Raw genomic sequence first — 56,891 nt, forward strand, 5'->3', positions numbered from 1 at the left:
TGAAAGAGCCTGCCGCATTTACGCGGCAGGTTTTTTTGTGTTTATCGTTTTCTAACATTGCCCTGTCTCCTCCCACTGTGCCATAATGTGAATGTTTACAGGCCAATTTGAGAGGAGTCTGGTTATGACCAAGGAAACACGATTGCTTACGATGGATCAATTCGACGATATGATTGAGTTAAGTCAGTTTGCATTTCAATATGAAATTCCAGCTGTTAAGCTGGCAGAATCACGGGAGCGTTTTGAACGGGAGGAAACGGATCGCTGGGGGATCTACATAGATGGCAAGCTTGCAGCTCAACTGGCTATCCTTGATTTATTTACCTATATTGGCGATAAGCGATTTGCCATGGGCGGTATTGCAGGCGTATCGACTTGGCCTGAGTTTAGACGTCAGGGATTGGTTGCCGAATTGCTTCATCACTCTCTTGAGAAGATGAAAGAGAAGGGGCAAACTTTATCTTTTCTACATCCGTTCTCGATTGGCTTTTACCGCAAATTCGGCTGGGAGGTCTATACGGATCTTAAAACTTACCGGATCGATGTAAGCCAGCTGCCCGCAAGAGCGCCATACAACGGAACGATCAAACGGGTGGAGCAGAGCTACGAGCTGTTGAATCCGATCTATAACACCTATGCCAAGCAAGTGAATGGCGCGTTGGACCGTTCGGTAGCCTGGTGGAATTACAGGATTGCCTCACGCAAGAAGGGACAGACCTGCGTCTTTTTTGACAGTGCCGGAGAAGCGCAAGGTTATGTCATCTACGAGGTGAAGAACAGAGAGCTGTTCGTTCATGAGTTGATTGATTTGACGGAAGAGGCTCGCCGTGCTCTATGGTCGTTCCTTGGTCAGCATGACTCTATGATTGACCGGCTGGAAATTAAAGTAGCGACAGACGACGGTCTTGCTTATCTGCTTAATAATCCGCGGATCAAGCAGGAGATTGAACCGTATTTTATGGCCCGGATTGTGGATGCGGAAGCATTCCTTAACGAATATCCGTTTGAGGCCGGCAAAGAAGAGACCCTCCTTCTTGACATTCAGGATGAGCATGCGGCTTGGAACAATGGACGGTTTGCGGTTCGTATTGCCGCTGATGGCACTGCGAATGCAGAACGCATATCGGGAGAAACTAACAAGGAGTCCATTCGGACGGGAATCGGATCCTTGGCAGCTGTTCTGACCGGCTATAAACGTCCGACCGAGCTGCTTCGTTACGGTCTCATTCAAGGCGACAGCCGGCAGGTGGAGCAGCTGGAGAGAAGAATTCCGGTACGCACAACGTTCCTGCCCGACTTTTTCTAAAGCGCTATCAACGAGATTGCCTATTACTGGGTGTAAAAAGGCTTACTTTCCTGCATAAGGGAACCGTTCCACTCATAAACCTAACATCCTTGACAGCCCCTACCCCCTCTGATAATATTGCAATAATATGCGTGAGAGGTATCTAAATTAAGGGAGGAACTTACTCGTGTGGGAAACGAAATTCGCCAAAGAAGGCCTGACATTCGATGATGTACTGCTCGTACCGCGGAAATCTGTTGTGTTGCCTCGTGAATCGGACGTATCTACAAAACTTAGCGAAGGCATCAAGCTGAACATTCCGTTGATCAGCGCAGGGATGGACACTGTTACGGAGTCGGCTTTGGCGATTGCTATAGCTCGTGAGGGCGGAGTCGGCATTATTCATAAAAATATGTCGGTTGCTCAGCAGGCAGAAGAAGTTGATCGAGTTAAACGTTCGGAGAGCGGCGTTATTACGAATCCATTCTCGTTGACACCGGATCATCACGTTTACGACGCTGAAGAACTGATGGGCAAATACCGTATTTCCGGTGTTCCGATCGTAGACAACGAACAGAAGCTGGTTGGTATTTTGACAAACCGCGACTTGCGTTTTGTTCATGATTATTCGATTAAAATCAATGAAGTGATGACTCGTACGGATCTTGTAACGGCACCTGTCGGAACGACTTTGCAAGAGGCGGAAGGCCTTCTTCAAAAGCATAAGATCGAGAAGCTTCCTCTCGTTGATGAGAACAATATCCTTAAAGGGCTCATTACCATTAAAGATATTGAAAAAGCCATTCAATTCCCTAATGCGGCGAAAGACAAGCATGGTCGTCTGCTCTGCGGCGCTGCGGTTGGTATCGGCAAAGACACGGCTGACCGCGCGGATGCGCTCGTACAAGCAGGTATCGACGTATTGGTCGTTGACTCGGCGCATGGTCATCATATTAATATTATCGAAGCGGTTCGCAAACTGCGTGCTAAGTATCCGGATCTTACGATCATCGCGGGTAACGTAGCAACGGGTGAAGCCACACGCGACCTGATTGAAGCAGGCGCATCGGTCGTTAAAGTCGGTATCGGTCCTGGTTCGATCTGTACGACGCGCGTTATCGCGGGTATCGGCGTACCTCAAATTACCGCTATCTACGATTGCGCAACCGTAGCTCGCGAATACAATGTCCCAGTCATTGCAGACGGCGGCATCAAGTATTCCGGCGATATTACAAAAGCAATCGCCGCAGGCGCAAGCGCGATTATGATCGGCAGCTTGTTCGCGGGTACGGCTGAAAGCCCTGGCGAAACGGAAATTTTCCAAGGCCGCAGCTTTAAAGTATACCGCGGCATGGGCTCGCTTGGCGCTATGAAGGAAGGCAGTAAAGACCGTTACTTCCAAGAGAACGAGAGCAAGCTTGTTCCGGAAGGTATTGAAGGACGCGTTCCATTCAAAGGTCCTCTTGCCGATACCGTTCATCAGCTGCTTGGCGGACTTCGTTCCGGTATGGGCTATTGCGGTACTAAAAACCTTGATGAACTGCGCAACGATACGCAATTCATCCGGATTACAGGCTCGGGTCTTCGCGAGAGCCATCCGCATGACGTTCAAATTACAAAAGAAGCTCCAAACTACTCGCTGTAATAACCCGACCACGGGAAAAAGCAGACAAGGACTTAGCGACTATTCGTCTAGGTCTCTTGTCTGCTTTTTTGATATGGCGCGTAAGCTTAATAGATAAGATTTTTTTAATCTGCCTCCTGAAAAATACATAACTGCCATTCGGAAATGCGTTCCCACCGCTAGCAGACTGAGAAAACCGCTCTATTTATGCCAGAAAGTAGAATCGCCCCACATTGGTTTAACTCTACCTATCCCATGTGTTACAATGAAATTCAAACGACTTAGGGATGAAAAGGGGAGAAAACGTTGAAAGTATTGCCGGTAAGATTACGGTCACTAGTAGTAGCATTCGTTGCAGGTTTAGTAGCATTATCATTAGGGACGTCCTCCGTTAATGCGGCAGGTACGGCGGGCGGCGAATGGGTGGAAAACTCCCTTGGCCTTGAGTTAAGTTCAGCCATCTTGATCGACGCCGACACGGGCCAGGTTGTATATGAAGTAAATGCGGACGAGCCCCGTCCTCCTGCAAGCATGACCAAGATGATGACCGAATACATCGTTCTTGAGCAAATCAAGAGCAAAGCGCTTAATTGGGATGAGATGATCACGGTTAGCGAAGAAGCAGCAAACACGCCGAAAGACGGCTCACAGGTTTATCTGGCTCAAGGCGAGCAATATAAAGTGAAAGATCTTTATATGGCCATGGCCGTAGGCTCCGCGAATGACGCGACAATCGCTTTGGCTTCCGCGATCGGCGGCAGCGAGCAAGGTTTTGTGGAAAAAATGAATGAAACGGCTCAAAAACTCGGACTTTCTTCCGCTCATTATACAAGCGCAACCGGTTTGGCTGATACGACAGTGATTTCGGCAAGAGACCAGGCAAAACTGGCTCAAATCATTATTAAGAATGATCCGGATTTCCTGGAGTACGCGTCGACGACCGAATACAAATTCCGTCCTCGCGATGACAAACCAATCGTGAATATTAACTGGATGCTTGCTTCCAATAAGAGCAACACTTATCTAAAGGCTTTTGCTTATGACGGTGTGGACGGTATGAAAACAGGCTATATCTCCGCTGCGGGTTATACGTTTACGGGTACAGTAAAACGCGGCGACCAGCGTTATATCAGCGTTGTTATGAACACGAAGTCGAAGGAAGCTCGTTTCAACGAAACAGCGAAGCTGTACAACTACGCTTTTAACTCCCTCGAGAAGAAAACGGTTATTCCGGCAAAATCCGTGGTAGAAAAAGCAGAAACGGTTAAAATTAAAAAAGGTGTGAAAAAATCGGTTCCGATCATTACAGAATCCGATATTTCACTTATTGTGAAAAAGGGTACGGAGCCGAAGGTCGAGCTTACCGGCTATGAGCTTAAAAAACCGGAGGAGCTTGTTGCTCCGATTAAAGCCGGTCAAGTCGTAGGTACGGCAACGTACAAATATACCGATGAGCAAGGCAAAGCATTGGAGAAAACGGTCAACCTGATTGCCAGCAAAGATGTGAAAAAGGCAAGCTGGTTCGCCTTGATGTTCCGCGGAATCGGAGGCTTCTTCTCCGGTCTGTTTAACGGTATCGTCGATTTGTTCTAATCTAGCGCCGGACATGCTCTAAAGCATGACAGGTAAGGCAAATCAAGGGTTGTCGATTAATGGCCCATCCTGTAAAATAAATGGTTAGAGTAAGCGGCGAGCTTCAACCTAAATAAGCGATTAAGCGCTTAGCCCCCTTCGCGGGGGCTGCGCTCCATTTTAAGGAGGATTTCTAAGCATGGAAACAGGTACTTCGCGCGTAAAACGCGGTATGGCAGAAATGCAAAAAGGCGGCGTCATCATGGACGTTATGAACGCCGAGCAAGCTAAAATTGCGGAAGCAGCAGGCGCAACTGCCGTTATGGCATTGGAACGCGTACCTTCTGACATTCGTGCAGCAGGCGGCGTAGCCCGTATGGCTGACCCGACAATCGTAGAAGAAGTTATGAAAGTGGTATCGATTCCGGTTATGGCGAAAGCCCGTATCGGTCATATCGTAGAAGCACGCGTTCTCGAATCGATGGGCGTTGACTACATCGACGAATCCGAAGTACTGACTCCTGCGGACGAAGTATTCCATATCAGCAAGAACGAATTCACTGTACCTTTCGTATGCGGCGCTAAGGATCTGGGTGAGGCTCTTCGCCGTATCCAAGAAGGCGCAGCTATGCTTCGTACAAAAGGCGAGCCGGGAACAGGCAACATCGTTGAAGCTGTTCGTCACCTTCGCTTGATCAATGGTCAAATCCGCAAAGTACAAAACCTGTCCAAGGACGAGCTGTACAACGAAGCAAAAGTTCTGGGCGTTCCTTACGATCTGCTTCTGCAAGTTCATGAGAGCGGCAAACTGCCGGTTGTTAACTTTGCGGCAGGCGGCGTTGCAACTCCATCCGACGCAGCACTCATGATGGAACTGGGCGCTGACGGCGTATTCGTAGGCTCCGGTATTTTCAAATCGGACAGCCCGGAGAAATTCGCTCGTGCAATCGTTGAAGCTACAACGCATTACAAAGACTACAAATTGATCGCGGAAGTTTCCAAAAACCTGGGCACTCCGATGAAAGGCATTGAAATTTCGAAGCTGCAAGCAGCTGAGCGTATGCAAGACCGCGGTCTGTAAGTAGCGGAAGCGGTATCTATAGAAAGGCGTGTAGGCTTATGAAAATTGGTGTACTGGCGCTTCAAGGCGCGGTAGCAGAGCATATACGCAGTTTGGAGGCGGCGGGCGCGGAAGCGGTCGCCGTTAAACGAATTGAAGAGCTTGCTGAGCTCGACGGTATCGTTATTCCAGGCGGCGAAAGCACAACAATCGGCAAGCTGATCCGCAAGTACGACTTCCTCGAGGCGCTCAAGGAGTTCTCGAAGCAAGGCAAGCCGTTATTCGGAACCTGTGCCGGTCTTATTATTTTGGCAAGCGAAATCGAAGGTCAAAAGGATGCGCATCTGCAGCTGATGGATATGGTTGTGGCCCGTAACGCCTTTGGCCGCCAGCGTGAAAGCTTCGAGACGGATCTTCCGATCAAAGGAATCGATGAACCGATCCGTGCGGTGTTCATCCGTGCTCCTCTCATTAAAGAAGTTGGCAGCAGCGTTGAAGTATTGTCCGTATACAACGATGAGATTGTAGCCGCAAGACAAGGGCATCTGCTCGCTTGCTCCTTCCATCCGGAGCTCACGGACGATTACCGTCTGCATGCTTATTTTGTCGACATGGTGAAAGAAGCGGCTAAAACAACGACGAAGTAAAATACTTCGTATAGCACTAGAGAGGGGTCAACTGTCGTGTTGGACGTGAAATGGCTACGTAACGAATATGAGCAGGTGGAGAAGGCGCTGAAGAACCGTAGCGCTTCGCTCGACCTTATTTCCGGTTTTCCGGAGCTGGACGTTAAGCGCCGCGCTCTGCTCGTTGAAACAGATAATTTGAAGACTCGCCGCAATACGGTATCGCAGGAAGTGGCGAAGCTGAAGAAATCCGGCGGCGACGCTGAAGCGCTGATTATCGAAATGCGCGAAGTGGGTGACCGGATTAAAGAGCTGGACGAGGAGATTCGCACGGTTGAGGCCCAAGTGGAAGAGCTGATGCTGGCTATCCCGAACCTGCCTCATGAGAGTGTGCCGGTAGGTTCTTCGGAAGAAGACAATGTCGAGATTCGTCGTATCGGCGAGCAAACGACGTTTGACTTCGAACCGAAGGCTCACTGGGACCTTGCGCAGGATCTGGGTATCCTCGACTTCGAGCGCGCAGGCAAAGTAACAGGCTCGCGCTTTACCTTCTACCGCGGCCTTGGCGCTCGTCTGGAGCGTGCATTGATCAGCTTTATGATGGATCTGCACAGCGACCAGCACGGCTACGAAGAAGTGCTGCCGCCTTACCTTGTTAATCGCGACAGCTTGATCGGTACAGGCCAGCTGCCAAAGTTCGAAGAGGATCTGTTTAAGATCAGCGATTCGGACTATTTCCTTATTCCAACGGCTGAAGTTCCGGTAACGAACCTTCACCGGGAAGAAATTTTGTCGGTTGAAGAGCTGCCGAAGCATTTTGTCGCCTACAGTTCGTGTTTCCGTTCGGAGGCAGGTGCGGCCGGCCGCGATACGCGTGGTCTGATCCGTCAGCATCAGTTCAACAAAGTCGAGCTGATTAAGCTGGCGAAGCCGGAAGAGTCTTATGATGAGCTGGAGAAAATGACGGCGAATGCAGAGAAAGTGCTGCAGCTGCTTGGTCTGCCATACCGTGTTCTAACGCTTTGCACGGGCGATATGGGCTTTACGGCGGCTAAGACTTACGATCTTGAAGTGTGGCTGCCTAGCGCAGGCACTTACCGTGAGATTTCGTCCTGCTCCAATGTAGAGGACTTCCAGGCACGCCGCGCAGGCATTCGCTTCCGCCGCGATGCGAAGAGCAAGCCGGAGTTCGTGCATACGCTGAACGGTTCGGGTCTGGCGGTAGGCCGTACGTTTGCCGCTATTCTGGAGAATTACCAGCAAGCAGACGGAACGATTGTAGTACCGGAAGTACTACGCCCCTATATGGGTGGTCTGGAAAAAATCAGCCCGCGTGCTTAAATAATTTGCCATGGGCCAAAAATGCAGTTGATTCTGGTTTTTGGCCTGTGGTACAATAACTTTTGTCAGTTCTTTATATGGAGAGGTACCGAAGCGGTCATAACGGGGCGGTCTTGAAAACCGTTAGGGTGCAAGCCCACGTGGGTTCGAGTCCCACCCTCTCCGCCAGTTTTTATCTACAGTATACATAACACGTCCGAGACGATGGTCTCGGGCGTTTTTTTGTTGTTTTTGATTAAGTGAATTGGGGATAACCTGTTCTGCGCCAATGGCCTGCCTGTGAATAAACCCTTGCTGCACCTTATACACAGCGTTGTGAATAAAGGGGAGAATATGTGGATAAGTCTGTGGATAACGTGAATGGCCGCAGCCGAATAATTCGAATCGCATTGCCGCATCTTATAGGTTGTGGAGGTGCTTTTACAAATGGCTAATGATAAGCTTCAAATTGATCAGAATCAGCTTGTAGCCGCATGGCAGCGTACCTTGCCGGAATGGATCAAGGATGCGGATAATTGCGAGGTTTTCGCCGATGAGTCGGATCCTAACGCACTTCGCGTTACCATTCATACCGCAGGACACCAAGCTTACTCCTTTGACTTCAAGGTATGTTATGTGGATAGCCGTGAAGTGAAGGTCGAAGTGATTGATGTGGATAAAAATAAAGTCTCCATTGATGAACGTACCGATCCGATGCAGCAATTAATTCAGGATTACACCCGTCACCTGCATGAATGCGCGCAAGCCCTTCATCAGCTGACACACGCGTAGGAGGGACCGTCCATGACGAAGGCAAAAGGCTCGCTCGACAAAAACCTGTCGAACGTAATTGACGATCTGGCTCAAACGCCGGTGAACAGCCATCAGGCTCAGCAGCTCAATCAGGATGCGAATGACCGGCGCCAAGATGCGCTTAATCATGACCAGCCGACAGATTTGCATCATCAGCGCAGTTAACCTTCTATAGGAGGCGTTAAACCATGAGCAAACCCGATTCTTATCCCGTCCCTGAAGCACAAGAAAATGGCGGCAGACAGCGTCAAAGCCATGGCCGTCAGCAGGAGCCATTGTCCGGCTCCAAAAAGGTGAAGCAAAGAAACCATGTTCGGCATAATAACCCAGAGGGTTCATGAACTTTATAAATCCGATTAGACGAAATCCCGTTCCAGTCCGCTGGAACGGGATTTTGCTGCATTTATCTTCTAAATGTCCCGGTGTTGTTATAGAATGAAGGTATTGTTTAAAAAGGGGGACGAACGGAATTGAAAACGGTACAGCGGTTGGCTTATGTTGCACTTATTGCTGTTCTACTCGTAATAGCAGGCTGCAGCTCCGGCGATGCACCGCCTAAGCAGGCTCTTCAGGATGCCATGCAAAATATGGAAAAACTAGATAGCTACTCCGCTAAAATGTCTCTTGGCATAGATAATATCGAATTACCTGCAAGCGAGGCGCAAAACGGAATCGATATGACTTCCGTTATCACCGGTATGATGAAGGGCGCTAAGCTGGATATTAAGATGGTCTATGCGAAGGAACCGAAGCGTACGGATATGGAGCTTAATCTTCTGTTATCGGGAACAACGATTACCATTCCGATGATTATGACGGCTGACAAGCTGTATATGAAGCTGCCGGCTTTGCCGATGCTTCAGCTTCCGGAATCGGCTGCCGGTAAATTCGTTGAGCTGGATTTGAAGGCGCTGGCGGAGCAGCAAGGCGCGGCCGCAACAACGCTGGATGCCGCAGCCCAGCAGCAATTGGTGCAAGAGCTTGGCGCGGTCGTACTTAAGCATTTTGACGAGAAAACCTATTTCAAGAGCGTGAAGGCCAAGGATGCCGGCATACCGGGTGATGTAAAGGCTGATCAAGTGATCCAGTTCAAGATGGATGAGAGCAATTACAAGCAATCTGTCCAGACCATTGTCAATGAGATGGTTCCGGAGCTTCTGACGGTAATCGCTTCAAACGACTCTTATTTGCAGGCCATTCAGAAGTCCAAGGAAGATGTAGAGAAAATGAAAACGGACTGGGAAGCAGATAAGGCAGCCAAGATCGATTATCTGAACCAGAATGTGAAGGTCAATGAGCTGACTTTTACTGGAGCCATCAATAAGGATAAGATGCTGTCGTATCAGGCGGGGAAGGTTAACGTTGAACTGACGGATAAGGATACCGGCGGTACAACCAAGGTAAATGTCCATTACGACATGACATACGGCGACTTGAACGGAAGTCCGAAGTTTCTCTACGAGGTGCCGACGGACGCCGTGAAATTCGAGGATTTGATGAAGCAAATGCAGCTTCCGCTGGGACTGTAATTAAACAAAGGATGGTGTTCATTATGAAAATAGAAGTATGGTCCGATTTTGCTTGCCCGTTTTGTTATATCGGCAAACGCCGCTTGGAGCAGGCGCTTGGCGAATTCGAGCATGGTGATCAGGTTGAGGTGGAGTTCAGAAGCTTTGAGCTTGATCCAAACGCTCCTATCGAGATCGGTCATGATGTATACGATTATTTGTCGAACAAATACGGCATGTCCCGCCAGCAGGCGATTTCCAATAACGTTCAATTGACGCAGCAGGCAAAAGCGCTTGGCCTGGATTATCATTTCGATACGATGATTCTGACCAATACGTTCGACGCGCATCAGCTGACTCACTTTGCAGCCAAGTACGACAAGCGTGAGGAGATGGCTGAGCGTCTGTTCAAAGCTTATTTCACCGATTCCAAGCATCTGGGACGCAAAGAAATATTGGCTGATCTAGCCGCCGAAATCGGACTTGACCGCGAGGAAGCGCTGAAGGCTCTGGAAGATGGCACTTACAAGCAGGAGGTTCGCGCAAACGAGCAGGAAGCAGGACAGCTTGGCGTGCGCGGCGTACCATTCTTCGTCATTGACCGCAAATACGCGGTTTCCGGCGCTCAGCCAAGCGAGGTATTCCTGCAGGCGGTATCGAAGGCTTGGGAGGAAAACAAGCCGCTTACCGTTATTGGCGGAGACAGCGGGACAGACGGAGCAGATGATGCCTGCGTTGATGGGGTTTGTGCTCCTAAATCCGATAAGTAACGGAATCAGGCTTGTCTAATTGCAGCAGGAGGTCACTTCGCTTTGAAGAAACTACTCGCCATTTTATTTGTGGCTATTCTGATCTATGTCGTACCTCGTCTAGACGATTGGCAGGAACATCCAGGAACGGAGCCTGCTTCATCAAGCAGCTATACCTTGGAGTTCCCGGCTGACCGATATCCGGAGACGGCAAAGCATATCCGCGAAGCCATGGCTTCGGGAGAGTCCAAGATCTGTACGATTGACCGGGAGAATGCCGAGGAGAACCGCAAGGAATCGCTGAAGGATATTCCGACCAAAAAGGGCTATGACCGCGATGAATGGCCGATGGCCATGTGCAAGGAAGGCGGAGACGGAGCGGATATTGCTTATATCGCTCCCTCCGACAATCGCGGAGCGGGTGCTTGGGTAAGCAACCAGCTGGATACGTTCCCGGACGGGACCCGGGTGGAATTTATAGTGAAGTAAGCATAGGCCTTTGCAAGCGCGTCCGACCGCGTCTGCAAAGGCCTATTTCATCAGAATGATAATCAGGCTGTTGTCCGACGATAATGGGATAGGTGCGCATATAATAACGGTATCGGCGCAATACCGCGAACCTACTTCACTTAAAATTGAAAAGCTGTTAGAGATGGCACGACATGAGCCTGAATGCCATGTCATGACCATTTTCACAACATTAATATAGGAGGTTGCTAAAGCAATGAGCGCTGCAGACGCAAGAGGCGTCACGATCATTACATCTACCATGCGCCCCCAGCTTATCAATCAATTGTTCCAGAACTATGCCCGGCAGGATTGGGAGAACAAAGAGCTTATCATTATTGTCAATAAAGATAGGGCTGGGCTCCAGCAATATCAGAATAAGGCTAAATCTTTCCCGAATGTGCGGGTATACCGGATGCCGGAGAGCTCAAATCTTGGTGCATGTCTCAATTACGCGGCTTCGCTGGCGAAGTACGACTATATCGCCAAATTCGACGACGATGATTATTATGGACCCAATTATATCTCTGAGGCTATGGTGATGTTCCAGATAAGTAAAGCGGATATTGTCGGAAAGCTGGACATCTATTATTTTTTCCCGCATCGTTCAACCTTAATGCTGCGAAGAAGGGGGGCATCCTGGTACTCCCCGGTAAGCAAGGTTGCCGGGGCGACCATTATGTTCCATAAGGGGGTGCTTGAGAAGGTGTCCTTTAACACCAAAGTCCGCCAAGGCTCGGACGCGCGGTTTATTAAGGGAGCGTTGAACAGTAAGTTCCGTGTTTACACGACATCGCCTTATAACTTTGCGGCCTTGCGAAGAGCGGACCGCACCTCTCACACGTGGAGAATTACGGATAATAATTTGCTTGGTTCTAAGGGAGCGGTCATAATCAGAACCAACAGATACCGAAAGCGCGTAAACCGCAGCCTGCAGCAGCTGCATGAAATGGGGCTGCATAGGCCGAATTCCAACGCTCAATAAGGGCGATGGACAGCTAAGCTTCTCGGATGAGAGGCTTAGCTTGCCCTTGTCTATGGATGTTTGCTACCATAAGGGCAAGTTCACGAGATAAGTAGGAGAAACGATGATCACGTTTAAAGAAGTCAGCAAACGATACAAAGCCGGCAGGCAGTGGGTGGAAGCGGTCAAGCCTACCTCTTTACATATAGAAAAAGGGCAGATTCAAGGGATAATCGGTTTCAGCGGAGCGGGCAAATCGACCTTGCTTCGTATGGCCAATCTGCTCGAGACGCCAACTACCGGAGAGGTTTATATAGATGGACAAGAGCTTACGGGGCTGAGCGCAGGAGAATTGCGGGAAGCGAGACGATCGATCGGAATGATTTTTCAGCATTATAACTTGCTAAGCAACGAGACTTGCGCGGCCAATGTGGAATTCGTGCTGAGAGCGGCAGGACTGCCTTATAGAGAGCGGAAGAGAAGAGTGGAAGAGTGCCTTGAGATCGTTGGGCTGGCGGATAAAGCGAAGCAGTATCCGGCGCAGCTGAGCGGCGGACAGAAGCAGCGGGTGGCGATCGCCAGGGCTCTTGCGAACGATCCTAAGGTGCTGCTGTGCGATGAGCCGACTTCGGCGCTTGATCCGGTTACAACCCTGTCGATTCTGGAATTTCTGGAGAAAATCAACCGTGAGTTCCAGGTGACGATCATGCTGGTGACGCATGAGATTCAGGTGGCTAAGCGGTTATGCAATAACATTGCCGTTATGGAGAACGGGCAGATCACCGAGCAGCTCGATAGGAATCTTCCCGGTGTTAAGCCGGTAACGCCGCTAGGGCAGTTTTTGTTCGACACCGCCGATGGTTCTTCCTCTTCCGTGTGGTACAGAGGGGAGGATTACCGTGGATAGTGTTCTGGCATTAAAATCAGAGATGATAAAAGCGATCGAGCAGACTCTCACAATGGTCTCCATCTCGGTCTCGGCAGCAGTCATTATCGGCTTGCCAATCGGCATACTCCTGTTCCTCACGGCACCTGGCCATCTAAGGGCTAACCGCCCGTTATACGGCGTTGTTAGCTACGCGGTGAATCTGGTTCGTTCTTTTCCGTTCCTTATCCTGCTCGTAGCTTTAATTCCATTCTCCCGAATGATTGTAGGAACCGCGATTGGCCCCCTTGCAGCTTCCGTATCGTTGTCAGTGGCGGCTATTCCGTTCTATGCGCGGCTGGTGGAGCAAAGCCTGCGGGAAGTGCCTAATGGGGTTATAGAGGCTGCGGTAGCCTCGGGAGCGCCGATGAAGCATATCATATGGGGGGTACTGTTGTCCGAAGCCCGCCCGGGACTGGTATCCGGCCTTACGGTAACGATTATTAGCTTTATCTCGTATTCCGCGGCGGCAGGTACCGTCGGGGGCGGAGGGATCGGCGATTTAGCCATCCGTTACGGCTATCAGCGGTTTGATACCGAAGTAATGGCGGCGTGCATCGTGATTCTGGTTGTTCTCGTGCAGCTTGTCCAATGGACAGGCAGCTTCGCTGCCTCCCGGCTGGATAAACGTAAATAATTAACTGTTCAAGTAACGCTCTTGGATAATCGTGAGATGATTCCGTTCATGCCCGTAGATAATGCAAGCTAGCGCGCGGGCGCTAAGCGGTAACTGATTCGAAATGCCAAGCCGGGTGAATGCTTCTTTAGGCAACTGCTTCAGCAGAACGATCGTCGCTTGGCGAACGGCGTTATAGTTCTCGAGCAAGTCGGAAACAGAGAGACCTTCGAACGGATTGCCCTCCATATAAGCGTCCTGATCAAAGCCGGGAAGCGGGGTGGAGTCGCCTCTTGCGATGCGAAGCAGACGGTAGCTCATAATACGTTCGGTGTCCGTGACATGACCCAAAACCTCTTTCAGCGACCACTTTCCCTCCGCATAACGATACTCCGCTTTCTCGTTGGATAACCCGGAGTAAATACGGTTCGTTTCCGCTTGCTGCTCAGCTAATAATGCAATCAAATCTCCTTCCGGGACAAGGTTGATATATCCGGTTACAAATCCTTGATATTCGCCTTCTTGCGGACGTTCGAGCATGAATGGCACCTCCTTAGAATTAATTGGAGTATACCTCCTGCGGTGGTTGTTTTCAATAGAAAAGAGGAGCCCTTTTACAGGCCCCTCTTTCGACGGTGTGTTGTTTGAATGAGACTTTACATATCACACTTCACGTATTGATCACTCGGGCGCGTCTTACTCACGAACCGTTAGGGCGGAACGTGTTAAGCTCGCGGTTGGATGTACTCTGCGGCACAACCCCTCGCTTCCATCGTTATAAGTGGCTAGTTAAGATCCCTCAGCAGTTCTTGCACTATAAAGTCCAATGGAACCACACCTCACTTACACCGTCACAAGTATTATGGTCCGGCTTCACCTTTGTTATGCACGATTCGTAAAGAAATTGTAAATCGCTAATCCGAATCCCTTAATGCCAATCCGCAATTGGCGCATACCTTATCTGACTGATGGACGAGGTGTCCGCAGCCCGGGCAATTCTCGTGGTCTTCATCGTTTGCTGTTTGTGGAGGTTCGGGGCTTTTGCCGACCAGATGATCCCGGATTTCCTGAATGTTTCTTGCCATTGTTGAATTGTCGATGGCGCTTTGGATAACTTCATGCAGAATCCAGTAAGCTATAAGTCCGGCTAGAAAAACACCAAGAATGACGATTACAATCATGATGAACCTCCATGGCAGAATGAATTTGGATGAAATTTACAATCAGTATACCATGGAGAAGAGGAAGGGTTAATCCGGAACTTCGATATAATCCGATACCGTGCTTTTCAGCAGATCGATAAGCTCCTCGTCCATAAAGCCGTATTCATCGGGAATCCCGAGACAAATAACCTGCTTGCCGATTAATTCGGAGGAGAATCTGGCCTGCAGTCTTCTCAGATGCTTTCTCTCCATCACAAAAATAAGATCAGCCCAGCCGACATGCCTTGGCGGTTTTTACTGCGAAATCCAGCTTTGACAACGGAGAATGCGGACGATTTGACGCGCGGCTATGGAGAGATCTATACTCTACTCGTATGTTACAGGATCAATTGAAACGGAGGCAGCGCTATGCGGATTGCAGATGGTATTGAGATGTTGGAGCTTGAATTGGGGCCGATGACAATCTGTCCGACGGTCTTGTTCGACAAGGATGAATGGGTGCTGGTCGACACGGGCATGCCGGGTTCGGACTCAACAATTATAGAGCTTGCCAAGCAGGCGGGCATTGGTGAACGGAAATTGAATACGATTCTTCTGACTCATCAGGATCTCGATCACATAGGAGGGCTTCCGGGCTTCAAAGCGGACAATCCGGAGCTTGTTATCTACGCGCATGAGGGTGACCGTGCCGTTATCGATGGCAAGAAGCCAATGCTTAAGGCATCGCCCGAAAGAATAGCTACTTTGCTCGGGGCGCTGCCGGAGGCAGCCCGCAGCCAGTTCGAGGCGACTTTCATTCACCCTACAGGCGCAAACGTAAATCGGACATTGGCAGACGGAGAAAATCTGCCGTTCGGTGGCGGGATTACGGTTATTCATACGCCGGGCCATACGCCGGGCCATGTGAGTCTCTACCATCAGCCAAGCAAGACGTTAATTGCGGGCGATGCGATGGTAGTGGATAATGGAGAGCTTAAAGGCCCTAGGGAGGCTGTAACGCCCGACATGGCAACGGCGCTTCAGTCGCTGAAGAAGCTTAAGGATTTCGATATTGAAACCGTAATCTGTTATCATGGCGGAGTGATCAAAGGCGATGTGCAAAGCCGTATCGCTGCGATAACGGAAGGCATATAAAAGGTAGCTCAATGATAAACGCGCAAATTCCTTAGGGCAATTTGCGCGTTTATCTTATTTATGGCCGCTTAAAATAAAAAAAACCGCACAAGGTGCGGTTCGGAAATGTGATAAATATGGCGCGCCACGGCGGGATTCGAACCCGCGACGCACAGTTTAGGAAACTGTCGCTCTATCCTGCTGAGCTACGGGCGCGCAGTATGGTTTATTTTAGCACGGGTGGCTTGGAACTTGCAACGTCCCTGTTTTATCTCTAATATGTAACATTTCTTATCAACAAATATATGAACGAGTATGAAACATCTAGACGACTCCCACAAAAGATGGTAATTTAGTACTGTTGGTCCAATTCGTGTCGAATCGTGCCTGAAAATTGTGTTTTCTTGTCGACAGGTTTTTACAAACAGTAAAATGAAGAAAGCGTATAATAATTTTATACCTACATCAATGAATATAAGGAGCGTGCCCCAAAGCGATTATGGACAAAACAGATCTGCTTATACAATTGCAATCGCTGCGGCTGAAGCTTCATGAAGTAGCGGAGGCACGCGGTAGCCTGACCGACCCCGATGTCCTTGCGATCAGCGAAGAAGCTGATCAATTGATTGTTGCCCTGCAATATATCCAGCGTAACGAAGTGGCTTGTTCTTCCGCGCGCAGAAGCGAGTAGCGTTACTTCCGCTTGTTTCTCAGGTTTCTGAAGAAATTCGTCAACAGCTCGGCGCATTCTTGCTGAAGAATGCCGCTTGTTAATTCTGTTTCATGATTGAAACGGGGTTCCTGGAGCAAGTTCATTAACGTGCCCGCACAGCCTGCTTTAGGATCGCCCGTTCCGTATACAACCCGTTTCACCCTGGACTGGACTATGGCGCCTGCGCACATCGGACAAGGCTCAAGTGTGACGTACAGCGTACAGTCCAAGAGCCGCCAAGCACCAAGCCGCTCACAAGCTTCTCGAATAGCGACCATTTCGGCATGCGCAGTCGGATCATGGTTAGTCTCCCGCAAGTTATAACCCCTTCCGACAACTTCCCCATTTTTCACTAGGATGGCACCGATCGGTACTTCGCCTATTTGTTCGGCTTTTTTGGCTTCTTCTATGGCGAGCTGCATCCAGGCCTGATCTTCTTGTTCTCGAATCATATTACCCTCCAACGTACGATAAAATCGAACAAATTCGCATTTATTCATCGAACAGATATTCTGTTGTTAACATGTAGTGGATAAAATTGTGGATAACTATCATGGTGTCCACAAAACTACACACAAACTATTCTATGGGCATGTGGATTAGTTGTTGATAATGTCAATAACTTGTGGATAACTGATGCCCAATTTAAAGGATGTGCATAGCCAGTGTCTTTTAAAGCCAAGTTCTCCATCTACATATTTATGATTGTTCTGGCGATGTTTATCCTTATCGTTATTTTGGACCAATATGCCGCGCTTCGCAATATGAATCAGGATATGGAGGAAGTGATGGAGCAGGCTTCGGCCAAGCTCTCGGACTCATTTGACCAGCATCCGGGCTGGACCTCGGACGTAGCCGCTTTAAGAGACGATCCGGAGTTCGAACCCAATGAAATGCAGGACTTATTAAAAAAGCTTTACCCCGATCTGGAGGAAGTAACCGTGTTCCGTCCGGATTCTACCGGAATAATGTCCGAGGATAAGGTGTTGTTCGGCACTTACACCTTCAAGGACGAAGCCAAAGATATGGCTTACGCCGCGCAGGTTGCCGAGAAGGGCTTCCAGGTCCGCGAGGTGAATTGGAACGGCAAGGAGTATATCAAGAGCTATTACAGCGATGCGAGCCTTGCGCCTTACGTGATTGGCATGGTGTACGACTGCGAGGAATATAACCAGATTATGAGCATGAAACGGATGGATGCGATGACTTATGCCGGCGTTATCCTGCTGTTCGTGCTTATTAGCAGTTATCTGCTTGCCGGATTTATGCTGAGGCCGCTAAACGCGATTTTGTGGAAGGTAAACGAAGTATCGCTCGGTCGCTTCCAGACGGCTATAAAAGTCAGAGGCAAGGATGAGTTTGGCCTGCTGGCGCTGAAGATAAACGCGATGTCCCAGAACCTAAGCATTTATATGGAGAAGCTCCGCCAGGCCTTTGAGGATAACCGGCAGATGAAGGAATATTTGCAGTCCTTTATCGACCATACAAGCGATGCGATTCATGTCGTGGATTTACAGGGGAAATTCATTCAAGTGAACAAAGCCTTCGAGCAGTTGTTCGGTTACACCTCGGAGGAGGTGTTTGGCGCGGAGATCGAGCTGGTACCGGACACGCATAGGGGAGAAATGCGCCTGATTATCAATTCTCTGCAGGAGGGCAAGGTGCTGCCTGCCCAGGAGACGATCCGGATGACCAAAAGCGGCGAGATCATTCCCGTCAGCGTCACCATATCCCCTATAAGGGACACGGAGGGCGTCATTCAGGCTTTCGCAAGCATTACCCGCGATATGAGAAGCCGTAACCGTATGGAAGAGCTGCTGCGCCGTTCTGAGAAGCTTACGACGGTCGGGCAGCTGGCAGCCGGAGTGGCGCACGAGATCCGCAATCCGTTGACTACCCTGCGCGGCTTCCTGCAGCTTCAGCAGCATACGGGCAAGATGAATCTGGAGCATACCGGACTGATGCTGTCGGAGCTTGACCGGATCAACCTGATTGTCGGAGAATTTCTGATTCTGGCAAAGCCGCAGGCAACCAGATTCGCGCCAAGAGACGTCAGGGACGTTTTCCGAAGCGTTTTGTCGCTGATCGACAGCGAAGGGCATTTGCATAACGTGACCTTTACGACATCTTTTACCGAAGCGCCATGCCTTGTGTCCTGTGAAGAGAATCAACTGAAGCAGGTTTTCATTAATCTGCTCAAGAACGGAATCGAGGCCATGCCGTCCGGAGGAAGAATACATACCCATATCGCTTCAAAAAACGACCAGATTACGATTTCCATTACGGATGAAGGAATCGGAATACCGGATGACATGATCCCGAAGATCGGCAACCCGTTCTTCACCGGCAAGGAAAGCGGCACGGGGCTTGGCATGATGATCAGCCAGCGGATTATCCACAGTCATCAGGGGCTGATGGAGATCAAGAGCCAGGTGAACGTCGGAACAACGATTATCATTACGCTCCCTGCTTTGAAAGAAGGGAACGCGAACGGTATACTAGTTGAAGGATTGGATAAACATAGCGCAAATGTCGGCTGAGGAGGAGTAATCCGTCAATGGACAACATTGCAGGTACCAGTACTTACAGCTGCTTGATTGCGGGAGCTACGGGACTTGTCGGATCGGCGCTGCTGGAGCAGCTTCTGAACGATCAGGCCTGTCATTCCATTACGGTATTAGCCAGGCGGCCGATTGGCCGCATAGAGATGGAGCCGGAAGCGAGGTCCAAGCTGCACGTCATTATCGCGGATTTCGACCGGATGTGGGAAGCGCTGGATGACGTGACGGTGGATCTCGTGTACTGTACGCTGGGGACTACGATAAAGACGGCGGGATCCCAGGAAGAGTTCCGCAAGGTGGATTATGACTACCCGCTTGCCTTGGCAGAGTGGGGACAGCATACGGGAGCGCGTCATTTTCTGGTCATAACGGCAATGGGAGCTTCGTCTTCCTCTGCCTTTTTCTATAATCGGGTAAAAGGCGAGCTTGAAGAGCAGCTGGCCCTGATTCCGCTGGAATCGGTCCGGATCTTCAGGCCGTCGCTGCTGCTTGGCCCGCGTCAGTCGTTCCGACTTGGAGAAACGATTGGCGCGGCCGTGTCGAAGGCAGTACAATGGGGTATGGTAGGCTCGCTTCGGCCATACCGTCCGATCGCGGGCGAGGCTGTCGCCAAAGCGATGCGGATAGCAGCGAAGCAAGCCATGACGGAGCAAGCAGGGGATAGGCAGGCGGAAGGACAGCCAGCTATTCATACGTATTCCTCCGATCGCATAGCGGAAATGGCAGCACAGACTACGGGGTGAACTTTTGTGCGTATTAATAAGTTTATAAGCGAGACAGGATATTGCTCCCGTCGTGAGGCGGATAAGCTGGTCGACAGCGGACGCGTCACGATTAACGGAGCGAAGGCTGAGCTCGGCAGCCAAGCGGAGCTTGGCGATGATGTACGGATTGACGGGAAGCGGATCGGCGAGCAGAAGCATCATGTTTATATCGCTCTGAACAAGCCGGTGGGCATTACGAGCACGACCGAGCTGCATATCCGCGGCAATATCGTCGATTTTGTCGGCCATCAAGAGCGGATCTTTCCGATCGGCCGGCTGGACAAGGATTCCGAAGGGCTGATTCTGCTCACGAATGACGGCGACGTGGTTAATCCGATTCTCCGCTCGGAAGGCAAGCACGAGAAGGAGTATATCGTTACGGTTGACCGTCCGGTTACGGCGGAGTTTGTCAAAGGAATGTCGAGCGGAGTTCGCATCCTGGGCAGCATGACGCTGCCCTGCCAGGTGACCAGAGTAGGGGATCGTGTCTTCCGGATTGTTCTGACCGAAGGGAAGAACCGGCAGATTCGCCGGATGTGCGAGGCATTTGGTTACCATGTGCGGAAGCTGCAGCGCATCCGCATTATGAATATTCATCTCGGACAATTGCCAACGGGCAAATGGCGGGACTTGACGGAAGCGGAAAAAGCGGAGCTGTTCGGTTCCTTGAATTACCGCCCGTCGTAAGGCAGGTTAAAACAGAAACTCCCCTGATTCTAGGAATCGGGGGAGTTTTCTTTAAAGACGTTTCTCACTGCTTAGGCGTTGCAGGAATTTGCTGCACCTTGCTCGAATCGACATATTTACGAATGATCGATACTTCAACCCGGCGGTTCTTCGCCCGTCCGGCCGTTGTATCATTGGAAGCTACCGGACGGTATTCGCCGTAACCGATGGCACTGAAGCGTTCCGGCTTCAGCTTGTTATTCTCCAGAAGCACGTCCATAAACCGGATCGCCCTGGAAGAGCTCAGATCCCAGTTGGATTTGAAGTTCTGCGTCCGGATCGGCTGGTCGTCGGTATGTCCGGATACGACAATCTCATAGCCGGTATAAGGCTCCAGCATCTTGGAGATATTGGCTGCCAGCTCCTTCGATTCCGTCTTGAGAGCATCACTGCCGGAAGCAAATAACGCATTGTCGCTAATCGTAATCATCAGCTGGGATTGATTAAGCTTCGTTTCCAGCTCAGAGGACAAGCCATTTTTCTTTATATACTGGTCCAGCTGCTTCTTCAGCTTTTCCAAATCTTCCTGTTCCTTTTTGATCAGCTCTTGAAGATTGGACTCCGTATCCTCATGCTGATCCTTGCTGGTCTTCTTCCCGTCATCGATTTGCTGCTGCGGCTGCTCGCCCGACTTGATAACCGACGGATTGTCCATGATACCGGCCCCGGAATTGAATGCAGCGCTGAACGCCTCGCTCATCCGTTCGAACTTTCTCGCATCCGTGGAGCTCGCCGCATACAATACGATAAACAGCGCGAGAAGCAGCGTCAGCAGATCGGCATAAGGGATAAGCCATGATTCGTCGATATGTTCATCGTGATCGTCGTGCTTACGCTTTTTCACCGGCGCCAGCCTCCTTCTCCCTCATAGCCGCCCGTTCCGTTGGGGTGAGGAATACAGACAGCTTCTGGTTAATCGCGATCGTGGATACGCCGGATTGAATCGAGAGCAGGCCTTCTACCATCATCAGGCGAAGCTGCACTTCTTTCTTGGACAAACGCTTCAGTTTATTCGCAAGCGGATGCCACAGGACGTAACCGGTAAAGATACCGAGCAGCGTTGCGATAAAGGCGCCGGCAATGGAGTGGGCAAGAGTCTCCATATCGTCCATGTGGCCAAGCGCGCCGATCAGACCAACTACGGCACCGAGTACGCCAAGCGTTGGAGCGTAAGTGCCGGCTTGCGTGAAGATCAAGGCACCGGCTTTATGGCGGTCTTCCGTTGCGGAAATATCCTCGAGCAGGACATCACGGACGAAATCCTGGTCATTCCCGTCAATAATCATGCGCATGCCGTTGCGGAGGAAAGTATCTTCAATATCCTCGACCTTGGCTTCCAGGGCAAGGAGGCCTTCGCGGCGGGTAATCGAAGCCCATTCCATAAAGCTCTCGATCAGCTGCTCGCGAGGCATCAGCGGTTGTTCCTTGAAGGCGATCTTGAACAGCTTGCCGACCTTGGAAAGCTCCGACATCGGGAAGGCGATCATAATCGAAGCGATGGTCCCGAGGACGATAATCATATAAGCGGCGGGATTTAACAGATTGCTAAGAGCGGCACCCTTCAGCGTCATACCGACCAGTACCGCTACGAGTCCTAATATAATACCGATAATTGTAGAATTTTTCATCATGCACCCCGTCCAGTACGTTTTCGACAAATCTCTAGTACTTATATCGACAAGTTATCGTACGGAAATTAGACTTTCAGAAATGATTTAAGAGAGAGAGCGTTAATTTTTGTGAAAATGCGGTAAAATGAGTATAGAAGATAATTATGGTAAAGGTGGTTGACCTATAGTGGGAGTTAGACATGCAAGAGAGTATGCAGATATATTGAAAGAACTGACGGAAGCGGTTAGCGAAGTAGAAGGAAGCTACACGTTTTTCGAGATGGAAGAAGAAGAGTGGGCGGCGCTTGGGGCGGACGACCGGCATGAAGTCATGGAGGCGCTTGCCGACGATGTGTTCTTCGGGCTTGGCGAGCAGCCGGTAATCGAGGTTGGCAGAGGAGCGATTACGTACCATCCGAAGCATCATGTCATTGAAGTGTCGCATGGAGACAACGTGACCCGTATGATTCGGCTGACATAAAGGCAACAAAGGGAGAGCGTGAGCGTGACGAACGATTGCTTATCAAATACGACGTTACCGCAGACGCTGCAGCTGGATGGCGAGCAGCTGTCTGCTTTCTATCAGCCGATCATTGCTCTTGATACGAGAAAAGTGGTTGGTTACGAGGTGCTGGGGAGAGCCTGCAAGGACGATGCCGTCCGCAGTCTGGGGCCGTTTTTCTGCGACGCCTCCGTACCTGTCGAAGATCATATCGCGGTTGACCGGATTTTGCGTGAACAGGCTTTTCGGAAAATAGGCGAAATTCCGCAGCCTCCGATGCTGTTTATTAATTTGAAGCCGAACTGGATGCACCGGGGCGTGCAGTCAGGGGAGATATACACCTTATCTCTGCTGGATAAATATCGGATTGATCCCCGCAGAGTCGTGATAGAGATTACGGAAGAAAGCTTTAACGGCGAGATCGAGGAGCTGCGCGAAATTATCGATTTGTACCGCTCCAAGGGCTGTCTGATTGCGATTGACGATGTTGGCAGCGGCTTTAGCGGGATGGATCGGATTGCCCTGATTCAGCCGAACATTCTGAAAATCGACATTCATATGCTGAAACGGAGCGCGAGTCACGACGGCTATCTGGGTACGCTCCGTTCCCTCTCCGCGCTGGCTGACCAGCTTGGGGCTTCGCTGCTTGCCGAAGGCGTGGAGACCAAGCAGGATTTGGCGAGAGCGATCCAAGCGGGAGTCCGGTACGTACAGGGCTTTCTGTTCGCGAAGGCCGAGCCGGAGTTCGACGAGCCGTCCCGTTTTTCGGCCCTGCTGGAAGAAGAACTGGAGGCGCACCGCCAGCTGCAGCTCTATTCGGAGAACTACTGGAGCTATTTGTCGGACAGGCTGTCCGGCAAGATCGACCGGATTGGTCATCTGGAGGAGCTGGAGGACGAGGATAATGAATGGATCGTCCGGCTGCTGCAGGAACTGGAGAACAACAGCATCCGCGTCTACCTTTGCAGCGAAGACGGCATCCAAATCTCCTCCAACTATTCGAGAAGAGAAGACGGAAGCTGGCGGCGGGAGGACGAATACTGCGGGGCCAACTGGAGCTGGCGGCCGTATTTCGTTCCGAATGTCGTTCAATTAAACGAGAACCGCCGCTCCATGGTTTCCCGCGCCTATACCGATCTGGATTCAAGGGCATGGATCCGGACGGTATCGGTACTGGTGAAGCCCGGCATTATTTTGTTCGTTGATATGAAAGATCCCGCGCCTGATTATTACCGGTTATAGGGATATTAAAGAATAGACTGGTACACCATACAATGGAACTCGGCCGGCCCTTGCGGCGTTGGCCTTACATACGTGTCTTCAATGGCAAAGCCGGCCCGTTCGTAAGCGCGAATGGCCCGCGTGTTCCAGGTTAGCACCTCTAGGTCAATGCTGTTCTGAGGGGCTCGGCGAAGAGCTTCGCGGATCAGCAGCCGCAGAAAGCCGGGGCCGATGCCTCTTCCGCATAAAGCGGGATGAAGGCTGAGACCGAGGCGGGTAACGCCAACAATGGGAAAGAATTGGGCGAACCCGATCAGTTCCCGGTCGCGATTCACGACAGCAGCATATTGCATGCGTCGCAGGACGGGGTCGCCGAATTCGATCTCGTCCTTTTGCATCGTATCCCATGCCGGCCAATGGTAAAGATCGTAAGGCGATTCGTATTGCCATTCGCAGATTTGCCGGGCATGATCGATTTCCATCGGCTGGATAGTCATGTCCTCCAGTGATGGTTTATAATGTACCTCATCAGTAAAATTAGTCATGGATCTACCCTCATTAATAAGAATCTATAAGTTTCTTTCCATTATAACATTTCGGTAATCGACTTCATGAGGATTTGGCGAAGGACAACGAAGGAGAACTTTTACGATGCGGAAATTAATAGCGCTTGGCTGTTTGTCTTATCTCGTAATTGGATTAGCTCATGTTGTGGGCGGGTCGGTAATGGAGCAGATGCTCGATAAATACGGTTTGTCTTATGACGACGGCGGGCAATGGATGATGAATCAGTTTTTTGGTTTTTTGGTGGGCGTATTGCTGTCCCCGTTTATTACGTCCAAGCTGGGCAAAAGAGGGGGAGTGCTTCTCTCGCTTGGTCTCCTGACGCTTGGCGAAGCGGCTTACAGCCTTACTCCCCACTCCTGGGGACTGATGCTGTTCATCGCCTTGTTTGCCGGGTTCGGCTTTGGCATGACGGAATCCGTCATTGGTGCCATGGTCATTGATCTGGCGGAAGAAAGCGGCAAGGCCAACGCGATGACCAAGCTGGAAACGTTCTTTGGAATCGGCGCTTTCCTGATGCCAACGATGGCAAGTATATTGATCCGATACGATGTATGGCAATTATCTTTCCCGATACTCTCGGCACTAGCCGGCATTACCTTTATCCTATGGATGACGATCTCGTTTGGGCCAATCGACGACAAGATCGGTTTTCATGCCAGAGGGAAGAAGGCGTCGGCGGAGCGGGAAGCTGGCGAACCGCGTCCACAAGGATGGTTCGGTTATAAGAGAGCTTCGCTTCCGTTCCTGCTGCTGTCGGCGTTATTTTTCGTCCTCTATGTTGGCGTGGAAATGAGCTTCTCCAATTATCTGCCTTCCATTATGATCGAACGCTCCGGCATGTCGGAGGCGAATGCTCCTTCTTCGCTTAGCCTGTTCTGGGGCACGATGATCCTGGGGCGTCTGTTCGCCGGACGGCTGGCGGATCGTGTCGGATACATGCGCTATCTGTTTGTTGCAATTGCCGGAGCCTGCGTCGTTATTCTTGCGATGGGGGCCGTTGGGCAGTTAAGCGGCATGATGGTTCTTGTCGGACTAAGCGGATTGTTCTTCTCCGGCGTATTCGGGATTGCTCTCGTATTCGCAAACGGATTAATTCCGGGGATGACCGAGCGGACAACCAGTCTGCTTGTCGCTTGCGGAGGCGTAGGCGGGGCGATCTTCCCGAAGCTGACGGGATGGATGATGGACAACTATGGTGCGGACCGCACGGTCTGGATTCTTGGAGCTTTCCTAATTGCAATGTTTGTCGTATTGCTTGCGATGCTGGCGCTCGGCCGGAAGCAGCAGACGGCAGCTGCCTGAATAGAGTAGCGGGAAACAATAAAGCCGCATGCGGTTTGTCCGGTGGGACAAGCTGCATGCGGCTTTATTGTAGGAATCCTGCCAATCCGCCCCGATGGAAGCGGCTGCTTGATTCTATTGTTCGTCGGCATATTTATCAAAAGTGCTAGGGTCCATGACACGTCGAGCAGTCACATACCGGTTGACATAATAAGAGTCACTAAGGTTGCTTATCGTAACGCCCTTGCTGGACGATGCATGAGCAAACTTGCCATCTCCTACATAAATGCCGACATGAGATACACCACGACCGTTCGTGTTGAAGAACACGAGATCTCCGGCCACTAGATCGCTTTTTGCGATCTTCTTACCTGTTTCAGATTGCGAAGTGGATGTACGAGGAAGATCGATGCCCATTTTGTCGAAAACGTAAGAAGTAAATCCGGAGCAGTCGAATCCTTTCGTGGATGTTCCACCTGCAACGTACGGCGTGCCAATCAAGTTGCTGACAATGCCGTCCATTTTGGAGTCTGCGAAAACGCTTCCAGCCTGAAAAGCCAGCATTAGCGCAAGTCCAAGGAGTAGTGCTGTAACCTTTTTCAAAGCGGTAAAGCTCCTTCCAATGCCGACGAGGTTAGCTGTGGGGTTCGGTTGAAGGATCCCTATGACTTCTCGGGCGCCGATAGAATCATTCGGACGTCGAAGTCAATTCACCCAGAGGTGGTTCCCCCGTTTCCAGTACAAGGAATTAGGCAGTTTGTTTTATGTACTTGGTAACTATTCGGTAATTTTCGTTTATCTCCTCCTCTATACGGCAATTTCTAATAATTCTCATGCAACCTTTTGACTAATGGAAGCGGAAAAGCTTGTATCCTGCGGTTAATAGTCTTCATGTAGGGCGCGCAGACTAGCAGAGAAGCACTATAAAGATTTACTAACTCTTTACTATGTGGTTTTGCTAGCCGATATGTTGATTTATTTGGAGAATGGCGGACGAGCGAGCCCGAAAAAACGCGAAAAACCCGCGCTGCGACTAGGTCGCAGGGCGGGCTGCTTCTATAATTATGAGAAAATTTTAAACTTCCTTTGATCTTAAAATGTCGTATTGGGAGGCTAGAGTCCATACTTTCATAAGGGTACGGACAAGATGATAGCCTTGGTGGACAAGAAGGGCGATAAAGCCGGCCCATACGAGGGAGAAGCCGCTGACAAACAATCCGATTCCCGAGCCGATCGCCCACATGAGAAGCGATAATCCGGCAAAAGGCAGAAGATGCTTGACTGCTGTGCCAAGAGATTGGAAAATGCCGCCGGTCTTGCCGCTCGTTGCCCCGAGCTGCATGGCCAGGAACAGCAGATGGAGCAGGATGCCCCATAACAGCCAGCCACCTACGGCAGGAAGGGTCTGCTGCAGCAAGGCTCCGATCGAGCGGCTGTGAAGCAGAGCCTCAAGCCCCTTTGGCGCCAGCCACCATGCGGGAGCAAGAGCAAGAATCGTCTCGATCCAGTACAGTAGGGTAACCGGCTTCCATGCCCGGCGGATACCTTGCAGGAACTGCGTTCCTCCCGCATCGGTCGCATGCTGCAGGGAGTAGAGGAGCCCCGCGTTAAACAGCGGAGAGAGCAGCATTCTTGCGGCGAATAAGCCGCCAAGCAGCCACAGGTACGGAGTAAGCAGGTCCGTCTTCATAATCTGGAACTGCGCTTCGCTCAAAAATAGCTGGACGGCCGCTTTGGACGGGGAGTGATCCGGGAACCGCCGCAGCAGCGGCGCAACTACCGAATCGATAAACCGGTATAGGAAGAATCCCCACAGCAGCTGGTACAGGAATAGCAGAATAACGATATAGAAGTGCTTGATCGTAAGCCGCCAGCCTTGCCTCATATGATTTTTCATGGCTAATCCTCCTAAAATGGCGAAGCAATTCTTAGCTACCACATAACCTACCTCTAGACGCGGTCGCTCTTCTTCGAATTCTTCGATAGAGGTTTTCTCACCAGCCCAGTAATCCGAGCAGACCTTGAATGACGTTGGAAGCCCCAAGACTCCAACGGGTACGCGTGACCTCGGATAAATCGGCCTTCATATAGTCGTTGATATGCTTATTGTCGAGCACGTTTGTATGCTGCGGATCGACAGCCACCCATTCGAGCGGGGAGCTATGGACAACTTTGTACTGAATTTGAGCCTCCGTCGGATCCCAGGACTTCGGAACAATGGTGCCGTCCTTGAACTTCAGGACAATCGGAACCGTACCGTTATAGCCGCCGTTGCGCTGAAGAGAGACAACCGATTCATACATCCGCGTTCCATCCTGCTCGACCGGATGGACAGTAATGGACTCTACGGATACGTCCGCCATCTGATTGCCGTAGACATATTGGTCGAAGTAATTGGCCCACTTTTGTTTGGTAACCTGCTCGACAACTCGCTGGAAGTCGGTGGTGGTTGGATGCTTGAACTTATATTTCTGGAAGTAGGTTCGCATAATCTTCTGCATCATTTTCTCGCCGACCTGCTTCTCGATGCCAATCAGCACAAGCTTTGCCCGCATGTACACATTCTCGGCATAGACGTTATTGCTCGGATATGCCCAGGATGGCTGCTTGAGCGGAGCGGGGGCCGTCATATAGCTCGCTTCCAGCGGCAGGTTGGCTTCGATGCCGTATTCGCTGGCCATAACCTTGTCTTCCGCATAGCTCGTAAAGCCTTCGTCGAGCCAGGCTTCTTCGAATTCATTAGAGGCTACCATGCCGTACCAGTATTGATGCCCGACCTCATGCACAACGGTCCTCTCGAGACTGTAGCCCGGATTGTCCGTCTCGGCGGCGAAAGCCGTGACGAGTGTCGGATACTCCATTCCGCCGGAGCCATTAGCTCCTTTGGGAGGGACTACAACCGATAAGGTCGAGTACGGATACTCGCCATACCATTGCCCATACTTGGAGAGCGCGGATTTGGCGGCATGCATATACCGGTCCTTCAATTCCTCATGTGCGGGATCCAGATACAGCTTAATGCGCACACCCGGAATGCCGGGGCCGGATAACGTGTCTTCATAATAGATAAAGTCGGGAGAGGCGGCCCAGGCGAAATCATGCACGTCATCGGCGTAGAACTGATAGAACGCCCGGTTGCCCTTTTTCTCTACTGCCTTCGTCTGAAAGCCCGTTGCTGCAACGGTATAGGATTCCGGCACTTGAATGCGGACGGAATAAATGCCGAAGTCGCTGTAAAACTCGGAGTTGCCGTGGTACTGATGCGTGTTCCAGCCTTCTGTGGTGCGGCCTCTTGTCCCCGCTGTCTCGTACACGGCCAGCTTAGGAAACCATTGGCCAGCCATCACGTAATTGCCGGAGTAGCCCATGCGCGCGAATACTTCGGGCAGCTTCACCTCAAAGCCCATCTCGAGGGTAACCGACTTGCCGGGGGCAACCGGTTCGGGCAGTTTAAGCTTGGCCAGCGTAAAGTCATTCGGATTGTTGTCATCGGGCTGAACATAATGCAGCCGCGGAAGCAGGCTTTCCCCTTCCGTCGTTTCCAGCGTAAGCAGCTTCATATAGCCCTGGCTTGCTTCGGTTGCTTTATCCGAGCGCAGCTTTCCGCCGGATTCCTTCATAAACGTGGTTTTGTCCGACATGAAGGCGTTCGGATAGAGGTGGAAATACAGCTCGGACACCGTCTTTTTGCCGGGGTTCGTCCAGGTGACGGTCTGCTGGCCGTCGAGATACCGGATATCGTCGCGAAGCGATACGTTGATATGGTACTCGGTGATTCGCTTGCTAAGCGCCTGCGGTTTCGGAGCCACGTTGTCAGGTTGGGACGAGGCAGGCGGCTTGGCCGATTTTGGCGCAGAATCGGTCGCTGCTTTGGCGGCAGGGGCGAGAGCATAGGTATATTGGGATTGCCAAGCGCGGCCGAAGCCCTGCTGGATGGAGAGGCCGAGCAGGACGGCGGTAAGCGTAAACAGCAACAATCGTTTGACGTAGCGTGGAGACATGATACAATTCCCTCCCGTGACAAGCATCTACAGCATGTATATGTTTGCTTTTCGCGGATTATTAGCTAAAATGGAATTATTGTACGGGGAAGGTGGAAGAGCGATGACGGAACAGCAAGGACAGCCGGCAGAGCCGGAAAAAAAAGAGAAGAAGTCCCTCTCTCTTAACGTAGTCAGCAACAAACAACATAAAGGCTTTGGAGCCGGAACGATAGATTTAAGCGCAGTATCCTGCGTTATTATTGATAATGGCGTAGCCTATATCGATGACGGGGCGATGCATGCGAAGAGCAAGGTGGAGCGGGGCATCAAGTTCAGTCCGAATAAAGAAGACTGCCCGAACGGCCGCAAATGCTGGATCGTATGGACTGCCGTGGAGCGGGGCGAGACAGGTTCATATTATGCTGGGGCTACGGCCTGCGAGATGTGGATCGATACCGAAGCGCGCCGCGGCTGGAAAATTCTCGCCGATCACGTGAACAAGCTGGATGCCGCGATTAAACGCAAGTACAAGCTTGAAGAGCTGGATGCGGAAGAGAAAGCGGCTTACCGCAAGCTTCTGGCCGAACATAATGAAGAATGGTGGAATAATTCGCCGGAAGAGCTTAAGGAAGCTTTGGCGTAAGCAATGAATTCAATAACCGGGGATCGCAAGGCGGATGGCCGCGCGATCCCCGGTTTTTTTCTTGAAAACTTTTTTTGAAGCATGCGCAGGGATGGAGAGCGCAGCTGTCGTCTATTATAACGGGAAGGGAGGAGAGCGAGATACAAGACGAACAATGGATCACGGCCATCAAGAACGGCGGTCCTGCGGCGTTTCAGATTTTTGTAGACGAATATGGGCCTTATATCTATCGAACCGTGTTTGCTGTTATCCGTTCGCCGCATGATGCGGAGGACGTGACGCAGGAAGCGCTGCTGCAAATCTATCGCTCCCTCCCGGAGTTCCGAATGGACGGCTTCAAGACGTGGATTACCCGCATAGCCGTCAATAAGGCGATTGATTGGAAGAGAAGCCGGATGCGCAAGCCCGAGGAGCTGGTGGGCAGCTTGACGGGGCTTGAGGCGGAAGGGATGATTACGGAACGCGGGCTGGCCGTTGAGACGGCGGTTATAGACCGCGAAGAGCAGCGGCAGGTGCGCGAGCAGGTGGAGCAGCTGCCGGACAATTATCGGGAAGTCGTGACCGCTTATTATATGGAGAACAAATCGTACGAGGAGATCGCGGTTCAGACCGGACTTGAGAAAAAAAGCGTTGAGTCGAGGCTCTACCGGGCACGTAACTGGATCAAGCGGCATTGGCGGAAGGAGGACTTCGAATGAATGAGCAGGAGTGGAAGGAACATGTGACGGCGGCAGACATGACCGCTTATATCCATGATGAACTCGCTGAACCTAAGCGGGAGGAGATCGAGCTGCATATCGCGGCATGCGAGCCGTGTATGGTGCTTTTTATGAATGCGATAGAGGCATCGGAGGCTCGGGAATCGGATCCGGCATCTGATGGAACGGCGGAGGCAAGGGCCGTCATTCCGGATATGAAAAAGCTGGGGAAGCGGGTTGTCGGTATTCTGCTCGCCGAGTCGGCAAGAAAGAATCCGGTTATGCGGGCGGAGCCTGCCCGCCGCCAGTCTTTCCTTCAGCGTCCCGTTGTTCACTTTACCGCCGCAGCGGCCATTACGCTGCTGTTGCTTGGCACAGGGACGTTTAGCGGGCTTTCGGCTAAGCTGGGGGAGATGGACTCCCATTCCGCCAATACAGAGCAAACCATCGAGAAGGACGCCGAACAACCGCCGCAAGGTCCAACGTGGTCCGACCGGATGGTCACGCGTACCTCCTCCTGGTTCGATAAGCTGGAGAATGACCGTTTTAAATAAGGAAGAATGATGATGGGGGAGAGGAAAGACGAAATGTCAAAAAATCCGATAGTCGCTTTATTGCTGTCCTTTATTCCGGGCGTCGGGCATGCCTATCTGGGGCGCCCGTTTCGCTGCCTGCTGTATGGAGGAGGGTTCTTTGGCTCCTTAATGCTTTTGTTTATTGCTGTGCAATCCGGGGACGGAGGGGATATTGGCCTCTTCTTCTTATTCACGGCCGCTCTCAGCTGGCTAATTAATATGATCGATATGGTCGTGACGCTGCTGTCTCCAAAGCCGCCTGCGGCGCCTTACAGCGAGCGGGGAGATATCCCGTTTGATCCGGGTTACATGGCATACGAGCAGCAGCGGGAAAAGACAAGCACCGTCATGCTCTCGCTTATACCGGGTCTTGGCCATATGTCGCTTGGCCTCATGCAGCGCGGCATTACATTCCTGGTTGCTTTCCTTGGCCTGTTCGCGGTTGTGGTATTTATCGGTGTCGTGACGAATACCGCCGCTTTTCTGGTATTTCTGCTGGGGCTGCCGGTGATCTGGATTTACAGCATCTTTGATGCGATTCAGCAGCTTCACAGGAAGCAGCGCGGAGAGGAGCTTAGCGACCGTCCGCTGTTCGAGGAGATCGAGAACCATATGGGAACCGGCCGGAAAAATAAAGTGCTTGCCGCAATCCTGTCGCTTTTCCCGGGAGCGGGGCATCTGTATTTGGGCTTGCAGAAGCGGGGCCTTCAGCTGATGGGCGGTTTTCTTATCGCTATCTATTTGATGGATTCTCTGCGGCTGTCGATTTTCTTGTTCCTGATGCCGCTGCTCTGGTTCTATGCCTTCTTCGACTCCATGCAGCAGATGTCGCGATACGAAAGAGGCGAGCTTCATGACGAAGCGGTAGTCGCTCAGCTTGCTCCTTATCAGAAGTGGATCGGGATTGGCCTTTTGCTGCTCGGCATTTATTATTTGGGTGACCGGGTAATGGGCGGCTATATCTCGCAGACATGGCCGGGAATCTATGCGGAGTATGTAAAATTGAAATATAATCTGCCAACCGCGATCGTCGCTTTCCTGATGATTGCTCTCGGTTTCCGGCTAGTGTTCGGCAGCGGCAGCAGAAAATCCTACTCGGCACCGGCTCCTCTTCCGCCTCATCCCGCGGAGATGATGAGAGAAGAGGAGGGAGACCGATGAGAGAATGGCGGGTAGGTTCGCTGTCTATGGGCATTACGCTGCTCCTGATCGGTGTTTCCATTGCCATATCGATTTGGAGCGGTACAGATGCGCTGAATACGCTGCTATGGGTAGCGCCCGTCGTATTTATCCTGCTTGGAGCGGAGCTTCTCCTTCACCTCAAGCTGTCGGGGAAGGAACGGCCGGTTATGCGTTACGACTGGATGAGTATGTTCTATGTGGCGGTTATCGGGGCGGGCAGCCTGCTTATGGCGTCTTTTACTTCGACGGGATTGCTTGGGGAAGTACGGGATCAGCTGCAAATGACGGAGCGTACGGCTATCGTTCAATCGGATCCGGTAAAGGTACCGGACGGTATCAAGAAGATTGTCGTGCAGTCGCTTCGTCCGATCCAGCTCGACCAAGGAGAGGTTCGCGCCGTGCAGCTTCTCGGGCAAGTGCAGTACTGGGCGCCCAAGCCGCTCAAGCAGCCGGAGAGGATGGTTGCCACCAGCACAGTAGGCAGCACCATGTACGTACTTATTAATAGCTTCGAGCATAAGGATGGATCTATTGGTTCGGAGAACATCAATCAGGAGCTGACGCTTGTTCTGCCGCAGGAGATAGAGGTAGAGAAGCGGGGTTTCTAATACGGTTGAAAAAAGGCAGTTCCTCATTTGTTGCGAGGAACTGCCTTCTATCATTTATTCACCTTTTCAGGCTCGGCAAAGGTCATGCCTTTTGTATCGACAGTCGCTTTCTTAATCGCCATCGGCTTAACCGGACGGGAGCCTTCGCCCGTCTTCTCGGTTTCCTGGTTGACGATCTCATCCACCGTGTCCATGCCTTCGGTTACTTTGCCAAATGCCGCGTAATCGCCGTCGAGCGACGGTGCATCGGCAACCATGACGAAGAACTGGGAGCCTGCGGAATCGGGATCTCCGGAGCGTGCCATGGAAATGACGCCGCGCGTATGGAGCAGATCGTTCTGGAAGCCGTTGCTCATGAACTCGCCCTTAATGCCGTAGCCAGGGCCTCCCATGCCCGTGCCTTCGGGATCGCCGCCCTGAATCATAAAGCCGGGGATGACGCGATGGAAGATCGTGCCGTCATAGAAGCCTTTTTTCACAAGCGATACGAAGTTGTTGACGGTATTTGGAGCAATCTCCGGGTACAGCTCAACCTTGAAGGTCTTTCCGTTATCCATCTCGACCGTCACGACCGGATGCTTGTCGGAGCCAAGCAGCTTGTCCGGCTGAGGCGGCTCTGTTGCTTCCGGCGTTGCCGTTGCGTTAGCGGCCCCGGAGCCGCTTGTGGCGTTATGGTTGGAGCTGGTCTTGCTGCCGCCGCCGCAGCCGGCAATGACGAGCAGCAGCGCTGCCGTAAGCAGTACAAGCACAGGCAGACGCATATTGCGTTTAAACATCGTAAGAATGCCTCCTCTGAGGGTGTTGTCCTATCGTTCTATACGTAATCATACCATAGCGTTCGGAACGAAAAAAAGCCCGGGTGCTTCTCGAAGGAGAAGACCCGGGCTTCTTGCTTTTTAACCTACGGTGTTGTAAGCCATAATCCAGATCGAGCCTGCAATAATCGTGACCAGGATGACAAGACCGAAGATAAGCGCCATGACGTTGTAACGCGGCTTCTTCTCTTCGCGAAGATGCATGAAGAAGAAGAGCTGAACGACGAACTGCAATACCGCCATGATCAGAATAAAGATCAAAGTTGGCGTTTTGTCCATCAAATCGTTCAATACGACAACAAGCGGCAGAATCGTAAGCACAATGGAGATAACAAAACCGATGACATAGGATTTCATCGAGCCATGGGATTCATGCTCGTCATGCCCGTGTCCATGCGTGTTATGGTTGGCCATCCTACATCACCCCCATCAAGTAAACGACCGTGAGGACGAAGATCCACACAACGTCAAGAAAGTGCCAGTACAAGCTTACAATGGTAACTTTGCGTTTGGTAACCGAATTGATACCGTGTTTGCCGATCTGAATCATCAGGCCGACCATCCAGCAAAGACCAACCGAAACGTGAAGTCCGTGAGTTCCTACCAAGGTGAAGAATGCGGACCAGTAACCGCTTGTACCGATCGTAACGCCTTCGTCGACCATTTTGATAAACTCGGATACTTCAAGGAAAATAAACGATGCGCCGAGAAGGGCCGTAATGATCAGCCAGCCGATCAGGCCTTTTTTGTTACCCTTATGCATTTGAAGAACAGCGATACCGCTGGTAAAGCTTGATGTTAACAAGATAAACGTTTCGGCGATTACGCCAGGCATTTCGAACATCTCATGCGGCGTAGGACCGCCGTTTGTGCTGTTGTGCAGGACGGAGAACGTCGCGAACAGCGTACCGAACAAGATAACGTCGGTTATAAGAAACATCCAGAAGCCAAGAACCTTAATCGATTCATGATCGTGATGATCATCATGGTGGCCGTGATCGTTATGACCATGGCCGCCATGAGGCGTCACTGTGTGTGCCATTTACCGTACCCCCTTTAATGCTGCTTCCGTACGTTCAATCTCGTCAACCGGAATGTAATAATCCGGGTCGTAATCGAAGGAACGGGCGAACAGGCAGCAAGCAACGCCGATCAGGCCAGGAACAATCATCCAAGTCCAGTGCCATACAAAGCCAAAGCCGGCGATGAAGAAGAACACAGACATAATGAACGGAATACCCGAGTTTTTCGGCATATGAATCGGTTCCAGCGGACCAGGCGCTTTAGGCTGAATACCTTTCGCACGGCGCTGTTTCTCTTCCCACCATTCATCCGAGCTTGTAACCTCGGGAAGATGCGCGAAGTTGTACATTGGAGCCGGCGATGGAATCGACCATTCGAGCGTACGGCCTTCGCCCCATGCGTCTCCGGATTTTTCTTTCTTCAGGAACTTGATGCTGTGCGCGATTTGCCACACTTGGAAAATAAAGCCCAGACCCATGATGAAGGCGCCCACCGTCGAAACGATGTTAAGCGGCTGCCAGCCAAGGTCGAAGTTGTATTCGTTGAAACGACGCGTCATACCCATCAGACCAAGCGCGTACTGCGGCATGAAGCAGACATAGAAGCCGATATTCCACAGCCAGAAAGCCCATTTGCCAAGGCCGTCATGCAGCTTGAAGCCGAACATTTTCGGCCACCAGTAGTACAGGCCTGCGAAGTAACCAAATACAACGCCGCCGATGAGCACTTGGTGGAAGTGCGCAATCAGGAAGTAACTGTTATGGAACTGGAAGTCAGCAGGCGCAACCGAGAGCATAACCCCCGTCATACCGCCGACGACGAAACACGGTATAAAGGCAATGGTCCAGAGCATTGGCTGGCTGAAGGTGATCCTTCCTCGGAACATCGTAAACAGCCAGTTGAACACTTTTACACCGGTCGGTATGGCAATGAGCATCGTCGTAACCGCGAAGAACGCGTTGACGTCGGCGCCGGAGCCCATGGTGAAGAAGTGGTGAAGCCAAGTAAAGAACGAGAAGAAGCTGATCGACATAAGAGCGAATACCATGGATTTGTAGCCGAACAGTTTTTTCTTCGAGAAGGTGGATACGACATCCGAGAATACCCCGAAGGCCGGCAAAATAACGATATATACTTCCGGGTGACCCCACATCCATATTAAGTTGACGTACATCATCGGGTTGCCCCCGCCGTCAAGCGTGAAGAAATGAGCGCCCAAGTAACGGTCGATGAACAGAAGGAACAGCGTAACCGTCAGAATCGGGAATGCGAACATGATCGTAATCGAAGACGACAATACGGACCAGGTGAACATCGGCATTTGCATCAGCTTCATGCCCGGCGCGCGCATCTTCAGGATGGTGACAACGAAGTTGATACCGGACGCAAGGGAACCGATACCGGAGATCTGAATACCCCAAATATAGAAGTCTTGGCCGAGACCAGGACTGCCGGAAAGCTCGGACAGCGGCGGATAAGCCAGCCAGCCCGCATCAGGCGAACCCCCGATAACGAACGATACGTTGAACAGCATGGCGCCAAAGAAGAAGAGCCAGAAGCTGAGAGAGTTCAGGTAAGGGAACGCTACGTCGCGCGCGCCTATCTGGAGCGGCACAACGATATTGAATAAACCGAACATGAGAGGCATCGCCATGAACAAGATCATGATAACGCCGTGGGTTGTAAAGATCGCATTATAGTGGCCTGCATGCAGGAACTCTAATTGCGGAACGGCAAGCTGAGTACGGATCAGAAGGGCGTCTACGCCCCCGCGGAACAGCATGAGAAGCGCTGCGATAACGTACATAATACCGATTTTTTTATGATCGACGGTTGTCAGCCATTCGGTCCACAACCAGCGCCATTTTTTAAAGTAAGTCAGAGCAATGACGATCGCTACCATGGAAAGACCAATGGAAACCTGGGCACCCAGGATGAGCGGATCGCCGGTGATGAAAAAGTCATTCATCAGGAAATCCCAAAATTCTTTAAACATAGTGCATCTCCTTTCCTTACATTATGATTTAGCTTCATCAGTAGTGGTAGGCGACTGCGTGTCATGCCCGCCCTCTGCATCATGAACAGGTCCTGATTTCTTTCCGGAGTTCGGAGCGTCAATACCGTTCGGGCCAACATATTGCATAACGACTTGATCGAACAGGCCTTTAGGGAATGCCGAGAAGGTTTGTTGCTCGGACGAACCCGGCAGCTTCAACTCTTTGAAGCCTTCTTCGGTAAGAGCAGGCGAAGTTTGTTTCACGCTGTCTACCCAAGCACGGTAATCCGCATCGGAAGTTGATTTGACGTTAAACGTCATTTTCGCGAATTGCTCGCCCGTGAAGTTTGCGCCCATTCCAAGGAAGTCGCCAACCTCGTCAGCTTGCAAATACAAGGTCATAGCCATGCCGCTCATCGCGTAAATCTGGCCGCCGAGCTGCGGAATCCAGAAGGAGTTCATCGCTTGGTCCGCCGTTACGCGGAAGCGAATCGGCGTATCCTCCGGAATTTGAAGATAGTTAACCGTGGAAATGCCTTCATCCGGATAAGTGAAAAGCCATTTCCAGTCGAGCGATGTTGCTTCGATTGTAATCGGCTGTTTAGCCGACTCAAGCGGTTTGCTTGGCTCGAGATCATACGTGTATTTGATCGTCACCGTCGCCAGAATAGCGATAATGATAATAGGGATCGCCCACCAAATGGTCTCCAGCTTTGTGCTGTGCTCCCAGTTAGGCTGGTAGCCTGCTTTGTTATCTTTCTTATCGCGGTAACGCCATACGATAATCGCAGTCAGGATCAGGACCGGAACGAGAATGATCGCACACAGCCAGACAGTGATCCAGATAAGATCTTTTTGCGATTCGCCGATTGGCCCCTTAGGATCGAGGACAACGTATTGGTCGCTGCAGCCGGACAGCATAACGGCTATCAGCATAATCATCAACGGAACCAGAAAGCGAATGTACTTTCTCATGATTTGTTTCAACTCCTCAATATTGCTTCTTGTCATTAAGATTAGCAGAAGTCGCTCAAAATAACTGCTGGCTTAACAATTACGACAACAATTCGTCTTTTTTCTGTAAAAGAAAGTTCACTATATTGACAACTGTACCTTTTTTCCTTGGAAATAAAACACAAAAAAGCCGCCTCCCGTCAATATTGACGGAAAGGCGGCTTTTTAAAAGCGAATTTGGCTTTACAAAATCGGATTGGATGGATCATCGTTTTGTTCGTCTTCTTTTGCCTGATGGATTCTTGCATGGACCAGACCGATAGCTGTGCCGATCGTATAAATAAATACGCTGCCAACAAGGCAACCTACGCCAATCATCAAAGTTGTATTCTTATCGCTAAAGTGGCTGATTTTGATTAGGCATAACAACACACCTACTGTCAAACATGTCCATGCAAATATAGTCATTAGAGTAACAAGACGTTTCACGCTAGCAGCTGTTACTTCCGAATCCGACTTTACATTGCTTACCGTTGCAGTTTTCGTAGCCATCTGAAACACTCCCATAAAGTTTGTAAGTGCTTACTTCTTGGTTCTACTATACCACAGTATATGACGTTTGTTCAAAGAAATTTCACTTTTTGATCATATTTCGGACAAATTTGTATTCCAGGACATGCTAATTCTTCCACCAGCGCTTCAAATCATTCCACCAGGTTCGGCTGTTATCCTTGATCGCGTTGTCCGCAGGGGCATCTTTCGCCGCAGGTCCGCCGCAAACCTCGGTAGGCTCCGTGCCCGCCACAAAGGACTCAAGCCGTTTGCTCGCGCAGGAGGCTGCTGCTAGTTTGCCGCTCGCCGGATCAACGTATACGTTAACAACGCCGTCCGGAATCGGAAAGATCTTAGGCGGTATGGCAGATAGCGCCTGCTCGGTAAACTGGGCGAAGATTGGAGCAGCGCGGTGCGCTTCGGTCACGGTCAGCTTGCGGTTCTTGTCATACCCTACCCAGACGGCGGTCGCCAGCTCCGGGGTATAGCCGACCAGCCAGGCATCCGTTGAGGTGGTTCCCGTCTTGCCGGCAACCGGTCTTTTAATAATGGAAGAAACCCGGTTAGCCGTGCCGCCTCCTTCGAACACGCTCTCCATTAGACTGGTCATCACGTAAGCTTCGGCAGGATTAATAACCTGTTCTTCGTGATGCTCCGCTTCATATATAATGTGTCCGTTCTTATCGGTGATGCGCAGGATCGCAACAGGCTCTACCTTTACGCCGCCGTTTGCGATAACGGAGAATGCGGAGGCCATCTCCAGCGGACTAACCGGGAAGGTGCCAAGCGCCAGGGAAGGAACCGGGTTCATCGGGCTTGTAATGCCCAGCTTGCGTGCCGTCTCGATTACGCGGTCGGCGCCCACCGTCATAATGGTGTTCACGGCGTATATGTTATCCGAGCTCGCAATCGCCGTGCGCATATCAATGAAGTCGTTAAAGTATTTGTCGTTATAGTTATGCGGCTCATACTTTTTTCGTCCTTCATCGTAGGTAAAGGCGGTTGGCTCGCTCTTGAACCGGGTGACCGGCGTCATAAAGCCGCTGTGCAGCGCCGTCAAATACAGCACCGGCTTGAACGAGGATCCGGGCTGTCGGGTTTCGGCAAGCGCCCGGTTGAACTGATTCGTCTTATAGTCGCGTCCGCCGACCATTGCTTTTATATACCCGTTGCGCGGGTCAATAGAAACAAGCGCCGCCTGCTGCTCTTCGCTGCCGGCAAGGCCGTTCTTGACGGCATCCTCAGCGGCGCGCTGCGCGGCAGAGTCCAGCGTGGTATAGATCGTAACGCCGCCTTCATTAAATAGCTGCTCATTGATGCCCAGCTTGTCGACGGCTATGTAACGGATATAATCACGGAAATAGGGAGCAAAACCCGCCTGCTCGCCGGAGCCTAGCGGCTGGAAGTTCAGGACTTCCTTATAAGCCGCGTCGGCTTGCTCCTGCGTAATGTCGCCGGATTCGGTCATGGCATGCAGGATGTTCAACTGCCGGTCTTTCGCGTTTTTCATATCCATAAACGGCGAGTAGTATTTGGGTCCCTTCGGAATGCCGGCCAGCATCGCGCTTTCCGCAAGCGTTAACTGCGAAGCATGCTTTTTGAAATACAGCTGGGAAGCCGCTTCAATTCCGTAGGCGCCATGACCGTAATAGATCTGATTCAGGTAAAGGCTCAGAATCTCATCCTTGGAGTAATTCATCTCCAGCTGGACCGTATACATGGCTTCCTTCAGCTTGCGCTGCCATGTCTTCTCGTGAGTGAGATACAGGTTGCGGGCGAGCTGCTGCGTCAGCGTGCTGGCTCCCTGCTTGGCCGACATGGTCTCCACGTTGACCAGAACGGCACGGGCCATTCCTTTCATATCAAACCCTTTGTGCTCGTAGAAGCGGTGGTCTTCGATCGCCAGAGTCGCCTCCACCAGGTAAGGGGAAATTTCTTTGAGCGGTACGGAGCTGCGATTCTCTCCGGTATGGAACGTATCGATTACCTGCCCCTGCAGATCAAGCATGCGGGAGGATTGGCTAATCGAAGTAACCGGAAGAGATTGAAACTTTAAATAGAGGAGCATGGACACGATGCCAAGCACGACGACAGCGGAAACGGCTGCGGTTAAGCGCAGGCTTTTTTTGAACCTCATAACATGAGGAAGAAAACGTTCGGTTATAATAGGAAAAGCATATTTGCGGCGCGGCTTGCCCGGCCTGATCTGCTGCTTCTTCATGATGGTGCTCCCTTCGCAAGAACGACCTTTTCCTTAGTATGGAAAAACGCGGGGGCCGATATTCATGGAAGCGAGCAGAAAAGGTTGATTTTTCGCCCCGAACTACTATAATACATGGTGAACCATTGACGGAAAGAAGGGATTTATCGAAATGGAATTGTGGTATACGGAAAAACAAACCGAGAACTTCGGCATTACGGCGAAGATTACAAAGACGTATGTAAATGAACAAACTGAGTTTCAACAGCTCGATATGATCGAAACGGAAGAATTCGGCACCATGCTGGTTCTTGACGGTATGGTCATGACTACGGTTAAAGATGAGTTCGTGTATCACGAAATGGTAGCCCATCCGGTACTCTTCACGCATCCGAACCCGGAGCATGTGCTCGTAGTAGGCGGCGGCGACGGCGGCGTAATCCGTGAAATTATGAAGCATCCGAAAGTGAAGAAAGCCGTTCTCGTTGATATCGACGGCAAGGTTATCGAGTATTCGAAGAAATACCTGCCGACTATCGCAGGCGAGCTGGACAACCCTCGCGTTGAAGTGCTCGTAAATGACGGCTTCATGCATATTCATGATCATAAAAATACTTACGATGTCATCATGGTGGACTCCACGGAGCCGGTTGGCCCAGCGGCTAACCTGTTCACGCGCGGCTTCTACCAAGGCATCTACGAAGCGCTGAAGGAAGACGGCATCTTCGTGGCTCAAACCGACAACCCTTGGTTCAAGGCCGATCTGATTCAAAGCGTAAACAAAGACGTGAAGGAAGTATTCCCGATCGTTCGCGTATACGGCGCTAACATCCCGACTTACCCAAGCGGTCTGTGGACCTTTACAATGGGCAGCAAGAAGTACGATCCGCTTGAAGTGGACGAAGCTTCCATCGCTGATATCCCGACGAAGTACTACACTCCGCGCCTTCACAAAGCGGCATTTGTTCTGCCTAAATTTGTTGAAGATCTCGTGAAGTAATATTTAATAGTAACGTTTCATGCGAAGAGACGACCTTCTTCCGCGGCTTTCAATAAGCTGCGAATTAGGCGTCTCTTTTTATTTTTAAGGCGCTGCTGGTGTAGAATACGTAGTGAAGATCTTTGATGCAGGAGCTAAAAGGAGTGGACGGTATATGGAGCAGGAGCAGACGGAGCGCATCTATTCATTCCCGCCGGTCATTGACGAGCGGGCTCGCGTATTGGTGCTGGGTACGGCGCCAAGCGTGAAATCGCTGGAGCACCGGCAGTTCTACGGTCATCCGCGCAATTATTTTTGGGGAATGGTGTATGGCTTGTTTGGCGCGGGAGCACCGGATGAGGATTACGGGAAGCGTCTTGCTTTTTTGCAGGACCATCATATGGCCGTGTTTGACGTCATCAAGTCCTGCGAACGGCCCGGCAGCCTTGACGTAAACATCAAGAACGAGGAGCCCAATGATCTGCCGGCTTTGGCGGGCAAGTATCCGGGACTGAAATGCTTTGCTTTTAATGGAAGCAAGGCATACGATACGTTCCGTAAATATTTCCGCGATCATCCGGCACTGCAGCATCTTACCCTTTTGAAACTGCCTTCGACAAGTCCCATTCCTACGCAGAAGATGCGCAATCTGGAGGACCGGATCGGAGCTTGGAAAGCAATTGTTCCGTACTTGGAGTTACCGGAATAGCGCGCAATCGTTGAAATTAAGGGGCTTCCTGTATATAGTAGTAACATACGAGAAGACTGGAGATATAGGAGCTTTTGCGATGCAAGACAGAATGGCGGTTACAATTACGCTGACAAGCACCCAGGATGGGGAGTCCGTCGTACATACGTATTCAGGGGAATGGTTCCGGAAGGAACGGACGGTTTATATCCGGTACGAAGAGCCGGTGGAGGGAAGTGCTTCTCCCATCAGGACCCTTGTGCGTTACCGGAAGGACGAGCTGTTGATCACGCGCCGGGGCGTCGTGGAATCGGAGCAGCTGTTCGTGCCCGGAGAAATGCGAAGAAGCGGCTACTACCGCTCTCCCTATACATCGTTCCAGATGGAGACGGCAACCGCATTTATTGAACTCAAGGGAGAGGGCGGCGAGAAGCAGGCTTCCGCAGAACCGCCATGCGCGATTGAATGGCAGTATGAACTATGGATGAATGAACATTTATCGGGCCGGTTCCTGAACCGGCTCCATATACAGGAGGAGAAACAATGAGTACGAACGTGTTGGAGCAAATGTATGAGAAGGTGAAGGAGGCGATTGCGGACGCGGCGGTAACAGGCGGTCTTGCGGCTCGCGAGGAGCTTCCTGCCTTTGTGCTGGAGGTGCCGAAGGATAAAGCGCACGGCGACCTGGCAACAAACGCGGCTATGCAGCTTACTAAGCTGGCGAAGAAAAACCCGCGCCAAATCGCCGAGACGATTATCGCCAACCTGAACGGCGAGAAGTTCGGCATCCAATCGGCCGAGATTGCCGGCCCGGGCTTTATTAACTTCCGCATGGACAAAAGCTATTTATATTCCGTTATCGGCGAGATTACGGCTGCGGGAGACAACTACGGACGCACCAACGAAGGATCCGGCCAACGCGTGGAAGTCGAATTCGTCAGCGCGAATCCGACAGGCAACCTTCACCTTGGCCACGCGCGCGGCGCGGCCGTGGGCGATGCGCTTTGCAACGTGCTCGACTTCGCAGGTTATGAAGTAACCCGCGAGTACTATATTAATGACGCGGGCAACCAGGTGAACAACCTGGCGCGCTCGATTGAAGCGCGTTACCGCCAAGCGCTTGGACAAGATGCGGAAATGCCGGAAGACGGCTACCATGGCGAAGACATCGTAGGTTTCGGCAAGCTGCTTGCAGAAGAGAAAGGCGATAGTCTTCTATCGCTGTCCGATGAAGAGCGCTTCGCCTACTTCCGTCAATACGGACTGGAAAAAGAACTCGACAAAATCAAACGCGACCTTGGACGCTTCCGCGTAAACTTCGATATCTGGTACAGCGAAACTTCGCTGTATGAGAGCGGCCGAGTGGAAAAGGCGCTTGAGGCGCTTAAGGCCAAAGGCCAAGTGTACGAGGAAGAGGGCGCTACGTGGCTGTCGACGATGCCTTACGGCGACGACAAGAACCGCGTGCTTGTGAAAAATGACGGCTCTTACACTTATTTGACGCCGGACATTGCTTACCACCAAGACAAATTCAGCCGCGGCTACGACCGGATGATCAACATCTGGGGCGCCGATCATCACGGCTATATCCCTCGCGTGAAGGCTGCTATGGCCGCGCTTGGTAATGATCCCGACAAGCTGGTCGTATTGATCGCTCAGATGGTAAGCCTGTTCCAGGACGGCGAAAAAGTGAAAATGTCTAAGCGTACCGGCAAAGCCGTTACGATGCAGGATCTGATGGACGAGGTTGGCGTCGACGCCATTCGTTACTTCTTCACGATGCGCAGCATGGACTCGCATCTGGATTTCGATATGGACCTTGCGATCTCGACTTCGAACGAGAACCCTGTCTTCTACGTGCAATATGCGCATGCCCGCATTTGCAGCATCTTCCGCCAGGCGGAGGAGCAAAACGTTGCCCTCCTGCCGATCGGCGACATCGATTTCGGCAAGCTCTCGTCCGAAGCCGAATTCGACCTGCTTCGCAAGCTCGGCGAGCTGCCGCAGGAAGTGTCGGAAGCCGCGGCTCAATACGCGCCGCATCGCTTGATCCGCTATGTGTATGAACTGGCTTCGCAGTTCCACAGCTATTACAAAGCCGAGCGCGTCATTACCGAAGACGCGGCTCAGACCCAGGCGCGCATCGCGCTGCTTGGCGCTGTACGCATCGTTATCGCCAACACGCTCCGCCTCGTTGGCGTATCGGCTCCGGAGCGGATGTAATCCGCCCGGCCGAATATACAAGCAAAGCCGCCAGTTTTTATCTGGCGGCTTTGTGCGTTTGGTGTTTTTTCGTTCTTGCTGGCGCCGCAGTAGCATCGAATTTCGCTTACGGCCACGAGGCAAATAACTAACCATGCTTGATATGCGCGAAGATGGCATCTGATCCTAGATTTCCGAAGTACAGTATCTTTTTTCTGTCAGCATGTACTTCGTTGCCACTGGTTTTCCCGTACATTGTACGGAATACAGTAAATTCAACCCTTTAAGTAAAGAAACACAACTTACATTGCATTTAATGCAGTATATCAACTCTAAAGAGGCACTAAACGGCCGTTTCAGCCCAATTATATTGTATTCGATACAACGTAGCTCACAATATTGGCCTAAATCAGGCCAATATCCTGCATGAAGTGCAGCGTAGCAATCGCTGTAATCCTAAATAAAGAAACCGTTCCGGGGAAAATCCTAGGAACGGTTTCTTTTCGCCTCTCAACAGGAACGATGAGTGCGGGCAAGGACAATGTATCTCCCGGAGGAAGATACATTGTTCGCCGCCAGCCTCCTCACGGCAAACAAAGTCCTTCCCTCATCTATCGGTCCGCCGCCCCCAGCATCTTCATCACGTCAATCTCCCCGGTATACCGGGGAGCCTTTGTGCTTCGAAGCGGCAGGTGCGATTTTTTCAGAATCGCTTTAATCTCCGCGGGAGACAATCCCGGCTTATGAGCCAGCAGCAAAGCGATGGCCCCGCTGACATGGGAGGTAGCCATCGATGTTCCGCTCATCTCGTGATACTTGCCGCGGAGCCAAGCGGAAAAAATTTTGTCGCCCGGTGCGTAAATGTCAATAAACGTGCCCCGGTTGCTGAACGGCGCGATGCGCCGCAGCTTGTTTGTTGCCCCGACCGAGATCGTCTGCGGATATCTGGCCGGATAATCGACAGTCCGGCGTTTGCCGTCGTTGCCCGAAGACGCAACAACGATAACGCCTGCATTATAAGCGTTGTTTATCGCATTGAGGAGAGCTTTGCTGCGCGTCTTCATGCCAAAGCTCATGTTAATAATGTTGACCCGGTTACGGACGCACCAATCGATGCCGAGAATAATGTCGGATACAAAGGCGCTTCCGTTATGGTCGAATGCTTTTACCGGGAGAATTTGCGCCCGCGGCGCAATGCCGATCATGCCTTGCACCTGGTTGGCGGCTGCGATTGTGCCCGCGATGTGCGTGCCGTGACCGTTGTCGTCATGAGGCAGCATGCTGCGGTTGAGCAGGTTGATGCCGCGAGATAGCGATTGGCGGAGATCGGGATGGCTAAAATCTACGCCGGTATCGATGACGCCGATTTTGATGCGGTGTCCGGTCGTCGTGCTCCAGGCAAGCGGGGCTTTGATTTGCTGAACGCCCCAGGGGATGCCTTTTTCCAGTGGCATGGTTTTCGCTGCGGTGTGAACGGTAATACGGCGGTCGTCCTCGATCCATACGCCGCCGGAAAAGCCGGATAAAGTTGCTTCGACAGGGAGCTGACAAGATATTGCACGAATGATGCGCATTTGCTTAACCGGCTTCAGTTCCGGGGATGCTGTCGATGCTTCTGACCATTCCTGCAGAAACCGTCGATAGTCACCTTGCTGCTGAAATCGGATAATCCGATTTTTTGTCGTTTGGCCCGTGCAAGCCATCGTGTCCTTCAACCAATGGAGAAAAGCGGTGATGTCCAATTACGCGTCCCCTCCCGACGGACGATGCTGAACTATTGTATGAAACGGGGAGTTCGGCCGCATGAGCAACTTGCCTTTTTTCAGATAATTAGGCGTGGAGCCGTGTCAAAACGCCGTGAAGGACATAGGATGATGTAAGAGTTCTAACGACTCTTACGCTCCGGTCCCGCATTACTCGATGTGTGCTCCGGATGGATACAGTCAAAGCGAAGGGACAGCCCTTCGCTTTTTTCTTTTTGCAGGGAACATTTGCATAGGCGAGAAGCAGCCGGGAGACAGCTTGCTTTTTTGAATAAAATAGGTTTTACTATACTTTGATAATGGTTATGATTACGAAAGTATGAAGATAGCAAGAGAGGATGTGTCCATGTGAGCAATGGCAATATTGCATTGAAGCTCGATCCTGAGCGGATGAAAGAAATGCCTATGGTGGACTTGGCGTTTGAAGTGCTGAAGGCAGCCAATACGCCTTATTACTACCGTGACCTAATGATGGAAATTGCGAAGCTTCGCGGACTTTCCGCGGACGGAGTTAATCAAGTAATCGCTCAAGTATATACGGAGATTAACATTGACGGCCGTTTCGCCTGCGTAGGCAGCAATATGTGGGGCCTTAAACGCTGGTATCCGGTTGAACGCAACGAAGATCCGATCTCGAACGCGAAACGTCCGCGCATCATTAATGACGATGACGACGATGATGAAGATCTGTTCGCAGATGAAGAAGATGATTCGTACACAGCGGATGAGGAAGATTACGATTCTTACGATGAAGATCGTGAATTCGGCGAAGCAGAAGCTGAAGAAGAAGTTGACGAAGAGGTTGGCATCGAAGACGAAGAGCTCGAAGATGATGAATCTGACGAGGAACTCGACGCGGATGCCGAGCTTGACGATGAAGACTCCGAAGATGAAGATTTTGAAGACGATGAGGAAGAAGAAGACGATAAATAATCATCCTCAAGCTTGCCGTGTTTAAGCTTGACAGTCCGCATACGGGCAGAGTAAACTATTGCATGGGCTTTAAGATTCGGTTAACGTACCGCATAAGCAGCAATGGCTTACCTTCCCGTTTTTGAAGGATACAAGCCTCTGCGGATCTAGCATTTGCCGCGTTTTTCCGGCAAGCTACACGTTATAATAATATGCCAAATGAAAAGTGCCCCGTGAAGACGGGTGTCACTTTTTTTGTTTGTAGAAGCAAGTTAGAAGCAAGTTCAGGAGCCTGATTTGTTCATCCATAAACTGGACAGAGGAATAGAGAGTCTGCTAATCCATGTTTATTGTGCAAATGGGATAACCTAAACATAACCAGAGGAGCATGGAGGGTATTAGCAAAGTGACAAAATATATTTTTGTAACCGGGGGCGTCGTTTCATCGCTTGGCAAAGGAATTACCGCTGCATCACTCGGCCGTCTGCTTAAGAACAGAGGGTTGAAAGTAACGATTCAAAAGTTCGATCCTTATATCAACGTTGACCCGGGAACGATGAGCCCGTACCAGCATGGCGAAGTATTCGTAACAGACGACGGCGCGGAAACAGACCTTGACCTTGGGCATTATGAACGGTTTATCGATATTAACCTGACGAAGTACAGCAGCGTTACGACCGGCAAGATTTATTCGAACGTTATCTCCAAGGAACGCCGCGGCGAATATCTGGGCGGAACGGTTCAGGTTATCCCGCACATTACGAACGAAATTAAGGAGCGCGTATACCGCGCTGGCAAAGAAGCCGGCTCCGACGTTGTAATCACCGAAATCGGCGGTACGGTGGGCGACATCGAAAGCTTGCCTTTCCTTGAAGCGATCCGCCAAATCAAAAGCGATATCGGGCGCGACAACGTGATGTACATTCACGTAACGCTTATTCCATACATCAAAGCAGCGGGCGAAGTGAAAACCAAGCCAACGCAGCATAGCGTAAAAGAACTCCGCAGCATCGGCATTCAGCCTAACGTCATCGTATGCCGTACCGAGCATGCGCTGTCGGAAGACCTGAAACGCAAAATCGGCTTGTTCTGTGACATCGACGCTAACGCGGTTGTTGAATGTATCGATGCTTCGACTTTGTATGAAGTACCGCTGATGCTTCGCGAGCAAGGTCTCGACGATATCGTGGTGAACCATCTGAAGCTTACGACGAACCAACCGGACATGACGCAATGGGAAGATCTTGTGAACCGCGTAAAATCGTTGCATAAAACGACGGAAATCGCCATTGTCGGCAAATACGTTGCGCTCCATGACGCTTACCTTTCCATCGTTGAAGCTCTGGGCCATGCGGGTATCGACGCGGATTCCGAAGTGAAGCTTCGCTGGGTGAACGCGGAAGAGATCGACGACGAGAACGTTTCGGAAATGCTGAAAGGCGTACACGGTATTCTTGTGCCTGGCGGCTTTGGCGATCGTGGTATTGAAGGGAAAGTTTCGGCTATCCGTTATGCCCGCGAGCAGCAAATTCCGTTCTTCGGCATTTGCCTTGGCATGCAGGTTGCCGTTATCGAATACGCGCGCAGCGTAGCCGGCCTGTCGGGCGCGAACAGCGCGGAGATCAATCCTTCGACGCCGTATCCGGTTATCGACCTTCTGCCGGATCAGAAAGACATCGAGGACATGGGCGGCACGATGCGTCTTGGCCTTTACCCTTGCAAATTGAAGCCGGGATCGCTTGCGGCTACTGAATATAACGATGAGCTTGTTTATGAGCGTCACCGTCACCGGTATGAATTCAATAACGAGTACCGTGAGCGCATTGAATCGGCGGGTCTTCGCATTTCCGGCACATCGCCGGACGGCCGTCTGGTGGAAATGGTGGAGCTTCCGGAGCATCCATGGTTCCTTGCGGTTCAATTCCATCCGGAATTCACTTCCCGTCCGAACCGTCCTCAACCGCTCTTCCGCGGCTTTGTGCGTGCGGCTTTGAAATACTCCGGACAGTAAGAACAGCTGTTCTGACATCCGATGTCTCCAATTTTTTTAGTGGAAAAGCAGGATAATGTACCTCTCCGCGCGAATATATTAACGATTATGGAAGAGTTGACCAGTTGTGGGTCGAGTCGCGGGAGGTAAATATCTTGGAGAAGAAGAAGCTATTGATCGTTGATGATCAGAATGGCATCCGTGTGCTTCTGATGGAAGTGTTCAGCAGTGAAGGCTACAATACTTTCCAAGCTTCAAACGGTAGGTTGGCACTGGAAATCGTAAAAGCCGAGAATCCTGACCTCGTTCTGCTTGATATGAAGATTCCGGGGATGGACGGACTTGAAATTTTAAAGCATGTGAAGGCAATTAACCGTGATATCAAAGTCATCATGATGACGGCTTACGGCGAGCTTGATATGATCAAGGAAGCGACCGATCTGGGGGCTGTTATGCATTTCACGAAACCGTTCGATATCGATGAGATGCGGATTGCGGTTAATATGCAGCTTCACGGCGGCAATTCCAATAACCGCTTTGCGGTAGGGTCCTAAGGGACCCTTTTTTTTATGAGAATTCCCTTTTAAAAGGATTAATTTGCACCCCCTATATTAAAGGTTTCTAACCCGTTGCCTACTTCTGTAAGAGAAATACCATTCCCTGTCCCGATATGGTATAATGGCTCAGAATCAACGGTCTAATAGACATGTTAATCTTTTATTAACGATAAAACTTCGCTTCGCAAAGAAGCAAAAACAAGCAAAGTGTACTAAATAGGAGTACGGGATAATGAGCCGCCCATCACGGCGAGCGTGTCAGTATAAGCTCGCGCCATATGGCGGTTTTCCTATGTTTCTTCTTACATTTCGGGAGGACTATATTTGATGGAGAAATTGATGATACGCGGTGGACGTCCGCTGCGGGGCACCGTCCAAATAAGCGGAGCAAAGAACAGTGCCGTCGCTCTGGTTCCGGCTGCCATATTGGCAGAATCAGAAGTGGTATTGGACAATTTGCCCCATTTGAGCGATGTTGTCGTATATAGTGAGATCCTGCAGGACCTCGGTGCTGTCGTAAGCTGGCAGGGCGATGTCATGAAGATTGATCCTTCGCGGCTTGAATCGAAACCGATGCCAAATGGAAAAGTGAAGCTGCTGCGTGCTTCTTATTATTTGATGGGTGCCATGCTTGGACGCTTTGGGGAAGCGATTATCGGATTGCCTGGCGGATGTAATTTCGAGCCAAGACCAATCGATCAGCATATTAAAGGCTTTGAAGCTCTGGGTGCTACCGTTACCAACGAACAAGGCTCGATGCGGATTCATGCCAAAGAGCTGCGCGGAGCAAAAATTTATCTCGACGTTGTCAGCGTTGGCGCGACCATTAATATAATGCTTGCGGCCTCCCGGGCCAAAGGCTCTACGATTATCGAAAATGCGGCAAAAGAGCCTGAGATTATAGATGTAGCAACGCTTTTGAACGCGATGGGCGCGAGGATCAAGGGTGCGGGTACGGAGACGATCCGGATTGAAGGGGTAGACAGCATGCATGGCTGCCGCCATTCGATTATTCCGGACCGGATTCAGGCAGGCACTTACATGATTGCAGCCGCGGCAACGCGCGGAGACGTTACCATCGACAACGTTATTCCGAAGCATATGGAAGCCATGACGGCAAAGCTTGAAGAAATGGGCGTAACCGTTCAGGAAATGGACGAGTCTATCCGTATTATCGGTGCTCCGGAGTATACGGCCGTTGACGTGAAAGCTCTGGTTTACCCGGGTTTTGCAACGGACCTTCAGTCTCCGATGACAACGCTGCTTGCCCAGGCCAAGGGCGTCAGCATCCTGAGCGATTATGTCTACAGCAACCGTTTCAAGCATGTGCCGGAACTGAACCGGATGGGCGCGAATATTCGCGTGGAAGGCCGTTCCGCCATTATTGAAGGCGGAGAGTTTTTTGCGGCGAAGGTTAAAGCCGCTGATCTGCGGGCAGGGGCGGCGCTTGTGATCGCCGGTCTTACCGTCAAAGAAGGAATTACGGAGATCACTGGCGTAGAATATATTGACCGCGGTTACGACAATCTCGTTGATAACCTGCGCAGACTTGGTGCGGATGTTTGGCGGGAAACGGAATAATTGTTATTTTTAACGGAGTGAACCACCCGATTTGGCGTTTTTCTGGCAGGCTGAACGAATAGAATTCGTCAAATCGGGTATATAATGATAGCTAAAACTGAATACAAAGTGGTGAGAATATGACAGATCTTCAGATCTCCGATCTCGAAGAAATGAAGCTGACCGAGTTGTACAAATTGGCGAAGCAATATCAAATACCGTACTACGGCCAGCTGAAGAAGAAGGAATTAATATTTGCGATTTTACGGGCACAAGCGGAAAAAAGCGGCCTCATGTTTATGCAGGGTGTACTTGAAACATTGCCGGAAGGCTTCGGCTTCTTACGGCCAATCAACTATTTGCCTAGCAAAGAGGATATTTATATCTCTGCTTCCCAGATTCGAAAATTCGACTTGCGTACCGGCGACCTTGTATCGGGCAAATGCCGGCTGCCGAAAGACTCTGAGAAATACTTTGGACTCCTCCAGGTAAACGCCGTAAACGGCACCGATCCTGCGCAAGCGGCCGAAAGACTTCATTTTCCCGCTCTAACTCCTCTTTATCCACAGAAAAAGCTCGTGCTGGAAACGGCATCTTCCAAACTTTCTACTCGAATTATGGACTTACTTGCGCCTGTTGGCCTTGGTCAACGCGGACTGATTGTAGCTCCGCCAAAAGCGGGTAAAACCTTGCTGCTCAAAGAAATAGCGAACAGTATTTCGACGAATCACCCGGATATCGAGTTGTTTGTGCTGCTTATTGATGAACGCCCCGAGGAAGTAACGGATATGCAGCGTTCCGTGAAGGGTGAAGTTATTGCTTCGACGTTTGATGAAGTGCCGGAGAACCATATAAAAGTAGCCGAGCTTGTGCTTGAACGGGCGCTGCGTCTGGTAGAACACAAGAAAGACGTTGTTATTTTGCTCGACAGCATTACCCGTCTTGCCCGTGCTTATAACCTGGTTGTGCCGCCATCCGGACGTACGCTTAGCGGCGGTATCGATCCGGCAGCTTTCCATCGTCCGAAGCGCTTCTTTGGCGCGGCCCGGAATGTGGAAGAGGGCGGCAGCTTGACGATTCTCGCGACGGCTCTTATCGAGACCGGCTCGCGTATGGATGACATCATTTATGAAGAATTTAAAGGTACGGGCAATATGGAGCTGCATCTAGACCGCAAGCTTGCAGAACGCCGTATTTTCCCGGCGCTCGATATCCGCAGATCGGGTACGCGCCGCGAAGAAATGCTTTTATCGAAAGAAGAATTGGATAAATTATGGGTTGTGCGCCGCAATATGACCGATACGCCTGACTTCGTCGACGGCTTCCTGAAGAAGCTTGCCGATTCGAAGACGAATGAGGAATTCCTGATGTCGCTAGACACATCGGAAGATAAACCTGCCCCGCAGCAGCGGACAAGCGCAGGTACGGGTACTACAGGTGCGGGACTCAAAAGCAGCGCAGCAACCGGAAGGCGACCGGCACCGCGCACGACGCACGGCTCCTAGTGCCGCCGGAAGGAGGACATCAAGATGAATCTCGTATACGCGGATGAGAAAGGCAATGTGTTTGATCATCCTGACTATATAGCGCTTGGGCGCAGCGGCGATATGATCGTCGAATTAATGGAGGACGAGTTGATCCCTCTGCCAAGGGGGGCTACGCTCGTAGGGCTGCCTCATACCCGTCCGGTCTTTATGGATCCGGATACCGGCGAAATGAAAATGCTCTCCGGCAATTACCAGGCTGTAGGCGCTTTGTTGCCGCAGGGTTATACCCGGCTGGCGCTGCCAAGCTATGTGAAGACCGATAAGAATGAGAAGTTTCCGCTCTTTGGCTACACCTCTGTCGTTTGGAAGGACGGCGGTTTTTATGTGGCGGCGGAGCAAAGCGATGATCCGTACAAATGGGATCCGCTTAACTGCGACCGGGGAGATGTCCGCAAAGGAGTAGAACTGCTGACTGCTAAATACCCGGAGAACAGACTGTACAAGCATTTGTCGCATTGCGCCCTTGGCTACGAATGCTTAACTTCCTCCAACACGTTCCTTCAGCGCTGGGAGGGCGGGGTACCCGTTTCTTATTCCTGCAACGCGGGATGCTTCGGCTGCATTTCGGAGCAGCCGGATGACAGCGGGTTTGTTGCGCCTCAGACGCGGATGAACTTCAAGCCTACGGTGGATGAGATCGTGGAAGTGATGCTGGAGCACCTGAAAACGCCGGAATCGATCATCAGCTTTGGCCAAGGCTGCGAAGGCGAGCCTTCCACGCAGGCCAAAATCATCGTGGAAGCGATGAAGATCGTGAGAAGCCAGACAAACCAGGGCTATATCAATATCAATACGAATGCCGGACTTACGGACTTCATGCGCGCAATCGTCGACGCGGGTCTTGACCTGATGCGCGTCAGCACGATAAGCGCTATTGACGAGCATTACAATGCTTACTACAAGCCGCGCGCATATACGCTTGCCAATGTGGAGAAATCCTTGAAGTACGCGACGGATAAAGGGGTATACACCTCCATCAACTACTTGATCTTCCCCGGGGTAACCGACCGCGAGGAAGAGATCGAGGCGATGATCGGATTCGCGAAGCGAACCGGACTAAAGCTTATTCAAATGCGCAACCTGAATATCGATCCGGAGAGCTACCTGCAGCTGATTCCTCCTGCCAAAGGCGAGATTTACGGGATGAAGCAGATGCTTGAAATCTTCCGAGAAGAGCTGCCGGATGTCGTTATCGGCTCCTACACGCATCTTCCGCCGGCGGCGGCGCGCAAGTAGCTGGCAAAACATCGGCATTGCATGCTTGTAATGGTCGTGCTATAATCCGAGTTGTGTGATTTATAACTCTGGATCCGCATGTGGTTCAGGGCAGAAAGAGGTGAACGAGATGAAACAAGGTATTCATCCGACATACCACGTATCCAACATCACTTGCGCTTGCGGTAACACGTTCGAGACAGGTTCGATCAAATCGAATCTTCGCGTAGAGGTTTGTTCCGCATGTCACCCGTTCTTCACGGGTAAGCAAAAGTTCTTGGATGCAGGCGGTCGCGTCGATCGTTTCAAAAAGAAATACGGCATTTAATCTCATCTGCCGCTTAATTTGGCAGAATAAGAAAACCTCCCTTAGCCATCCTATGGTTAAAGGGAGGTTTTTTGATTGCTTACCAAAAAGATGCTGCGCCGCAAGCTGCGCTTAATATTTATGGGATTCGCGATACCCGCATTGGTCATCGCTAGTTTGACCGGCTGTGCTGCCGACGGGGTGAACAATGGGCACCGGACGAATGACGGCAAGGTGGAAACCTATGGCCATGACGGATACTTGGGTTATTCCAACAGCAACCCGAACCTGCCTAATAACAAGACATTCCTTAATTACGAGTCGGACAGGAAGCTTATTAATAAGGTGCTGCAGCCAATCGACGGAATCAAAAGCAGCCGTGTCGCGTTTAATGGCGGGGATCTCACCGTTCATATCAAGGCTGCTTCCAATCTGACGAACGCTCAGCTTGAGGCGCTGCGCGCAAAGACGGAGCAGGCTGTTCAGCTTAACATGCCGCGCTACCATGTCAAAGTGAAAGCGTCCCGTTAATCCTAACTGCCATTATCCTACGGTTGCGCTTTGCGTTTGGATGGGCTATACTTAGTTTTGCCGTGCTAGATGGGGAGTTAGCGGTGCCCTGTAACTCGCAATCCGCTTTAGCGAGGTTGAATTCCTGCTTTAGGTTATGTGATGCAGGGTTTGGCGCTTGCAATCAGTGTTGACGGTTGGGTCCTCCGCAATGGACGCTTGTGAACCTGGTCAGGTCCGGAAGGAAGCAGCCATAAGCAAGTTTGTTCATGTGCCGGGGGAGTGCCTGACCCGAGCTGAGACGCAAGAGTGCCGCCTGGATCGCATGTTATCGAGAGCAGGTGCACGGTTCATCATTTTCATAGTTTATGTGAAGGAACACCAGCGATGGGGATCTGTTTTGAAGAAGCAGATGCCGGAAATGCGGGTGTTTTTGTTTTGCTTATAGACATCATGATGTATAATAGAGAACAAGAATGAGCAAGCCGAAGGGAACGTAAACGCGTGAGTCATATTGCATTATATCGTGCCTGGCGTCCGCAGACGTTCCAGGACATGGTTGGACAACGGCATATTATACAAACGCTGCAGAATGCGATTCGGGAGAATCGGGTTTCGCACGCCTATTTATTTAATGGTCCCCGGGGAACGGGGAAAACAACGGCGGCCAAGGTATTGGCAAAAGCGGTTAACTGTGAACGGGGCCCTGCGGAAGAGCCTTGTAATGAATGCGATGCATGCCGCGGCATAACGGCCGGTCATATTATGGACGTTGTCGAGATTGACGCGGCGTCTAACCGGGGTATTGACGAAATACGGGATATTCGCGATAAAGTCCGTTATGCCCCGTCTGAAGTTCGATATAAAGTGTATATTATTGATGAAGTCCACATGCTGACGTCGGAGGCGTTTAACGCGCTTCTGAAGACGTTAGAGGAACCGCCTGGACATGTTATCTTTATTCTGGCGACCACGGAGCCCCATAAGCTTCCGGCTACGATTATTTCGCGTTGCCAAAGATTCGACTTCCGGCAAGTCTCGCTGGAAGAGCAATCGGAGCGGCTGTTTGAGATTTGCCGGGAAGAAGGCATTGAGGCGGAAGAGGATGCGATCGCTTATATTGCCCGTCTATCTGAAGGCGGGATGCGCGATGCGATAAGCTTGCTTGAGCAGGTTGCGGCTTTTGGCGGATCGAGAATCACCCTTGACGGTGCTGTTGATGTGACGGGAGGCATGGCCGCGGATCAGTTCTATGCGCTGGCAGAAGCGATCCGGGACCGTAATGTTGCCGCTATCATGCCGCTCGTAGAGAGCTTAACGCAAGCCGGGAAAAGCGCGGACAAATGCATGGAGAATCTGATCTTCTATTTCCGCGATCTGCTTGTATTAAAGCTAGCCCCGCAAGGTGCGGTAACGGAGCGGGTGGTTGACGCCGAACGGTTCCGCGGAATGGCCGATGCTTTCAGCTCCGAGCGGTTGTTTAAGATGATTGATACTCTTAATACCTATCAATCCGATATGAAGCATGCTTCGCAGCCGCAGACTTTGTTTGAAGTCGCATTGATGAAAATTTGCACAATAGGTAACGAGAGTGCTGGGGGAGCGGGAAGCGGCGGCGATGCCGCGGCGTCCTCTCCGCCAGC

Annotated in this window: 59 protein-coding genes, 2 tRNA genes, 1 other RNA gene and 1 riboswitch (1 of these 63 running past the window's edge); of the genes, 43 read left to right on the forward strand and 19 right to left on the reverse strand. The window is 51.2% G+C overall.

The annotated features are described in order from the left end of the window. The first annotated feature begins 124 nt into the window (after positions 1-124). The 16 genes from PGL01S_RS25775 (at position 125) to PGL01S_RS25845 (ending at position 13,590) form a co-directional block, all read left to right on the forward strand. Entirely contained in the window at positions 125-1,306 is a 1,182-nt protein-coding gene (locus tag PGL01S_RS25775; protein WP_127497760.1) for a GNAT family N-acetyltransferase, read from the forward strand. A gap of 166 nt (positions 1,307-1,472) precedes the next feature. Beyond that, entirely contained in the window at positions 1,473-2,930 is a 1,458-nt protein-coding gene (gene guaB / locus PGL01S_RS25780) for an IMP dehydrogenase (RefSeq protein ID WP_127497762.1), read from the forward strand. Between the two features lie 285 nt (positions 2,931-3,215). Then, complete coding sequence (locus PGL01S_RS25785) at positions 3,216-4,502, forward strand: D-alanyl-D-alanine carboxypeptidase family protein (RefSeq protein ID WP_127497764.1); 1,287 nt, start codon at positions 3,216-3,218, stop codon at positions 4,500-4,502. 178 nt (positions 4,503-4,680) lie between these two features. Next, entirely contained in the window at positions 4,681-5,562 is an 882-nt protein-coding gene (gene pdxS, locus PGL01S_RS25790) for a pyridoxal 5'-phosphate synthase lyase subunit PdxS (protein WP_127497766.1), read from the forward strand. A 38-nt stretch (positions 5,563-5,600) separates the two neighbouring features. Next, positions 5,601-6,188: a pyridoxal 5'-phosphate synthase glutaminase subunit PdxT gene (gene pdxT, locus PGL01S_RS25795; RefSeq protein WP_127497768.1), complete on the forward strand. Its 588-nt coding sequence runs from the start codon at positions 5,601-5,603 to the stop codon at positions 6,186-6,188. A 36-nt stretch (positions 6,189-6,224) separates the two neighbouring features. Then, positions 6,225-7,508, forward strand: a complete 1,284-nt coding sequence (gene serS / locus PGL01S_RS25800) for a serine--tRNA ligase (RefSeq protein ID WP_127497770.1) — start codon at positions 6,225-6,227, stop codon at positions 7,506-7,508. Positions 7,509-7,587: 79 nt separating this feature from the next. Next, positions 7,588-7,676: transfer RNA gene (locus tag PGL01S_RS25805), tRNA-Ser, on the forward strand. A gap of 258 nt (positions 7,677-7,934) precedes the next feature. Continuing rightward, on the forward strand, positions 7,935-8,279 hold the full coding sequence (locus PGL01S_RS25810) for a hypothetical protein (protein ID WP_127497772.1): 345 nt from the start codon (positions 7,935-7,937) through the stop codon (positions 8,277-8,279). A gap of 12 nt (positions 8,280-8,291) precedes the next feature. Then, the gene (locus tag PGL01S_RS30970; RefSeq protein ID WP_164775596.1) at positions 8,292-8,465 is read left to right on the forward strand and encodes a hypothetical protein; all 174 of its coding nucleotides are present in this window, start codon (positions 8,292-8,294) and stop codon (positions 8,463-8,465) included. A gap of 23 nt (positions 8,466-8,488) precedes the next feature. Then, positions 8,489-8,641 carry a small acid-soluble spore protein P gene (locus tag PGL01S_RS25815; RefSeq protein ID WP_127497774.1) on the forward strand — a complete coding sequence of 51 codons (153 nt, stop codon included), beginning with the start codon at positions 8,489-8,491 and terminating at the stop codon, positions 8,639-8,641. Positions 8,642-8,770: 129 nt separating this feature from the next. Further along, positions 8,771-9,829: a hypothetical protein gene (locus PGL01S_RS25820; RefSeq protein ID WP_127497776.1), complete on the forward strand. Its 1,059-nt coding sequence runs from the start codon at positions 8,771-8,773 to the stop codon at positions 9,827-9,829. Between the two features lie 23 nt (positions 9,830-9,852). Then, on the forward strand, positions 9,853-10,578 hold the full coding sequence (locus PGL01S_RS25825) for a DsbA family oxidoreductase (RefSeq protein WP_127497778.1): 726 nt from the start codon (positions 9,853-9,855) through the stop codon (positions 10,576-10,578). Positions 10,579-10,620: 42 nt separating this feature from the next. Beyond that, positions 10,621-11,046, forward strand: a complete 426-nt coding sequence (locus PGL01S_RS25830) for a NucA/NucB deoxyribonuclease domain-containing protein (RefSeq protein WP_127497780.1) — start codon at positions 10,621-10,623, stop codon at positions 11,044-11,046. Positions 11,047-11,281: 235 nt separating this feature from the next. After that, positions 11,282-12,049, forward strand: a complete 768-nt coding sequence (locus tag PGL01S_RS25835; protein WP_127497782.1) for a glycosyltransferase family 2 protein — start codon at positions 11,282-11,284, stop codon at positions 12,047-12,049. Positions 12,050-12,152: 103 nt separating this feature from the next. Further along, positions 12,153-12,935 carry a methionine ABC transporter ATP-binding protein gene (locus PGL01S_RS25840; protein WP_127497784.1) on the forward strand — a complete coding sequence of 261 codons (783 nt, stop codon included), beginning with the start codon at positions 12,153-12,155 and terminating at the stop codon, positions 12,933-12,935. Next, positions 12,886-13,590: a methionine ABC transporter permease gene (locus tag PGL01S_RS25845; RefSeq protein WP_127497787.1), complete on the forward strand. Its 705-nt coding sequence runs from the start codon at positions 12,886-12,888 to the stop codon at positions 13,588-13,590. The genes PGL01S_RS25840 and PGL01S_RS25845 overlap by 50 nt, the downstream gene beginning before the upstream one ends. Here PGL01S_RS25845 and PGL01S_RS25850 read toward each other — a convergent pair whose 3' ends face one another. The 3 genes from PGL01S_RS25850 to PGL01S_RS25860 all read right to left on the reverse strand — a co-directional run bounded on the left by PGL01S_RS25850 (position 13,591) and on the right by PGL01S_RS25860 (position 14,987). Continuing rightward, positions 13,591-14,109 carry a DinB family protein gene (locus tag PGL01S_RS25850; protein WP_127497789.1) on the reverse strand — a complete coding sequence of 173 codons (519 nt, stop codon included), beginning with the start codon at positions 14,107-14,109 and terminating at the stop codon, positions 13,591-13,593. 374 nt (positions 14,110-14,483) lie between these two features. Then, positions 14,484-14,750 (reverse strand): hypothetical protein, encoded by a 267-nt coding sequence (locus tag PGL01S_RS25855; protein ID WP_127497791.1) that lies wholly within the window; start codon positions 14,748-14,750, stop codon positions 14,484-14,486. Between the two features lie 69 nt (positions 14,751-14,819). Further along, positions 14,820-14,987, reverse strand: coding sequence for a hypothetical protein (locus PGL01S_RS25860; protein ID WP_307719645.1), 168 nt, complete (start codon positions 14,985-14,987; stop codon positions 14,820-14,822). Between the two features lie 153 nt (positions 14,988-15,140). Here PGL01S_RS25860 and PGL01S_RS25865 point away from each other — a divergent pair, with 153 nt between their 5' ends. Further along, positions 15,141-15,866, forward strand: coding sequence for an MBL fold metallo-hydrolase (locus PGL01S_RS25865; protein WP_127497793.1), 726 nt, complete (start codon positions 15,141-15,143; stop codon positions 15,864-15,866). 117 nt (positions 15,867-15,983) lie between these two features. Here PGL01S_RS25865 and PGL01S_RS25870 read toward each other — a convergent pair. Then, positions 15,984-16,061: transfer RNA gene (locus tag PGL01S_RS25870), tRNA-Arg, on the reverse strand. Between the two features lie 283 nt (positions 16,062-16,344). Between PGL01S_RS25870 and PGL01S_RS25875 the strand changes: the two genes are divergently transcribed. After that, a complete protein-coding gene (locus tag PGL01S_RS25875) occupies positions 16,345-16,536 on the forward strand; it encodes an aspartyl-phosphate phosphatase Spo0E family protein (protein WP_091190862.1) in 192 nt (63 codons plus the stop codon). Positions 16,537-16,538: 2 nt separating this feature from the next. On the opposite strand, the gene tadA is transcribed toward PGL01S_RS25875, so the two are convergent. After that, positions 16,539-17,009, reverse strand: a complete 471-nt coding sequence (gene tadA, locus PGL01S_RS25880) for a tRNA adenosine(34) deaminase TadA (RefSeq protein ID WP_127497795.1) — start codon at positions 17,007-17,009, stop codon at positions 16,539-16,541. Between the two features lie 213 nt (positions 17,010-17,222). On the opposite strand from tadA, the gene PGL01S_RS25885 reads away from it, so the two are divergent. The 3 genes from PGL01S_RS25885 to rluF are packed head-to-tail and all read left to right on the forward strand — an operon-like array spanning position 17,223 to position 20,569. After that, on the forward strand, positions 17,223-19,097 hold the full coding sequence (locus tag PGL01S_RS25885; RefSeq protein WP_127497797.1) for an ATP-binding protein: 1,875 nt from the start codon (positions 17,223-17,225) through the stop codon (positions 19,095-19,097). 17 nt (positions 19,098-19,114) lie between these two features. Further along, positions 19,115-19,861, forward strand: a complete 747-nt coding sequence (locus PGL01S_RS25890) for an NAD-dependent epimerase/dehydratase family protein (protein WP_127497799.1) — start codon at positions 19,115-19,117, stop codon at positions 19,859-19,861. 6 nt (positions 19,862-19,867) lie between these two features. Next, a complete protein-coding gene (gene rluF / locus PGL01S_RS25895; RefSeq protein WP_127497801.1) occupies positions 19,868-20,569 on the forward strand; it encodes a 23S rRNA pseudouridine(2604) synthase RluF in 702 nt (233 codons plus the stop codon). Between the two features lie 64 nt (positions 20,570-20,633). Here the strand turns inward: rluF and motB are convergent, their stop codons facing one another. Beyond that, positions 20,634-21,452, reverse strand: a complete 819-nt coding sequence (gene motB / locus PGL01S_RS25900) for a flagellar motor protein MotB (protein ID WP_127497803.1) — start codon at positions 21,450-21,452, stop codon at positions 20,634-20,636. Continuing rightward, on the reverse strand, positions 21,439-22,236 hold the full coding sequence (motA, locus tag PGL01S_RS25905) for a flagellar motor stator protein MotA (RefSeq protein WP_127497805.1): 798 nt from the start codon (positions 22,234-22,236) through the stop codon (positions 21,439-21,441). Before motA ends, motB begins: the two co-directional genes overlap by 14 nt. 169 nt (positions 22,237-22,405) lie before the next feature. On the opposite strand from motA, the gene PGL01S_RS25910 reads away from it, so the two are divergent. Beyond that, positions 22,406-22,699 (forward strand): hypothetical protein, encoded by a 294-nt coding sequence (locus tag PGL01S_RS25910; RefSeq protein ID WP_127497807.1) that lies wholly within the window; start codon positions 22,406-22,408, stop codon positions 22,697-22,699. A gap of 24 nt (positions 22,700-22,723) precedes the next feature. Next, the gene (locus PGL01S_RS25915) at positions 22,724-23,962 is read left to right on the forward strand and encodes an EAL domain-containing protein (protein WP_127497809.1); all 1,239 of its coding nucleotides are present in this window, start codon (positions 22,724-22,726) and stop codon (positions 23,960-23,962) included. Positions 23,963-23,967: 5 nt separating this feature from the next. On the opposite strand, the gene PGL01S_RS25920 is transcribed toward PGL01S_RS25915, so the two are convergent. After that, positions 23,968-24,486 (reverse strand): GNAT family N-acetyltransferase, encoded by a 519-nt coding sequence (locus PGL01S_RS25920; RefSeq protein WP_127497811.1) that lies wholly within the window; start codon positions 24,484-24,486, stop codon positions 23,968-23,970. Positions 24,487-24,592: 106 nt separating this feature from the next. Here PGL01S_RS25920 and PGL01S_RS25925 point away from each other — a divergent pair, with 106 nt between their 5' ends. After that, the gene (locus tag PGL01S_RS25925; RefSeq protein ID WP_127497813.1) at positions 24,593-25,810 is read left to right on the forward strand and encodes an MFS transporter; all 1,218 of its coding nucleotides are present in this window, start codon (positions 24,593-24,595) and stop codon (positions 25,808-25,810) included. Between the two features lie 114 nt (positions 25,811-25,924). Here the strand turns inward: PGL01S_RS25925 and PGL01S_RS25930 are convergent, their stop codons facing one another. The 3 genes from PGL01S_RS25930 to PGL01S_RS25940 form a co-directional block, all read right to left on the reverse strand. Then, a complete protein-coding gene (locus tag PGL01S_RS25930) occupies positions 25,925-26,392 on the reverse strand; it encodes a C40 family peptidase (protein ID WP_012772118.1) in 468 nt (155 codons plus the stop codon). 5 nt (positions 26,393-26,397) lie between these two features. Beyond that, positions 26,398-26,554: riboswitch (cyclic di-AMP (ydaO/yuaA leader) on the reverse strand. A 310-nt stretch (positions 26,555-26,864) separates the two neighbouring features. Then, positions 26,865-27,686, reverse strand: coding sequence for a hypothetical protein (locus PGL01S_RS25935; protein WP_127497815.1), 822 nt, complete (start codon positions 27,684-27,686; stop codon positions 26,865-26,867). A 97-nt stretch (positions 27,687-27,783) separates the two neighbouring features. Beyond that, positions 27,784-29,790 (reverse strand): M1 family metallopeptidase, encoded by a 2,007-nt coding sequence (locus PGL01S_RS25940; protein ID WP_127497817.1) that lies wholly within the window; start codon positions 29,788-29,790, stop codon positions 27,784-27,786. A 103-nt stretch (positions 29,791-29,893) separates the two neighbouring features. Here PGL01S_RS25940 and PGL01S_RS25945 point away from each other — a divergent pair, with 103 nt between their 5' ends. From PGL01S_RS25945 to PGL01S_RS25965, 5 genes are all read left to right on the forward strand, one after another. Then, positions 29,894-30,415: a YwhD family protein gene (locus PGL01S_RS25945; protein ID WP_127497819.1), complete on the forward strand. Its 522-nt coding sequence runs from the start codon at positions 29,894-29,896 to the stop codon at positions 30,413-30,415. 74 nt (positions 30,416-30,489) lie between these two features. Continuing rightward, the gene (locus tag PGL01S_RS25950) at positions 30,490-31,113 is read left to right on the forward strand and encodes an RNA polymerase sigma factor (protein ID WP_127497821.1); all 624 of its coding nucleotides are present in this window, start codon (positions 30,490-30,492) and stop codon (positions 31,111-31,113) included. Next, on the forward strand, positions 31,110-31,667 hold the full coding sequence (locus tag PGL01S_RS25955; protein WP_127497823.1) for a zf-HC2 domain-containing protein: 558 nt from the start codon (positions 31,110-31,112) through the stop codon (positions 31,665-31,667). Before PGL01S_RS25950 ends, PGL01S_RS25955 begins: the two co-directional genes overlap by 4 nt. Positions 31,668-31,700: 33 nt before the next feature. Next, entirely contained in the window at positions 31,701-32,849 is a 1,149-nt protein-coding gene (locus PGL01S_RS25960; RefSeq protein ID WP_127497825.1) for a hypothetical protein, read from the forward strand. After that, positions 32,846-33,478, forward strand: a complete 633-nt coding sequence (locus tag PGL01S_RS25965; protein WP_127497827.1) for a hypothetical protein — start codon at positions 32,846-32,848, stop codon at positions 33,476-33,478. The genes PGL01S_RS25960 and PGL01S_RS25965 overlap by 4 nt, the downstream gene beginning before the upstream one ends. A gap of 50 nt (positions 33,479-33,528) precedes the next feature. Here the strand turns inward: PGL01S_RS25965 and PGL01S_RS25970 are convergent, their stop codons facing one another. The 7 genes from PGL01S_RS25970 to PGL01S_RS26000 form a co-directional block, all read right to left on the reverse strand. Next, positions 33,529-34,254 carry a peptidylprolyl isomerase gene (locus PGL01S_RS25970; RefSeq protein ID WP_127497829.1) on the reverse strand — a complete coding sequence of 242 codons (726 nt, stop codon included), beginning with the start codon at positions 34,252-34,254 and terminating at the stop codon, positions 33,529-33,531. Between the two features lie 120 nt (positions 34,255-34,374). After that, positions 34,375-34,707 carry a cytochrome o ubiquinol oxidase subunit IV gene (gene cyoD, locus PGL01S_RS25975; RefSeq protein ID WP_127497831.1) on the reverse strand — a complete coding sequence of 111 codons (333 nt, stop codon included), beginning with the start codon at positions 34,705-34,707 and terminating at the stop codon, positions 34,375-34,377. A gap of 1 nt (position 34,708) precedes the next feature. After that, positions 34,709-35,335, reverse strand: a complete 627-nt coding sequence (gene cyoC / locus PGL01S_RS25980; protein WP_127497833.1) for a cytochrome o ubiquinol oxidase subunit III — start codon at positions 35,333-35,335, stop codon at positions 34,709-34,711. Next, complete coding sequence (locus PGL01S_RS25985) at positions 35,336-37,312, reverse strand: cbb3-type cytochrome c oxidase subunit I (protein WP_127497835.1); 1,977 nt, start codon at positions 37,310-37,312, stop codon at positions 35,336-35,338. It abuts the gene before it with no gap. 21 nt (positions 37,313-37,333) lie between these two features. Further along, on the reverse strand, positions 37,334-38,287 hold the full coding sequence (gene cyoA, locus PGL01S_RS25990; RefSeq protein WP_127497837.1) for a ubiquinol oxidase subunit II: 954 nt from the start codon (positions 38,285-38,287) through the stop codon (positions 37,334-37,336). 222 nt (positions 38,288-38,509) lie between these two features. Next, a complete protein-coding gene (locus PGL01S_RS25995; protein WP_174806602.1) occupies positions 38,510-38,818 on the reverse strand; it encodes a hypothetical protein in 309 nt (102 codons plus the stop codon). Between the two features lie 127 nt (positions 38,819-38,945). Beyond that, positions 38,946-41,039, reverse strand: coding sequence for a transglycosylase domain-containing protein (locus tag PGL01S_RS26000; protein WP_127497839.1), 2,094 nt, complete (start codon positions 41,037-41,039; stop codon positions 38,946-38,948). Positions 41,040-41,190: 151 nt separating this feature from the next. Here PGL01S_RS26000 and speE point away from each other — a divergent pair, with 151 nt between their 5' ends. The 4 genes from speE to argS all read left to right on the forward strand — a co-directional run bounded on the left by speE (position 41,191) and on the right by argS (position 44,908). Then, positions 41,191-42,018: a polyamine aminopropyltransferase gene (gene speE / locus PGL01S_RS26005; protein WP_127497841.1), complete on the forward strand. Its 828-nt coding sequence runs from the start codon at positions 41,191-41,193 to the stop codon at positions 42,016-42,018. A gap of 154 nt (positions 42,019-42,172) precedes the next feature. Continuing rightward, complete coding sequence (locus PGL01S_RS26010; RefSeq protein WP_127497843.1) at positions 42,173-42,706, forward strand: DNA-deoxyinosine glycosylase; 534 nt, start codon at positions 42,173-42,175, stop codon at positions 42,704-42,706. Between the two features lie 79 nt (positions 42,707-42,785). Beyond that, a complete protein-coding gene (locus PGL01S_RS26015) occupies positions 42,786-43,232 on the forward strand; it encodes a YwiB family protein (protein WP_127497845.1) in 447 nt (148 codons plus the stop codon). Next, the gene (gene argS / locus PGL01S_RS26020; RefSeq protein WP_127497847.1) at positions 43,229-44,908 is read left to right on the forward strand and encodes an arginine--tRNA ligase; all 1,680 of its coding nucleotides are present in this window, start codon (positions 43,229-43,231) and stop codon (positions 44,906-44,908) included. Before PGL01S_RS26015 ends, argS begins: the two co-directional genes overlap by 4 nt. 590 nt (positions 44,909-45,498) lie before the next feature. Here argS and PGL01S_RS26025 read toward each other — a convergent pair. Then, positions 45,499-46,629 carry a S8 family peptidase gene (locus PGL01S_RS26025; protein WP_127497849.1) on the reverse strand — a complete coding sequence of 377 codons (1,131 nt, stop codon included), beginning with the start codon at positions 46,627-46,629 and terminating at the stop codon, positions 45,499-45,501. Between the two features lie 369 nt (positions 46,630-46,998). Between PGL01S_RS26025 and rpoE the strand changes: the two genes are divergently transcribed. The 10 genes from rpoE to dnaX form a co-directional block, all read left to right on the forward strand. Further along, positions 46,999-47,583, forward strand: a complete 585-nt coding sequence (gene rpoE / locus PGL01S_RS26030; protein WP_127497851.1) for a DNA-directed RNA polymerase subunit delta — start codon at positions 46,999-47,001, stop codon at positions 47,581-47,583. Between the two features lie 385 nt (positions 47,584-47,968). Beyond that, on the forward strand, positions 47,969-49,573 hold the full coding sequence (pyrG, locus tag PGL01S_RS26035; protein WP_127497853.1) for a CTP synthase: 1,605 nt from the start codon (positions 47,969-47,971) through the stop codon (positions 49,571-49,573). A 134-nt stretch (positions 49,574-49,707) separates the two neighbouring features. Further along, positions 49,708-50,106: a response regulator gene (locus tag PGL01S_RS26040; RefSeq protein ID WP_012772140.1), complete on the forward strand. Its 399-nt coding sequence runs from the start codon at positions 49,708-49,710 to the stop codon at positions 50,104-50,106. A gap of 330 nt (positions 50,107-50,436) precedes the next feature. Beyond that, positions 50,437-51,690 carry a UDP-N-acetylglucosamine 1-carboxyvinyltransferase gene (gene murA, locus PGL01S_RS26045; RefSeq protein WP_127497855.1) on the forward strand — a complete coding sequence of 418 codons (1,254 nt, stop codon included), beginning with the start codon at positions 50,437-50,439 and terminating at the stop codon, positions 51,688-51,690. A gap of 119 nt (positions 51,691-51,809) precedes the next feature. After that, complete coding sequence (rho, locus tag PGL01S_RS26050) at positions 51,810-53,174, forward strand: transcription termination factor Rho (RefSeq protein ID WP_127497857.1); 1,365 nt, start codon at positions 51,810-51,812, stop codon at positions 53,172-53,174. 24 nt (positions 53,175-53,198) lie between these two features. Continuing rightward, positions 53,199-54,452, forward strand: a complete 1,254-nt coding sequence (locus PGL01S_RS26055; RefSeq protein WP_127497859.1) for a radical SAM family protein — start codon at positions 53,199-53,201, stop codon at positions 54,450-54,452. Positions 54,453-54,561: 109 nt separating this feature from the next. Then, on the forward strand, positions 54,562-54,759 hold the full coding sequence (gene rpmE / locus PGL01S_RS26060; RefSeq protein WP_012772144.1) for a 50S ribosomal protein L31: 198 nt from the start codon (positions 54,562-54,564) through the stop codon (positions 54,757-54,759). A gap of 75 nt (positions 54,760-54,834) precedes the next feature. Beyond that, entirely contained in the window at positions 54,835-55,269 is a 435-nt protein-coding gene (locus PGL01S_RS26065) for a hypothetical protein (protein WP_127497861.1), read from the forward strand. Positions 55,270-55,329: 60 nt separating this feature from the next. Beyond that, positions 55,330-55,597, forward strand: an RNA gene (gene ffs, locus PGL01S_RS26070) — signal recognition particle sRNA large type. A 155-nt stretch (positions 55,598-55,752) separates the two neighbouring features. Continuing rightward, positions 55,753-56,891, forward strand: the 5' portion of a protein-coding gene (dnaX, locus tag PGL01S_RS26075) for a DNA polymerase III subunit gamma/tau (RefSeq protein WP_127497863.1). Its footprint extends 634 nt past the window's final position; only the first 1,139 of its 1,773 coding nucleotides appear in the window; its start codon is at positions 55,753-55,755; its stop codon lies off the right edge, out of view.

This window comes from Paenibacillus glycanilyticus NBRC 16618, assembly GCF_004000805.1.
GTDB lineage: Bacteria > Bacillota > Bacilli > Paenibacillales > Paenibacillaceae > Pristimantibacillus > Pristimantibacillus glycanilyticus.

What these genes read in the sequence shown, in the direction of transcription:
- PGL01S_RS25775 (WP_127497760.1), top strand. Translation starts at nt 125, where the DNA reads ATGACCAAGGAAACACGATTGCTTACGATGGATCAATTCGACGATATG.
- pdxS (WP_127497766.1), top strand. Translation starts at nt 4,681, where the DNA reads ATGGAAACAGGTACTTCGCGCGTAAAACGCGGTATGGCAGAAATGCAA.
- pdxT (WP_127497768.1), top strand. Translation starts at nt 5,601, where the DNA reads ATGAAAATTGGTGTACTGGCGCTTCAAGGCGCGGTAGCAGAGCATATA.
- PGL01S_RS25810 (WP_127497772.1), top strand. Translation starts at nt 7,935, where the DNA reads ATGGCTAATGATAAGCTTCAAATTGATCAGAATCAGCTTGTAGCCGCA.
- PGL01S_RS30970 (WP_164775596.1), top strand. Translation starts at nt 8,292, where the DNA reads ATGACGAAGGCAAAAGGCTCGCTCGACAAAAACCTGTCGAACGTAATT.
- PGL01S_RS25815 (WP_127497774.1), top strand. Translation starts at nt 8,489, where the DNA reads ATGAGCAAACCCGATTCTTATCCCGTCCCTGAAGCACAAGAAAATGGC.
- PGL01S_RS25825 (WP_127497778.1), top strand. Translation starts at nt 9,853, where the DNA reads ATGAAAATAGAAGTATGGTCCGATTTTGCTTGCCCGTTTTGTTATATC.
- PGL01S_RS25835 (WP_127497782.1), top strand. Translation starts at nt 11,282, where the DNA reads ATGAGCGCTGCAGACGCAAGAGGCGTCACGATCATTACATCTACCATG.
- PGL01S_RS25840 (WP_127497784.1), top strand. Translation starts at nt 12,153, where the DNA reads ATGATCACGTTTAAAGAAGTCAGCAAACGATACAAAGCCGGCAGGCAG.
- PGL01S_RS25845 (WP_127497787.1), top strand. Translation starts at nt 12,886, where the DNA reads ATGGTTCTTCCTCTTCCGTGTGGTACAGAGGGGAGGATTACCGTGGAT.
- PGL01S_RS25850 (WP_127497789.1), bottom strand. Translation starts at nt 14,109, where the DNA reads ATGCTCGAACGTCCGCAAGAAGGCGAATATCAAGGATTTGTAACCGGA.
- PGL01S_RS25855 (WP_127497791.1), bottom strand. Translation starts at nt 14,750, where the DNA reads ATGATTGTAATCGTCATTCTTGGTGTTTTTCTAGCCGGACTTATAGCT.
- PGL01S_RS25865 (WP_127497793.1), top strand. Translation starts at nt 15,141, where the DNA reads ATGCGGATTGCAGATGGTATTGAGATGTTGGAGCTTGAATTGGGGCCG.
- PGL01S_RS25875 (WP_091190862.1), top strand. Translation starts at nt 16,345, where the DNA reads ATGGACAAAACAGATCTGCTTATACAATTGCAATCGCTGCGGCTGAAG.
- tadA (WP_127497795.1), bottom strand. Translation starts at nt 17,009, where the DNA reads ATGATTCGAGAACAAGAAGATCAGGCCTGGATGCAGCTCGCCATAGAA.
- PGL01S_RS25890 (WP_127497799.1), top strand. Translation starts at nt 19,115, where the DNA reads ATGGACAACATTGCAGGTACCAGTACTTACAGCTGCTTGATTGCGGGA.
- motA (WP_127497805.1), bottom strand. Translation starts at nt 22,236, where the DNA reads ATGAAAAATTCTACAATTATCGGTATTATATTAGGACTCGTAGCGGTA.
- PGL01S_RS25920 (WP_127497811.1), bottom strand. Translation starts at nt 24,486, where the DNA reads ATGACTAATTTTACTGATGAGGTACATTATAAACCATCACTGGAGGAC.
- PGL01S_RS25925 (WP_127497813.1), top strand. Translation starts at nt 24,593, where the DNA reads ATGCGGAAATTAATAGCGCTTGGCTGTTTGTCTTATCTCGTAATTGGA.
- PGL01S_RS25935 (WP_127497815.1), bottom strand. Translation starts at nt 27,686, where the DNA reads ATGAAAAATCATATGAGGCAAGGCTGGCGGCTTACGATCAAGCACTTC.
- PGL01S_RS25940 (WP_127497817.1), bottom strand. Translation starts at nt 29,790, where the DNA reads ATGTCTCCACGCTACGTCAAACGATTGTTGCTGTTTACGCTTACCGCC.
- PGL01S_RS25945 (WP_127497819.1), top strand. Translation starts at nt 29,894, where the DNA reads ATGACGGAACAGCAAGGACAGCCGGCAGAGCCGGAAAAAAAAGAGAAG.
- PGL01S_RS25955 (WP_127497823.1), top strand. Translation starts at nt 31,110, where the DNA reads ATGAATGAGCAGGAGTGGAAGGAACATGTGACGGCGGCAGACATGACC.
- PGL01S_RS25960 (WP_127497825.1), top strand. Translation starts at nt 31,701, where the DNA reads ATGTCAAAAAATCCGATAGTCGCTTTATTGCTGTCCTTTATTCCGGGC.
- PGL01S_RS25965 (WP_127497827.1), top strand. Translation starts at nt 32,846, where the DNA reads ATGAGAGAATGGCGGGTAGGTTCGCTGTCTATGGGCATTACGCTGCTC.
- PGL01S_RS25970 (WP_127497829.1), bottom strand. Translation starts at nt 34,254, where the DNA reads ATGTTTAAACGCAATATGCGTCTGCCTGTGCTTGTACTGCTTACGGCA.
- cyoD (WP_127497831.1), bottom strand. Translation starts at nt 34,707, where the DNA reads ATGGCCAACCATAACACGCATGGACACGGGCATGACGAGCATGAATCC.
- cyoC (WP_127497833.1), bottom strand. Translation starts at nt 35,335, where the DNA reads ATGGCACACACAGTGACGCCTCATGGCGGCCATGGTCATAACGATCAC.
- PGL01S_RS25985 (WP_127497835.1), bottom strand. Translation starts at nt 37,312, where the DNA reads ATGTTTAAAGAATTTTGGGATTTCCTGATGAATGACTTTTTCATCACC.
- cyoA (WP_127497837.1), bottom strand. Translation starts at nt 38,287, where the DNA reads ATGAGAAAGTACATTCGCTTTCTGGTTCCGTTGATGATTATGCTGATA.
- PGL01S_RS25995 (WP_174806602.1), bottom strand. Translation starts at nt 38,818, where the DNA reads ATGGCTACGAAAACTGCAACGGTAAGCAATGTAAAGTCGGATTCGGAA.
- PGL01S_RS26000 (WP_127497839.1), bottom strand. Translation starts at nt 41,039, where the DNA reads ATGAAGAAGCAGCAGATCAGGCCGGGCAAGCCGCGCCGCAAATATGCT.
- speE (WP_127497841.1), top strand. Translation starts at nt 41,191, where the DNA reads ATGGAATTGTGGTATACGGAAAAACAAACCGAGAACTTCGGCATTACG.
- PGL01S_RS26010 (WP_127497843.1), top strand. Translation starts at nt 42,173, where the DNA reads ATGGAGCAGGAGCAGACGGAGCGCATCTATTCATTCCCGCCGGTCATT.
- PGL01S_RS26015 (WP_127497845.1), top strand. Translation starts at nt 42,786, where the DNA reads ATGCAAGACAGAATGGCGGTTACAATTACGCTGACAAGCACCCAGGAT.
- argS (WP_127497847.1), top strand. Translation starts at nt 43,229, where the DNA reads ATGAGTACGAACGTGTTGGAGCAAATGTATGAGAAGGTGAAGGAGGCG.
- murA (WP_127497855.1), top strand. Translation starts at nt 50,437, where the DNA reads ATGGAGAAATTGATGATACGCGGTGGACGTCCGCTGCGGGGCACCGTC.
- rho (WP_127497857.1), top strand. Translation starts at nt 51,810, where the DNA reads ATGACAGATCTTCAGATCTCCGATCTCGAAGAAATGAAGCTGACCGAG.
- PGL01S_RS26055 (WP_127497859.1), top strand. Translation starts at nt 53,199, where the DNA reads ATGAATCTCGTATACGCGGATGAGAAAGGCAATGTGTTTGATCATCCT.
- rpmE (WP_012772144.1), top strand. Translation starts at nt 54,562, where the DNA reads ATGAAACAAGGTATTCATCCGACATACCACGTATCCAACATCACTTGC.